Source organism: Acinetobacter higginsii (assembly GCF_000369525.1).
GTDB lineage: Bacteria > Pseudomonadota > Gammaproteobacteria > Pseudomonadales > Moraxellaceae > Acinetobacter > Acinetobacter higginsii.
This window is the reverse complement of the sequence record NZ_KB850072.1, coordinates 346,029-403,699: the sequence shown is the minus strand read 5'-3', so window position 1 is coordinate 403,699 and position 57,671 is coordinate 346,029. Positions and strand designations below refer to the sequence as shown.

General features: G+C 39.9%; 55 protein-coding genes, 2 tRNA genes and 1 pseudogene (1 of these 58 only partly in view). 29 read left to right on the top strand and 29 right to left on the bottom strand.

What is annotated here, in order from left to right:
* Window positions 1–80: 80 nt before the first annotated feature.
* Both ykgO and F902_RS07895 read left to right on the top strand, forming a co-directional pair.
* On the top strand, window positions 81–206 hold the full coding sequence (gene ykgO / locus F902_RS22080; protein WP_081400817.1) for a type B 50S ribosomal protein L36: 126 nt from the start codon (window positions 81–83) through the stop codon (window positions 204–206).
* Between the two features lie 108 nt (window positions 207–314).
* Window positions 315–791 (top strand): copper resistance protein NlpE, encoded by a 477-nt coding sequence (locus tag F902_RS07895; RefSeq protein WP_005202498.1) that lies wholly within the window; start codon window positions 315–317, stop codon window positions 789–791.
* A 98-nt stretch (window positions 792–889) separates the two neighbouring features.
* Here the strand turns inward: F902_RS07895 and tsf are convergent, their stop codons facing one another.
* Both tsf and rpsB read right to left on the bottom strand, forming a co-directional pair.
* Window positions 890–1,765, bottom strand: a complete 876-nt coding sequence (gene tsf / locus F902_RS07890) for a translation elongation factor Ts (RefSeq protein ID WP_004652724.1) — start codon at window positions 1,763–1,765, stop codon at window positions 890–892.
* 138 nt (window positions 1,766–1,903) lie between these two features.
* Window positions 1,904–2,656, bottom strand: coding sequence for a 30S ribosomal protein S2 (gene rpsB, locus F902_RS07885; protein ID WP_004652723.1), 753 nt, complete (start codon window positions 2,654–2,656; stop codon window positions 1,904–1,906).
* Window positions 2,657–2,869: 213 nt separating this feature from the next.
* On the opposite strand from rpsB, the gene map reads away from it, so the two are divergent.
* From map to F902_RS07860, 5 genes are all read left to right on the top strand, one after another.
* A complete protein-coding gene (gene map / locus F902_RS07880) occupies window positions 2,870–3,694 on the top strand; it encodes a type I methionyl aminopeptidase (protein WP_005202497.1) in 825 nt (274 codons plus the stop codon).
* A gap of 206 nt (window positions 3,695–3,900) precedes the next feature.
* Window positions 3,901–4,956 (top strand): OmpW/AlkL family protein, encoded by a 1,056-nt coding sequence (locus F902_RS07875; RefSeq protein WP_005202495.1) that lies wholly within the window; start codon window positions 3,901–3,903, stop codon window positions 4,954–4,956.
* Between the two features lie 380 nt (window positions 4,957–5,336).
* Window positions 5,337–6,683 carry an MFS transporter gene (locus F902_RS07870; RefSeq protein WP_005202492.1) on the top strand — a complete coding sequence of 449 codons (1,347 nt, stop codon included), beginning with the start codon at window positions 5,337–5,339 and terminating at the stop codon, window positions 6,681–6,683.
* An 83-nt stretch (window positions 6,684–6,766) separates the two neighbouring features.
* On the top strand, window positions 6,767–7,903 hold the full coding sequence (locus F902_RS07865) for a porin (RefSeq protein ID WP_005202491.1): 1,137 nt from the start codon (window positions 6,767–6,769) through the stop codon (window positions 7,901–7,903).
* Between the two features lie 150 nt (window positions 7,904–8,053).
* Window positions 8,054–9,259, top strand: coding sequence for an MFS transporter (locus F902_RS07860; RefSeq protein WP_005202483.1), 1,206 nt, complete (start codon window positions 8,054–8,056; stop codon window positions 9,257–9,259).
* Window positions 9,260–9,588: 329 nt separating this feature from the next.
* Here the strand turns inward: F902_RS07860 and F902_RS07855 are convergent, their stop codons facing one another.
* Complete coding sequence (locus F902_RS07855) at window positions 9,589–10,776, bottom strand: trypsin-like peptidase domain-containing protein (RefSeq protein ID WP_004808459.1); 1,188 nt, start codon at window positions 10,774–10,776, stop codon at window positions 9,589–9,591.
* A 188-nt stretch (window positions 10,777–10,964) separates the two neighbouring features.
* Between F902_RS07855 and F902_RS07850 the strand changes: the two genes are divergently transcribed.
* From F902_RS07850 to F902_RS07840, 3 genes are all read left to right on the top strand, one after another.
* A complete protein-coding gene (locus F902_RS07850; RefSeq protein WP_005202481.1) occupies window positions 10,965–11,723 on the top strand; it encodes a Nif3-like dinuclear metal center hexameric protein in 759 nt (252 codons plus the stop codon).
* A 348-nt stretch (window positions 11,724–12,071) separates the two neighbouring features.
* Window positions 12,072–12,692: a superoxide dismutase gene (locus F902_RS07845; RefSeq protein ID WP_005202480.1), complete on the top strand. Its 621-nt coding sequence runs from the start codon at window positions 12,072–12,074 to the stop codon at window positions 12,690–12,692.
* A gap of 230 nt (window positions 12,693–12,922) precedes the next feature.
* Complete coding sequence (locus F902_RS07840; RefSeq protein ID WP_005202479.1) at window positions 12,923–13,549, top strand: superoxide dismutase; 627 nt, start codon at window positions 12,923–12,925, stop codon at window positions 13,547–13,549.
* A 310-nt stretch (window positions 13,550–13,859) separates the two neighbouring features.
* Here the strand turns inward: F902_RS07840 and F902_RS07835 are convergent, their stop codons facing one another.
* Window positions 13,860–15,464 (bottom strand): isocitrate lyase, encoded by a 1,605-nt coding sequence (locus F902_RS07835; protein WP_004808463.1) that lies wholly within the window; start codon window positions 15,462–15,464, stop codon window positions 13,860–13,862.
* 530 nt (window positions 15,465–15,994) lie between these two features.
* On the opposite strand from F902_RS07835, the gene F902_RS07830 reads away from it, so the two are divergent.
* Both F902_RS07830 and paeA read left to right on the top strand, forming a co-directional pair.
* Window positions 15,995–16,996, top strand: a complete 1,002-nt coding sequence (locus F902_RS07830; RefSeq protein ID WP_004808464.1) for a LysR family transcriptional regulator — start codon at window positions 15,995–15,997, stop codon at window positions 16,994–16,996.
* Window positions 16,997–17,197: 201 nt separating this feature from the next.
* Complete coding sequence (gene paeA / locus F902_RS07825; protein WP_005202478.1) at window positions 17,198–18,526, top strand: polyamine export protein PaeA; 1,329 nt, start codon at window positions 17,198–17,200, stop codon at window positions 18,524–18,526.
* A 37-nt stretch (window positions 18,527–18,563) separates the two neighbouring features.
* Here paeA and F902_RS07820 read toward each other — a convergent pair whose 3' ends face one another.
* Together F902_RS07820 and F902_RS07815 are read right to left on the bottom strand one after the other, a co-directional pair.
* Window positions 18,564–18,827 (bottom strand): ribosomal protein L7/L12, encoded by a 264-nt coding sequence (locus tag F902_RS07820; RefSeq protein ID WP_005202477.1) that lies wholly within the window; start codon window positions 18,825–18,827, stop codon window positions 18,564–18,566.
* A 67-nt stretch (window positions 18,828–18,894) separates the two neighbouring features.
* Window positions 18,895–19,410, bottom strand: a complete 516-nt coding sequence (locus F902_RS07815) for a hypothetical protein (protein WP_005202476.1) — start codon at window positions 19,408–19,410, stop codon at window positions 18,895–18,897.
* Window positions 19,411–19,627: 217 nt separating this feature from the next.
* On the opposite strand from F902_RS07815, the gene F902_RS07810 reads away from it, so the two are divergent.
* The 3 genes from F902_RS07810 (at window position 19,628) to F902_RS07800 (ending at window position 21,952) form a co-directional block, all read left to right on the top strand.
* Entirely contained in the window at window positions 19,628–20,179 is a 552-nt protein-coding gene (locus F902_RS07810) for a DUF2239 family protein (protein ID WP_005202475.1), read from the top strand.
* Between the two features lie 47 nt (window positions 20,180–20,226).
* The gene (locus F902_RS07805) at window positions 20,227–20,904 is read left to right on the top strand and encodes an IS1595 family transposase (protein ID WP_005202474.1); all 678 of its coding nucleotides are present in this window, start codon (window positions 20,227–20,229) and stop codon (window positions 20,902–20,904) included.
* A 175-nt stretch (window positions 20,905–21,079) separates the two neighbouring features.
* Window positions 21,080–21,952: a DMT family transporter gene (locus F902_RS07800; RefSeq protein ID WP_005202473.1), complete on the top strand. Its 873-nt coding sequence runs from the start codon at window positions 21,080–21,082 to the stop codon at window positions 21,950–21,952.
* Window positions 21,953–22,075: 123 nt separating this feature from the next.
* Here the strand turns inward: F902_RS07800 and cysN are convergent, their stop codons facing one another.
* The 6 genes and pseudogenes from cysN to F902_RS07770 all read right to left on the bottom strand — a co-directional run.
* Window positions 22,076–23,689, bottom strand: a complete 1,614-nt coding sequence (cysN, locus tag F902_RS07795; RefSeq protein ID WP_005202472.1) for a sulfate adenylyltransferase subunit CysN — start codon at window positions 23,687–23,689, stop codon at window positions 22,076–22,078.
* A gap of 83 nt (window positions 23,690–23,772) precedes the next feature.
* On the bottom strand, window positions 23,773–24,681 hold the full coding sequence (cysD, locus tag F902_RS07790; protein ID WP_004808480.1) for a sulfate adenylyltransferase subunit CysD: 909 nt from the start codon (window positions 24,679–24,681) through the stop codon (window positions 23,773–23,775).
* Between the two features lie 322 nt (window positions 24,682–25,003).
* Entirely contained in the window at window positions 25,004–26,443 is a 1,440-nt protein-coding gene (locus F902_RS07785) for a capsule assembly Wzi family protein (protein WP_005202471.1), read from the bottom strand.
* Between the two features lie 144 nt (window positions 26,444–26,587).
* Window positions 26,588–28,114: a lysine--tRNA ligase gene (gene lysS / locus F902_RS07780; protein ID WP_005202470.1), complete on the bottom strand. Its 1,527-nt coding sequence runs from the start codon at window positions 28,112–28,114 to the stop codon at window positions 26,588–26,590.
* Between the two features lie 159 nt (window positions 28,115–28,273).
* Window positions 28,274–28,711: an SRPBCC family protein gene (locus tag F902_RS07775; protein ID WP_005202469.1), complete on the bottom strand. Its 438-nt coding sequence runs from the start codon at window positions 28,709–28,711 to the stop codon at window positions 28,274–28,276.
* A 112-nt stretch (window positions 28,712–28,823) separates the two neighbouring features.
* Window positions 28,824–29,567 (bottom strand): annotated as a pseudogene (locus F902_RS07770) (IS5 family transposase); the annotation flags it as partial.
* Between the two features lie 351 nt (window positions 29,568–29,918).
* Between F902_RS07770 and rubA the strand changes: the two are divergent.
* From rubA to oxyR, 4 genes are all read left to right on the top strand, one after another.
* Window positions 29,919–30,083, top strand: coding sequence for a rubredoxin RubA (gene rubA / locus F902_RS07765; protein WP_004678010.1), 165 nt, complete (start codon window positions 29,919–29,921; stop codon window positions 30,081–30,083).
* A gap of 83 nt (window positions 30,084–30,166) precedes the next feature.
* Window positions 30,167–31,348 carry a rubredoxin reductase RubB gene (gene rubB / locus F902_RS07760; protein WP_005202468.1) on the top strand — a complete coding sequence of 394 codons (1,182 nt, stop codon included), beginning with the start codon at window positions 30,167–30,169 and terminating at the stop codon, window positions 31,346–31,348.
* Between the two features lie 84 nt (window positions 31,349–31,432).
* Window positions 31,433–32,377 (top strand): esterase EstB, encoded by a 945-nt coding sequence (estB, locus tag F902_RS07755; protein WP_005202467.1) that lies wholly within the window; start codon window positions 31,433–31,435, stop codon window positions 32,375–32,377.
* Window positions 32,378–32,383: 6 nt separating this feature from the next.
* On the top strand, window positions 32,384–33,289 hold the full coding sequence (oxyR, locus tag F902_RS07750) for a LysR family transcriptional regulator OxyR (RefSeq protein WP_005202466.1): 906 nt from the start codon (window positions 32,384–32,386) through the stop codon (window positions 33,287–33,289).
* A 59-nt stretch (window positions 33,290–33,348) separates the two neighbouring features.
* Here the strand turns inward: oxyR and dusB are convergent, their stop codons facing one another.
* Window positions 33,349–34,371 carry a tRNA dihydrouridine synthase DusB gene (dusB, locus tag F902_RS07745; RefSeq protein ID WP_005202464.1) on the bottom strand — a complete coding sequence of 341 codons (1,023 nt, stop codon included), beginning with the start codon at window positions 34,369–34,371 and terminating at the stop codon, window positions 33,349–33,351.
* A gap of 82 nt (window positions 34,372–34,453) precedes the next feature.
* Between dusB and F902_RS07740 the strand changes: the two genes are divergently transcribed.
* Complete coding sequence (locus F902_RS07740; RefSeq protein WP_005202462.1) at window positions 34,454–35,662, top strand: DUF1615 family protein; 1,209 nt, start codon at window positions 34,454–34,456, stop codon at window positions 35,660–35,662.
* The gene (locus F902_RS07735; RefSeq protein WP_005202460.1) at window positions 35,629–36,303 is read left to right on the top strand and encodes an HAD-IB family hydrolase; all 675 of its coding nucleotides are present in this window, start codon (window positions 35,629–35,631) and stop codon (window positions 36,301–36,303) included. Before F902_RS07740 ends, F902_RS07735 begins: the two co-directional genes overlap by 34 nt.
* A gap of 26 nt (window positions 36,304–36,329) precedes the next feature.
* On the opposite strand, the gene proB is transcribed toward F902_RS07735, so the two are convergent.
* The 8 genes from proB to uvrB all read right to left on the bottom strand — a co-directional run bounded on the left by proB (window position 36,330) and on the right by uvrB (window position 45,905).
* The gene (gene proB, locus F902_RS07730; RefSeq protein ID WP_005202457.1) at window positions 36,330–37,463 is read right to left on the bottom strand and encodes a glutamate 5-kinase; all 1,134 of its coding nucleotides are present in this window, start codon (window positions 37,461–37,463) and stop codon (window positions 36,330–36,332) included.
* 15 nt (window positions 37,464–37,478) lie between these two features.
* Entirely contained in the window at window positions 37,479–38,696 is a 1,218-nt protein-coding gene (gene cgtA, locus F902_RS07725; RefSeq protein WP_005202455.1) for an Obg family GTPase CgtA, read from the bottom strand.
* Between the two features lie 157 nt (window positions 38,697–38,853).
* Window positions 38,854–39,534, bottom strand: coding sequence for a hypothetical protein (locus F902_RS07720; RefSeq protein ID WP_005202453.1), 681 nt, complete (start codon window positions 39,532–39,534; stop codon window positions 38,854–38,856).
* Complete coding sequence (locus tag F902_RS07715) at window positions 39,534–40,277, bottom strand: hypothetical protein (RefSeq protein WP_005202451.1); 744 nt, start codon at window positions 40,275–40,277, stop codon at window positions 39,534–39,536. Before F902_RS07715 ends, F902_RS07720 begins: the two co-directional genes overlap by 1 nt.
* Window positions 40,278–40,411: 134 nt before the next feature.
* Window positions 40,412–41,869: a glyceraldehyde-3-phosphate dehydrogenase gene (locus tag F902_RS07710; RefSeq protein ID WP_004808502.1), complete on the bottom strand. Its 1,458-nt coding sequence runs from the start codon at window positions 41,867–41,869 to the stop codon at window positions 40,412–40,414.
* A gap of 255 nt (window positions 41,870–42,124) precedes the next feature.
* On the bottom strand, window positions 42,125–43,069 hold the full coding sequence (gene rarD / locus F902_RS07705) for an EamA family transporter RarD (RefSeq protein ID WP_005202442.1): 945 nt from the start codon (window positions 43,067–43,069) through the stop codon (window positions 42,125–42,127).
* Window positions 43,070–43,175: 106 nt separating this feature from the next.
* Complete coding sequence (locus tag F902_RS07700) at window positions 43,176–43,760, bottom strand: lipocalin family protein (RefSeq protein WP_005202441.1); 585 nt, start codon at window positions 43,758–43,760, stop codon at window positions 43,176–43,178.
* Between the two features lie 120 nt (window positions 43,761–43,880).
* Window positions 43,881–45,905 (bottom strand): excinuclease ABC subunit UvrB, encoded by a 2,025-nt coding sequence (gene uvrB, locus F902_RS07695; RefSeq protein WP_004808507.1) that lies wholly within the window; start codon window positions 45,903–45,905, stop codon window positions 43,881–43,883.
* A gap of 434 nt (window positions 45,906–46,339) precedes the next feature.
* On the opposite strand from uvrB, the gene F902_RS07690 reads away from it, so the two are divergent.
* A complete protein-coding gene (locus F902_RS07690) occupies window positions 46,340–47,134 on the top strand; it encodes an A1S_2505 family phage non-structural protein (RefSeq protein WP_005202440.1) in 795 nt (264 codons plus the stop codon).
* A gap of 37 nt (window positions 47,135–47,171) precedes the next feature.
* Here F902_RS07690 and F902_RS07685 read toward each other — a convergent pair whose 3' ends face one another.
* Window positions 47,172–47,351: a hypothetical protein gene (locus tag F902_RS07685; protein ID WP_005202439.1), complete on the bottom strand. Its 180-nt coding sequence runs from the start codon at window positions 47,349–47,351 to the stop codon at window positions 47,172–47,174.
* A gap of 214 nt (window positions 47,352–47,565) precedes the next feature.
* Between F902_RS07685 and F902_RS07680 the strand changes: the two genes are divergently transcribed.
* Window positions 47,566–48,801 (top strand): pyridoxal phosphate-dependent aminotransferase, encoded by a 1,236-nt coding sequence (locus tag F902_RS07680; RefSeq protein WP_004808509.1) that lies wholly within the window; start codon window positions 47,566–47,568, stop codon window positions 48,799–48,801.
* Window positions 48,802–48,896: 95 nt separating this feature from the next.
* On the opposite strand, the gene F902_RS07675 is transcribed toward F902_RS07680, so the two are convergent.
* The gene (locus F902_RS07675) at window positions 48,897–49,316 is read right to left on the bottom strand and encodes a GFA family protein (RefSeq protein ID WP_005202438.1); all 420 of its coding nucleotides are present in this window, start codon (window positions 49,314–49,316) and stop codon (window positions 48,897–48,899) included.
* 181 nt (window positions 49,317–49,497) lie between these two features.
* On the opposite strand from F902_RS07675, the gene F902_RS07670 reads away from it, so the two are divergent.
* Window positions 49,498–49,935: a PaaI family thioesterase gene (locus F902_RS07670; RefSeq protein WP_005202437.1), complete on the top strand. Its 438-nt coding sequence runs from the start codon at window positions 49,498–49,500 to the stop codon at window positions 49,933–49,935.
* Between the two features lie 36 nt (window positions 49,936–49,971).
* Here F902_RS07670 and F902_RS07665 read toward each other — a convergent pair whose 3' ends face one another.
* Window positions 49,972–50,403: a hypothetical protein gene (locus tag F902_RS07665; protein WP_005202436.1), complete on the bottom strand. Its 432-nt coding sequence runs from the start codon at window positions 50,401–50,403 to the stop codon at window positions 49,972–49,974.
* 236 nt (window positions 50,404–50,639) lie between these two features.
* On the opposite strand from F902_RS07665, the gene F902_RS07660 reads away from it, so the two are divergent.
* From F902_RS07660 to F902_RS07645, 4 genes are all read left to right on the top strand, one after another.
* Window positions 50,640–50,715: transfer RNA gene (locus F902_RS07660), tRNA-Asn, on the top strand.
* 179 nt (window positions 50,716–50,894) lie between these two features.
* Window positions 50,895–51,203 carry a DUF8200 family protein gene (locus F902_RS07655; protein ID WP_005202435.1) on the top strand — a complete coding sequence of 103 codons (309 nt, stop codon included), beginning with the start codon at window positions 50,895–50,897 and terminating at the stop codon, window positions 51,201–51,203.
* 85 nt (window positions 51,204–51,288) lie between these two features.
* Window positions 51,289–51,364: transfer RNA gene (locus tag F902_RS07650), tRNA-Asn, on the top strand.
* Window positions 51,365–51,422: 58 nt separating this feature from the next.
* Window positions 51,423–51,863: a DUF2726 domain-containing protein gene (locus F902_RS07645; RefSeq protein WP_017402421.1), complete on the top strand. Its 441-nt coding sequence runs from the start codon at window positions 51,423–51,425 to the stop codon at window positions 51,861–51,863.
* Window positions 51,864–51,882: 19 nt separating this feature from the next.
* On the opposite strand, the gene F902_RS07640 is transcribed toward F902_RS07645, so the two are convergent.
* From F902_RS07640 to glnA, 5 genes are all read right to left on the bottom strand, one after another.
* A complete protein-coding gene (locus F902_RS07640) occupies window positions 51,883–52,089 on the bottom strand; it encodes a hypothetical protein (RefSeq protein WP_005202434.1) in 207 nt (68 codons plus the stop codon).
* A 115-nt stretch (window positions 52,090–52,204) separates the two neighbouring features.
* On the bottom strand, window positions 52,205–53,509 hold the full coding sequence (locus tag F902_RS07635; protein WP_005202433.1) for an alpha/beta hydrolase: 1,305 nt from the start codon (window positions 53,507–53,509) through the stop codon (window positions 52,205–52,207).
* Window positions 53,510–53,619: 110 nt separating this feature from the next.
* Window positions 53,620–54,501 carry a 4-hydroxybenzoate octaprenyltransferase gene (gene ubiA, locus F902_RS07630; protein ID WP_005202432.1) on the bottom strand — a complete coding sequence of 294 codons (882 nt, stop codon included), beginning with the start codon at window positions 54,499–54,501 and terminating at the stop codon, window positions 53,620–53,622.
* A gap of 15 nt (window positions 54,502–54,516) precedes the next feature.
* Window positions 54,517–55,008: a chorismate--pyruvate lyase family protein gene (locus F902_RS07625; RefSeq protein ID WP_005202430.1), complete on the bottom strand. Its 492-nt coding sequence runs from the start codon at window positions 55,006–55,008 to the stop codon at window positions 54,517–54,519.
* Between the two features lie 123 nt (window positions 55,009–55,131).
* Window positions 55,132–56,547, bottom strand: coding sequence for a type I glutamate--ammonia ligase (glnA, locus tag F902_RS07620; protein WP_171057879.1), 1,416 nt, complete (start codon window positions 56,545–56,547; stop codon window positions 55,132–55,134).
* A 622-nt stretch (window positions 56,548–57,169) separates the two neighbouring features.
* On the opposite strand from glnA, the gene F902_RS07615 reads away from it, so the two are divergent.
* Window positions 57,170–57,671: the 5' portion of an anthranilate synthase component II gene (locus F902_RS07615; protein WP_005202428.1), read on the top strand. 83 nt of this gene lie beyond the right edge of the window; 502 of the gene's 585 nt are visible here — the first part of the coding sequence; it begins with the start codon at window positions 57,170–57,172; its stop codon lies off the right edge, out of view.

Here is a 57,671-nt window from a genome sequence, read left to right as displayed (position 1 = left end):
CCCACCAAAGAATAAGACTAACTCTACATGCTCAAATAAGCGAAATATTATAACATAACACAAATTCATCAAGACCTAAAATGAAAGTCTGCTCATCCCTTAAAAGTGCAAAACGTCGTAGTGCTGACTGCCAGATTATTAAGCGTCGTGGCAAGCTATTTGTCATTTGCAAATCAAACCCTCGCTTCAAAGCAAGACAAGGTTAACTTGTCTTGCTTTACCAAAGGTTAAATAACCCTTACATTCCCTTACTACCATTTCTTTTTAAAATCTAATAACTTGGATATTAATGTTTTCACAAGGTTATATCTAAGATGAAAAAATCACTAATCGCAATTTCTTTGGCATCTATTTTTTTAGTTGCATGCAATAAAGCAGAAACCCCAAAAACTGATGAGCAAACACCCCCAGCAACCACAACAGAAGCAAGCTCTGAAGTCATCGCTGATAGTGCACATACCGCAGAAAATTCATTAGACTGGAATGGTACGTATACTGGTGTACTTCCATGCGCAGATTGCGAAGGGATTAAGACTGAGCTTAAGCTCAACCTAGATAAAACTTACGAGATCAAAGAGACTTATTTAGGCAAAGGTGATGGCAAAGCATTTGAAAGCAAAGGTAGCTTCGCTTTTGACAGCAAGAACACTTCTGTCATTGAACTCGACAAGGCAGGTGATAACCGCAAATACTTCGTTGCAGAAGGCTACTTAAAAGCCCTCGATATGGAAGGCAAAGAGATTACAGGCGAATTAGCTGACAAATACGAACTCAAGAAAGAAGCTGAATAAGTTATTTCTACCGATAAAAGCCCACTCAATATAGTGGGCTTTTTATACAGCCAATAAAAAACCCAGTCATAATGACTGGGTTTTTTAGAAGATACGAATTACTTCGCAGCAGCTTGAGCAGCAGCAACTTCTTCTGCAAAACTCATTTCAGCTTTCTTCTCAATACCTTCACCCACTTCGAAACGAACGAATTGAGCTACAACTGTACCAGTCGCTTTTAATACATCAGCAACTTTCTTATCATTGTCGATAACATACATTTGACGATCAAGCGCAACTTCGTTCAAGTATTTTTCAACTGAACCAGTTACCATTTTCTCAACGATGTTCGCTGGCTTACCAGATTCTAATGCTTTCGCTTCAGCAATTTCTTTCTCTTTAGCGATCAAGTCAGCTGGAACAGCTTCAGCATTTACAGCAACTGGGTTGAACGCAGCAACGTGCATTGCAATACCTTTACCAGTGTCAGCATCACCTGTGTAAGAAACAACAACACCGATTTTTAAACCGTGTTTGTAAACAGCCAAGTTTTCGCCTTCAACGATTTGAGCACGACGAACTTGAATGTTCTCACCGATTTTTTGAACAAGTGCAACACGAGCTTCTTCTACAGTCGCGCCGTCTTCAAGCTTAAGTTCAGCAATTTTCGCAGCATCAGTTTCGTTTGCAGCAAGTGCAGCAGCAGCAACTTTATCAGAGAAGTTTTTGAAGTTTTCGTCTTTAGCAACGAAGTCAGTTTGACAGTTAACTTCAACAAGAATTGCTTTGTTACCGTTTTGAATAATAGTGATCGCGCCATCAGCAGCAATGTTACCTGCTTTTTTAGCAGCTTTTGCTTGACCTGATTTACGAAGGTTATCAATCGCAAGTTCGATGTCACCGCCTGCTTCTGTTAATGCTTTTTTGCATTCCATCATTGCAAGACCAGTACGGTCACGTAATTCTTTTACCATGCTCGCAGTAACTGCAGTCATGTTGATCTCCTAAAATCGGTAGAAAATAAATCTGTTCAACAAAAACGGCCCAAAGAAACTCTGGGCCGTTTGCACTCTCGACGCTTTAATTTGCCACCATTACATGTCGCAAAAATGACAAGCTTGCGTCAAAACGCATTAAGCCTCAGATGCGTCTTTCGCAGCATCGTCGCCTTTTGCTTGTGCATTAGCTTGTGATTGAGCGTATTCTTTACCAGCAAGAATCGCATCAGCCATAGCTGAAGCATACAAAGTTACTGCACGAATCGCATCGTCGTTACCCGGAATAACGTAATCAACGTTGTCTGGGTTAGAGTTTGTATCAACGATACCGATTACAGGAATACCTAAGTTTTTCGCTTCTTTGATTGCAATCGCTTCGTGATCAACGTCGATTACAAATAATGCGTCAGGTAAACCACCCATGTTCTTAACGCCGCCTAAAGCACGTTCAAGTTTTTCCATCTCACGAGTACGCTCTAAAGCTTCACGTTTAGTAAGCTTAGCAAAAGTACCGTCTTGAGATTGAGTTTGAAGGTCTTTTAAACGGTTGATAGATTGGCGAAGTGTTTTCCAGTTCGTCAACATACCACCTAACCAACGGTGATCTACATATGGTTGACCAGCGCGTTGAGCTTGTTCACGGATGATGTTAGAAGCAGCACGTTTAGTACCAACGAACAATACTTTGTTCTTTTTGCTTGCAAGATTGTTAACAAAGTTCAAAGCATCATTTAACGCAGGAACAGTGTGCTCAAGGTTGATGATGTGAATTTTGTTACGCGCGCCAAAAATGTATTGACGCATTTTTGGGTTCCAGAAACGAGTTTGGTGACCAAAGTGTGCGCCTGCTTGAAGAAGGTCGCGCATGCTTACGTTGTAATCTGCCATTTTCTTTACCTTAAAGTTTGGGTTAGGCCTCCATATATCCGCATTCTCCACCTATTGCTAGGCACCCAGAGTAATGTGTCGATATATGTGCGGATTTTTTACGACTATTGTTATCAGATATTTTCGTAAAATATATTCACGAAAAGCATTTGATAAAATAGGCGGCTATTTATACCATAGACACTTGCAAATTACCAAAAGTTTTTAGAGATCATGAATACAACTTATACAGCCCCACGCCGATTAATCAAAACACCTGAAGAAATTGAAAAGATGCGTGTTGCAGGGAAATTGGCGGCTGAAGTTCTAGACATGATTAAACCGCATATTAAAGCGGGTGTGAGCACACTAGAACTCGATACAATCTGTCGCAATCATATTGAAAATGTTCAACACGCGATTCCTGCCTGTGTAGGTTACGGTGCTGCACCTGGCCGCCCTGCTTTTCAACATTCTATTTGTACTTCGGTTAACCATGTAGTTTGTCACGGCATCCCTTCTGAAAATAAAACATTAAAGAACGGTGATATTCTTAATATTGATGTAACAGTGATTAAAGATGGTTATCACGGTGATACCAACATGATGTACATCGTGGGTGGTGAAACATCTATTCTTGCTAATCGTTTATGTTCAGTGGCACAGGAAGCGATGTATCGTGGTATGGCAACTGTTAAAGATGGTTCATATCTAGGTGATGTGGGCTATGCCATTCAGCAATATGTTGAATCTGAACGTTTCAGCGTTGTCCGTGAATATTGTGGCCATGGTATCGGCAATGTTTTCCACGACGAACCACAAGTTTTACACTATGGCCAAAAAGGTACGGGTATGCGTCTAGAGGCTGGCATGACCTTTACCATCGAACCAATGGTCAACGCAGGTGTTTGGCAAACCAAACTTTTAGGTGATAAGTGGACGGTTGTCACAAAAGATCACAAGTTATCTGCTCAATATGAACATACGATTTTGGTAACACAAACAGGGATCGAAGTACTCACTGCTCGACCTGAAGAAGATCTGTCTCGCTTTATGTAATTCATTCCCTTTGAATTATTTTAAAAAAGTCACTCCGGTGACTTTTTTTACGCATCCACATTTTCTTCATCAATTTATTTAAATCAAACAAAAAAAATCATAAGCATAACAATTATAAAATTTAACTAAACAAAGCCTATTTAAAAATAGCGTTAAGGTGGGCGCAAGAAAAATCCTAACAAACTTTTTGGACATGGAGTCCCACAATGATGAAGAAATCATTCGCTTGCCTGATTACAGGTGTATGTGCCCTACCGACACTTACTTTCGCAGACTCGCCTTATTTCAGTCTAAAAGATGGAGATGGGTTTAAACGTTTTTCTGTTTCCGCGGGCTGGTTACATGCCATGCCGCAAGGATCTGCAAATCCAGTCAATATCAACACGAGTGTTGCTGAGGGTACTAAAGCCAAAGTTGGAGATGTCTCTAAACAAGCTGTACTTGCAGCAGCAGACCGAGACTCCAATAAGCTTCTTTATGATGCCATTAAAATACAACCCCTTGACCCAGTACCAGGCCTGTTAACAGGCACTGCAACTGTCAACGGCCTATCTAACTGGCAAAGCCAAGGAACAGGTTTAGAAGCTGATAAGGTTGACACTGTTGGTATTATGGCTAATTACCATTTTACCGATAACATCTCTTTAGAAGTTAAGGCTGGTATTCCACCGAAAGTTGATATCAAAGGTAAAGGCGATATCTACGCACCTTTAACAGGTCAGGCAGAGACCGCATTAGGAACAATTGGTTTAAAACAAGATATCCATATCACTGATCTAACCCAAGGTGACAAAGCTGCAACTGCACGTGCTTGGTTACCCGCTGTAGAACTACATTACCAGTTTGGTAAATCTGGGGTGAATAAGTTCCGTCCCTATGTTGGCGCAGGTGTCATGTATGCTTATTTTAATGATTTAAAAATCAACTCAGGGATCGAGTTAGATTTAATCAAAGCAGGTCATATGATTCAAAATATTCATGATGGAAAAGCAGGTGCAGCCTTAGATGGTAAAACATCCTCAGCAGACCCTGTAGTTAAACTCAAAGCAACGGACACCTTTGCCCCGATTGTGACTATAGGTGCAACCTATGATTTTAATCCAAACTGGTTTGCTGTCGGTTCTGTTTCTTATTCCAAAATGAATAATGAGGCTAAAATCTCTGTGACTGACCGCAACACAGGTAAAGAACTCATCAAAGCAAATACTAAAATTGATATTGATCCTCTGATTACCTATGTCGGTGTCGGTTACCGCTTCTAAATTTCATTTCATAAAAAGCAGCACTCGCTGCTTTTTTATTGTGCAATCTTTCAAAGCAGCATGATCAAAAATCACGCACCACGAGAACGCAATTTTCAGAAGATTGTCTAACATAGACACCTTCTATCTACGACCCCACATTTATACCAATATTCTTGATTCACTCAATCCTCTTATAAACACCTTGATGATTAACATTTTAAATTATTCATTTGGTTAATTTATTTTTCTGGCACGGCACTTGCTATATATCAAACACATTGAATCAACGACGATTCATAAACATATTTGATGACGGCCAACGGCGTCCGTTCTGTTCGATTTGCTTAATCAGCGTAATGCCTAAGCAAAATAAATGACGTGCAGTTCAGGAGAAAGTTATGTCTTCACCAATGAATATTGATGCAAAAAAAGCCACCGAAATAAAATTATTTAGCTTTTCTACACCTGCCATGCGAGCGTTCCATATGACATGGTTGGCATTCTTCGTGTGTTTCTTCGCGTGGTTTGCCTGTGCTCCCCTCATGCCAGTCATCAAAGGCGAGTTCAATTTAACCAAAGATCAAATTGCCAATATCAACATTGCAGCAGTTGCCATTACCATTTTAATTCGACTCATCGTTGGCCCACTCTGTGATAAATACGGCCCACGTAAGACCTACACTGCTCTTTTACTGCTTGGTAGTATTCCTGTTTTTGGTGTTGCTGCTGCAAATACCTATGAATCCTTCTTATTCTTCCGCTTATTGATTGGTGCAATTGGCGCGAGCTTTGTGATTACCCAATACCATACCAGCGTGATGTTTGCACCAAACGTTGTAGGTACAGCAAATGCAGCCTCGGCAGGTTGGGGAAATGCAGGAGGTGGTGCAACCCAAGCCATCATGCCTCTTATCTTAGGTGCAATCGTCATGTTTGGTGTAGAACAAGCAATGGGTTGGAGAATCGCATTACTTGTACCAGGCATCATGATGCTGATCGTGGGTGTCCTGTATTGGAAGCTTACTCAAGATTGCCCTCAAGGAAACTTTAAAGAACTTCGTGAGCAAGGTATCGAAGTTGGTGCTGGCAAAAAAGGCGGTGTTGCGATTCTGATGCAAGCAGCCCGTAATTACCGTGTTTGGATTCTATTTGTCTCTTATGCTGCCTGTTTTGGTATTGAAATTTTTATTCATAACATTGCTGCAATGTACTATGTCGATCACTTCAATATGGGCCTTAAAGAAGCAGGTTTGACTGCTGGTATTTTCGGTCTGCTTGCCCTATTTGCCCGTGCACTCGGAGGTTATCTTTCAGATAAGGTTGCAATATCAAAAGGTTTAGATGGTCGCACAAAAGTATTGTTTATCATGATTCTATGTGAAGGCTTATTCCTCATACTTTTTTCTCAGATGAATACCGTAGCACTTGCAATTATTAGCATGACCGTTTTTGCTCTCTTTACCCATATGTCTTGTGGTGCAACTTACGCGCTTGTACCTTTTATTGATCGCAATGCTTTAGGTGGTGTCGCAGGTATCATCGGTGCAGGCGGTAATGTCGGTGCAGTTGCTGCAGGCTTCTTACTCAAAGGTTTACTCGACGTACAAACCTGCCTGATGATTTTAGGTGCTTTGGTGACCGTAGCCGCATTCAGTGTCATCCTCATTCGCTTCTCGGTCGAACATAAAGCCAAAGAACAACAATTGTTCGAGCAAGCTGTATTAGAACGTAACTCTCTCGCTTAATCACAACACATTTTGTGTGGGATAAACCCTCCCACACGATTTCCAAATTAAATACTTCAACACCATTTTTCAGGGGTCTCAATATGAAATTGAATCTTCTTGGCTTTGCCATGCTTGGATGCTTAACCAGTACTACTTTTGCAGCACCTACACTTTATGGGGAAATTGATGCAAGTATCGATTACTTGCCAGAAAAAAATGCCAACAGCTCAAATAAAGATGTGTGGGAGGTTAGCTCCAATAGTTCATATCTAGGCATTAAAGGAGATGACAAACTGACTGAGCATCTAAGTGCGGTCTATGCAATTGAATGGGGATTAAGTGCTGACGGCGATGGAACAGACTGGACGCAACGAAACCGCTTTGTCGGATTAAAGGACAGTCAACTCGGCACCATCAAAGTGGGTAAACATGATACGCCGGTCAAACAGCTCTCAAGCACAGTTGATATTTTCAATAATTATGTGGCAAATAAAGCAGATATTGGTGGGATTCTGACTGGAGAAAACCGTATCGATAACGTCATTCTCTATGAATCACCAGCCATTCATCTCTCTCAAGGCGTGGTTAAACTGAATGCTCTGCTCGCCACTGGAGAATCATCTGGAATTAAAACATCCAGCGGCGGTGCAAAAGTCGCAGGTCGCGGCTTAGGCGATGCATGGTCTGCCAGTCTGGTTTATGAACATCCATTTTTTGTCGCAGGACTTGGCTATGACAAAGCCATTCCAAGCACTTTTGCAGGACGTGGCTTTCTCAATGTTGCCACAAGACAGGCTTATACAGCCGACACACAAGCTTTTGCCGCAGCAAATACCATACGTGCCATCGGACGTTTAAATCCGTTTGAAGGCTTGGCGATTAAAAGCTTGTATCAACGTTCCGATGTTGAAGAAACTAGCTATGCAGATCCAACAGAAACAACAAAATGGGCCACAAAAGCCAACAATATTGATGATGCTCAAGGTTGGTTAGTGGGTGCCGAATATATTCTTCCAAATGCAAAAAAATGGATACTCAAAGCACAATATAGCCAGAATGATACTCACTTTAAAAACACCACAGCTGATTTTAAAGCCAAACAAATCATGGCCGGGGCTGATTATGCCTTTAGTAAGCAGGTGAAAAGCTATGGCTATGTAGGTTATTTAACACTTGAACAAGCAGATAAAAAAGACAAGCAACCTGTTGTCGGATTAGGCTTGGAATTTAAGTTCTAAATTATATCCTGCCATTTGAAACAAAACGGTCAATTTACAGTTGACTGTTTTGATGACTTTGCATCTTGTCACAATTATTTTTGCAGGGAATCGAAATATGATGAGAAGTATTTTAGAATACTTTTCACTTATTCCAAGATTACAACAACAATGTCAAACCCTCAATTTTCCAAACAATTGGTCTATATGCTGATCGGAAGTGCGCTGATTCTCGCACTTTCATTGGGTGTACGCCATGGCTTTGGTTTATATCTGGTACCCATGAGCGATAGTTTTGGTTGGGGCCATCATATTTTTAGTTTTGCGATTGCCATGCAAAACCTGATCTGGGGGGCTGCACAACCCTTTACCGGTGCGATTGCTGACAAGTACGGTACTAAAAAAGTCGTGATGGCGGGAGGGGTACTCTATGCTATTGGCTTAGTCCTTATGGCATTTAGCTCTACAGGACTCTTACTTAACCTCAGCTTAGGGCTCGTGATTGGACTCGCCTTATCTGCGACCTCTTTTACCGTATTGCTTTCTGCGGTTGGTCGCGCTGCACCACCAGAGAAACGCAGTATGGTCATGGGGATTGCCAGTGCTGCGGGTTCCTTTGGGCAGTTTATTATGCTGCCCTCAACTCTGTTATTCCTTAAAACCATCGGTTGGTCTTCTGCTTTGCTGGTGAGTGCCTTTGCTATTGCATTCATTGTCCCCTTGGCTTGGTTATTGAAATCCCCTGCTTCTACAGCACCTAAAGCGCTAAATCAGCCAAGTTTAAGCTTTAAACAGGTTTTACACATCGCAAGAAAACACAAACCATTTTGGTGGTTATCGCTCGGCTTTCTGGTCTGTGGTTTCCAAGTGGTATTTTTAGGCGTACACCTACCTGGTTATTTAATTGATCATGGCTTTGATGCCACAACAGGTACGATATTCTTGGCACTGGTCGGTCTATTTAATATTGTAGGGACCTATGGTGCAGGTTGGTTAGGTGATCGCTATTCAAAACCAAGATTGCTGATGCTGCTTTATGGTTTACGCGGTATTGCTATTATTGCTTTTCTACTACTCCCACTCAGCACATTGACCGTTTATAGTTTTGGGATCATTATGGGACTACTCTGGCTTTCCACTGTTCCGCTCACCAATGGGATTGTGGCCAATATGTTTGGCGTCAAATATTTATCCATGCTCAGTGGTATTGTGTTCTTTACCCATCAAATCGGCTCATTCTTTGGCGGCTGGCTCGGTGGGGTCAATCATGATATTGCAGGCAACTACAATATGATTTGGCTCGCCTGTTTAGTGCTAAGTGCTTTTGGTGTTGTCATCCATCTTTTCGTGAATGAAGAGGCTGTGATTCATGACTAATATAGAACGTCATTTTAAGTTGCTATTGTTTGTCACGCTTCTGTGTTTGATGAGTCTTTCGATCTTGATCTGGTTTCAAACCCCTGATTTGTTTGAGTACTTCAATCAAGCATTTTGTGCACATTGAAGCAGAGCGCTTGTGCTTGGTCTTTGTCATATAAACATCAAAACTCTGTCATCAAACCATCAAATTTCGATGCTTTAATGAAAAATAAAAAAGTCGATAAAATGCAAAAAGCGTGTTGATCAGTCGATCAACACGCTTTTTTTATGACTTCAAATAAATAAAGGCTGCTCATTGGCAGCCCTTATTTATCATCTAAGCGGCCTTACTGTTGTTGACGCTTAGGCAATGGAATATATTGCGATTGTGCATTTTGTTGCACTTTACGCTCTCCAACTTTAACCTGCAAAGTTTGTTGTTTGCCTTCACGCTCAATCACCACATCAATTAAACTTTCTGGTGCTTGTAACGCAACATAATTAATCAAATGCGATGCTGAAGAGATCTGCTCATTATTCACTTGAATAATCTTATCGCCACGCTTAATCCCTGCAGAATCAGATGGTCCGCCACGTAATACATCTGCAACAGTGACACCAACTGGTTTAGCGGTCAAAACATCTTCATCAATGTTATTTGGAATTAAGCTAATTCCTAACCAACCACGTACTACACGCCCATCTTTCAAGATGGAATTAAGAACTTGCTGACACACTTTGGCAGGTATCGCAAAACCAATTCCAAGTGAACCACCCGATTGCGAGAAGATCGCCGTATTGACCCCAATCAAATTACCCGCAACATCAATCAATGCACCGCCAGAGTTACCTGGGTTAATCGCAGCATCGGTTTGAATAAAGTCTTCATAGGTATTGATGCCCAAATCCGAACGTCCCGTAGCAGAGATAATCCCCTGAGTCACAGTTTGACCGACACCAAATGGGTTACCAATCGCGAGCACAACATCACCCACTTCATTACCACTTAATTTAAATGGCAACACCGGTAATTTATCCAATTCAATTTTGATTACCGCCAAATCGGTGTCTGGATCAGTGCCAACCACGGTCGCTTCAGCACGGCGTCCATCTTGTAAAGCCACGACAATATGCTCAGCCTGCGCAATCACATGATTATTCGTTAAAATATAACCATCCGCACGTACAATGACGCCTGAACCCAAACTGTTTTCGTTTTGAGGTTGTTGCGGCATTTGATTGCCAAAAAACTCACGAAATACAGGATCATTCAATAATGGATGATTCATCTGTTTCACTTTCTGTGTGGTAAAGATATTCACCACAGCAGGTGCCGCCACTTTGACCGCAGCACTATACGAAACCACCCCACCCGTACGCGTGGTATCAATCAGTGGTTCAACCTTTTCTGCTGGCATTTTTACCCCATCAGCAGCCACCGTTGGTTTCGGTTGATGTGATTTCTGCCAAGCCAGAAAACTAAATATAACAAGAATGAGTAATACCCAAGGTAACCATGTAAATGCACGGCGCACGTCTATTATCCTCTAGGCGAAATTATGTAATGAACGTAATTTATTGAAGAACTGGAAGTTTCCACCATTGTAAAGTAAATTGCTTAAAATCAATGCAAAAGTTAAAAAAGTTTTGTCTAGCTTTAGTTACATTTGAAAATATGTTCTTATTGTTGCTGAGAAAAGATGTAAATCATTTGAGGAATCGCATGGCAAATTTGCATGACATTGTGCAATGGTGTAACCAGACTTTAAAAGCCAATGAATTTAAAGACTACGCGCCAAACGGCTTACAGATCGAAGGTAAGCCTGAAGTCAATAAAATTGTATGTGCCGTGACTGCATCTGAAGATGCAATTGATGCTGCAATTGCCCAACAAGCCGATGCATTACTGGTCCATCATGGTTATTTCTGGAAAGGTGAACCCTACCCAATTACAGGCATGCGCGGCAATCGTATCAAGAAACTGATTCAAAATAATATTTCCCTGATCGCGTATCACCTGCCTTTGGATGCACATCCAACTTTGGGCAATAACATCGCTATTGCCGATTTGATCGGTCTAAAAGATTTAGAAGCTTTGGATCCAAACGAAAAGCATCCAATTGGCAACATTGCCTATTTAGACAATCCGCTAAGTCCAGAACAATTTAAGGCGAAGTTACAGAGCATTTTTGACTTTAATGTGATTCATCTACCAAGTGATAAAACTGTAATTAAAAAAGTAGGCTTCTGCACAGGCGGTGCTCAAGATTTTATTGCAAAAGCAGCTCAAGCAGACTGTGATGCTTATATTTCTGGCGAAGTTAGCGAACGTACTTTTTATGAAGCAAAAGAACTAGGGGTACATTATTTTGCATGTGGTCACCATGCAACTGAACGTTATGGTGTACAGCGTTTAGCACAGGCCATTACCAAACAGTTTTCAATCAAAACCGAATACTTCGAACTCAACAATCCGATCTAGTTCGAGTCAACCATTTGAAGGAGTGGAATTATTTTCACTCCTTCTCTTCATAATTTTTAAATGAATCCATTTTCAAATTAAGATTTGCGTTAACACCACCAGCATTGCAACGTCTTTACCTTATCTTGGGGCTTATAAAGCCTAACCCAGAACACATCCCCTTTCTTTCATTGGCAAGTCAATTCAAGACCCAACAGACAAATGATAAATAAAATTTATTTTTTACTCCATTTCGCATAGATAAAAGCAAATTAAAAGACATTGATTCTCATTTGCTTTTAAATAAATAATGAAGGCGCTTCAATTCATCGTAATAAAACCACATTGATTACAAAAGGAATCAAACACATGGCTTATTCTTTACCGGCGCTTCCTTATACATATGATGCACTCGAACCGAACATTGACACCAAAACCATGGAAATTCATCATAGCAAACACCATCAGACCTATATCAATAATATTAATGGCGCAATTGAAGGCACAGAATGGGAACAACTCCCTGTAGAGGAACTAGTCGCCAAAGTGAATGAAGTTCCAGCAGATCTTAAAAATATGGTGATCAATAATGGTGGCGGACACGCAAATCATTCACTTTTTTGGACAGTCATGAGCCCGCAAGGTGGTGGAGAACCTACAGGTGATATTGCTGAAGCCATTGATCAACAACTTGGTGGTTTCGATGCTTTTAAAGATGCATTCACCAAGGCAGCGATTAGTCGTTTTGGCAGTGGTTGGGCATGGCTGAGCGTCACGCCTGAACACAAATTAGTGGTCGAAAGTAGCGGCAATCAAGACTCACCCTTGATGCATGGCAATACACCTATTTTAGGTCTGGATGTATGGGAACATGCGTATTATTTAAAATACCAAAATCGCCGTCCTGAATATATTGCTGCATTTTATAATGTGGTGGATTGGAATGAGGTCAATCGCCGTTATCACCAAGCGTTACAAGCAAAAGTATAATAATTTTCGAATCAGCTCGGCCTGATTCAGTATCTCCATAAAAAACGGGTTAGAGTGTCTTAGAACGTTCACTAAACGAGCTAAAAACTCTAATCATTGTTGTATCGTATATGTCTCATAACGAAATTTTTTGCATATTTTGTGTATTAAAAGACTGCCCTATTATCTATAGAATCATTTACAATAAAGGCACTTAATGTAAAACCCAGCAAATTTGCAAGGAATGAAACATGACAACCATTACTTTACCTGCACTTCCATATGGCTATGATGATTTAGCGCCACACATCACTCGCGAAACTTTAGAATACCATCACGACAAACACCACAATACTTATGTTGTTAACTTAAACAACTTAATCAAAGGTACAGACCTTGAAGGTAAATCTTTAGAAGAAATCATCAAAGCGTCTGCTGGTGATGCATCTAAAGCAGGTATCTTTAACAACGCTGCGCAAGTATGGAACCACACGTTCTACTGGAACAGCATGAAGCCAAATGGTGGTGGTAAACCTACAGGTGCGATTGCAGCGAAAATTGAAGAAGCTTTTGGTAGCTACGAAAAGTTTGCAGAGGAATTTACTGCTGCTGCAACAACTCAATTCGGTTCAGGTTGGGCTTGGTTAGTTGCTGATGAAGTAAACGGTAAATTATCGATTACTAAAACTGCCAATGCAGATACTCCACTTGCTCATGGCCAAGTTGCAGTATTAACCATCGACGTATGGGAACACGCTTACTACATCGACTTCCGTAACTTACGTCCTAAGTACATCGCAACTTTCCTAGAAAGCTTAGTAAACTGGGACTATGCAAATGCTAAACTTGCAGGTCAACCAGCAGGTGTTGAGAAATAATTTATTATTTCCCAAACTTAAAAGACTGCTCTTTATGAGCAGTTTTTTTATGCTTATATTTTGATGGAATCATTCAACTCAGCCATTCAATTCACTTGCTCTTTTTAAATAAAGTCTCTTTTACATCGTCCTTAGATTAATAAAGATAGATCTCATTGAATAAATTCTTTCAATAGAAAGCGTCTCATCACGAATAATCAGAAAGACCCTAATTAGTTTTCTTGAAACAAAGATTCAGTCTTAAGTATTTATTTTAAAGCAATAAAAAAACCCTGCTTTCGCAGGGTTTTCTTTTGAATCAGTTCAGTGCTTAGTGAGCAGCGAATTGGTTCATTGTGTTTTTAGCATCATCGTGTGCTTTAAGAGCGTTGTCACCAGAGAAGATTTCTTTGTGATCATCACCGATGTCAGAACCCGCCATTGCTTGGTGTTTAACACAAGCGATACCACCACGGATTTCTTTACGTTGTACGCCAGCAACATAAGCCAACATACCTTCAGAACCGAAGTAACCTTGTGCAAGCTCATGAGTAGAAAGCGCAGCAGTGTGGTAAGTCGGAAGTGTGATCAAGTGATGGAATACACCCGCTTCACGAGCAGCATCTGCTTGGAATGTACGGATCTTAGCGTCTGCATCAGCAGCTAATTCAGTAGCATCGTACTCAGCGCTCATTAATTTAGCACGGTCGTAAGCAGAAACGTCTTTACCTTCAGCAACCCAACGGTCGTAAGCTTGTTGTCGGAAGTTTAAAGTCCAGTTGAACGATGGGCTGTTGTTATAAACAAGCTTCGCATTTGGAACAGTTTCACGTACACGGTTAACCATGTGAGCGATTTCTTCTACGTTTGGAGTCGCAGTTTCGATCCAAAGAAGGTCTGCACCATTTTGAAGGCTAGATACACAGTCAAGTACAACACGGTCAATTTGAGTGTCAGCACGGAACTGATATAAACCAGAAGCTAAACGCTTAGGACGGTGTAATTTACCATTACGTTTGATCAAGATTTCATCTTCTTGAGCATCAGCAATGTCAATTTCAGTTGTATCTAAGTAGCTGATGTATTGAGAAGCGATGTCGCCTGGCTCTTTAACCACTGGGATTTTTTGAGTCAAGTCAGCGCCTTCAGAGTCAGTACGCGCAACGATGATACCGTCATCAAGACCCATTTCTAAGAATGCATAACGTAATGCATGGATTTTAGCGATGAAGTCTTCGTGTGGAACTGTTACTTTACCAGCTTGGTGACCACATTGTTTCGCGTCAGATACTTGGTTTTCGATTTGAAGTGCACAAGCACCCGCTTCGATCATCTTACGTGCAAGTAAGTAAGTCGCTTCTTCGTTACCGAAACCAGCGTCGATGTCCGCAATAATTGGCACAACGTGAGTTTGGAAACCGTCGATTTGAGCAGTGATTTCAGCAGCTTTAGCAGTATCACCAGCTTCGTTTGCTTTTTTAAGCGCACGGAATAAATCATTAAGTTCTTTCGCATCAGCTTGACGTAAGAAAGTGTAGATTTCTTCGATCAAAGCAGGTACAGAAGTTTTTTCATGCATAGATTGGTCAGGAAGTGGACCAAATTCTGAACGAAGTGCAGCAACCATCCAACCAGAAAGGTAGATATAGCGACGTTCAGTTGTACCGAAGTATTTTTTGTTCGCAATCATTTTTTGTTGCGCGATAAAACCGTGCCAGCAACCTAATGATTGAGTATATTTGCTAGAATCAGCATCATAAGCAGCCATATCACGACGCATAATCGCAGCTGTATATTTAGCAATATCTAAACCAGTTTTGAATTGGTTTTGCATTTGCATACGCGCAGCATCTTCTGGGCTAATATCGCGCCAAGTGTCGCCGAATTTTGCTTTTAGTTCGCGGATTGCATCAATCGCTGTTTGATATGTAGACATGATATATTCCTTTTGCGGATTGGCATCGAATGATTGCTAATAAATCCTGATTTTAATTAGTCTAGATTTAAAGCACCTCATCAACATGTATCACAGCTTAGTCTTTGGCAAGTGTTTTATCCAATATTCTGGCTTAATCTTCAGTATTTTCTAAAAAAATATATGTATAACCATTTTTCAAGAATACAAAAAACACCAAACAAGTATTTGTTTTTATTAATTTTACAAAATACACAACTTGGGCCAAGCATCAAATTTTAGCCCCATTTTCTAGACTCATCAGTTCATAAAAAGCTGAAACTTGCTTATTTGAGTTGCAGAAAATGACAATTTTTCTGTGTATTTTCCTTCAATTTGAATACAAAACCACAGCATAAAAAGCCGTCAAAATTAAATAATTCGACAGAATGTGCCAAGTTGAAGCATAAGCATTGAGGCTGTTGCTTTTATGTAGGATTAAGTTACACAAATCCCTTTGGATATGTCATAATTCAAGGCAATTCAAGGATTTTATTTTCGGTATTTTTTTTATGAATCTGGAGCGCGTCGATCTCAATTTATTAATTTATCTTGACGTACTTCTTCGTGAAAAAAATGTCACCCGCGCAGCAGAGCAATTGGGCGTTACCCAGCCTGCGATGAGTAATATTCTGCGTCGTTTACGTAATTTATTTAACGACCCCCTACTCATTCGTTCTTCTGAGGGCATGACGCCAACAGAACGCGCATTAGAATTACAGCCACGTATTCGAGATGCGCTAGCTGATCTGTCAATGATCCTTGAACCGCGTACTGAATTCCGTCCTTATACCAGTAATCGTGTATTCCGGATTATGACATCCGATTATGCCGAAGCGACTTTAGTTCCACGTTTAGTAAAAGCTTTACGCTCAGAAGCACCAAACGTGGTCTTGGATTTCTTAACCCCAAGTGACGTATCCTACCGTGATATGGAACAAGGTAAAGTTGACTTAGCCATTAACCGCTTCAACGAAATCCCGCAAAGCTTCCACCAGGTCTTAGTATGGCGTGATAGTTTTAGCTGTATTTTAAATGATAAACACCCTGCAGTGACTCATCTCAATTTAAAAAGCTATTTAGATGCACAGCATATTTGGGTATCTAAAACAGGTATGGGTGTCGGCTTTGGTGTTAATCCAGAAAAACAAGCTGGATTAGGTTGGATTGATCAAGCGTTAGAGCGTATCGGTCAACGCCGTAAGATCTCTGTATTTACCCGTCATTATCAAATGCCAGCACTGTTAGCGCAAAATGTAGATTTAATCGCGACGCTACCAACACGTATGGCACGCTTACAAACACAGAATCCTAGACTGGTTATAAAGGATCCTCCGTTCTATATTCCCGAATTTGAACTTAAAATGGCTTGGTGTCCGTTGTTACATCATCATCCTGCACATCGTTGGCTCAGACAATTGATCCTATTTGTTGCACGTCAAATGATTGAAGAAGAAAATCGTGAGTATTTGTTGAATAATGGCAATTCACAATTACCACATAGTTTTTTCTAAACTGACACATTAACAAGATGAATTTTCAGCCATATTTTCTGTGTGGCTGATTGTTTTAATAATAATATCAATAAAAATTTATTTCTTTTACTTATTGATAGATTATATTCTCTTAAAGAATAAGCGAGTGAAATAATGCGTTACAAACAATTATTTGCATAAGCGACTTTATAGGCTGTGTCCTATCAACATAGGTGATGTATGGATATTTTACAAAGCATGATGATTCTAGTTCTTCTAGTCGCATGTTCATTCTTTTTATCCTTATCTGAAATCGCGATTGCTGGATCACGAAAACTCAAACTCAAACTCATTGCTGAAAGCGGTGAGGAAAGAGCAAATAAAGTCATTGAGTTACAAGAAAACTCTGCAGACTTTTTTGCATCTACGCAAGTCGGTGTGAATGCTGTTGCGATCTTGGGGGGTATTGTCGGTGAATCCTCATTGCGTCCTTACTTCCACAATTTGGCGACTGAGCTTTACCCGGGGCCTTGGGCAGATACCATCGGATTCAGCTTATCTTTTTTAACAGTCACTTCCCTATTTATCTTATTTGCTGATTTGATGCCAAAACGTTTGGCCATGATTTTCCCAGAAAAACTAGCCATTAAAGTCATCAATCCAATTACGATCTTTATCAAAATCTGCAGACCATTGGCTTGGTTTATTAATATCATTGCAAATTCAATTTTTAGAATCTTTAAAATTGATACTAAACGCGATGATAGTATGACTTTTGATGATATTTCTGCCATTGTAAATGCCGGTGCACAAGCTGGTGTCTTACAAAAACAAGAACATCATTTCATTGAAAATGTATTTGAGCTTGAAGAACGAACTGTCCCATCCAGCATGACGGCACGAGAAAATATTGTTTATTTCACCTTGAATGAACCTGAACAGAGTATTCGTCAAAAACTGGCTGAACATCCTTATTCAAAATTCTTAGTGTGCAGTGAACATATTGATCAAGTGATTGGTTATGTCGATGCCAAAGATATTCTGGTACGCATCTTAAACAATCAATCCTTTACCCAACTCAATGAATCAACCATCCGTAATGTCCTGATTATTCCAGACTCTTTAACCTTGTCTGAATTGCTGGATCGTTTCCGTTCAACCAAAGAAAAGTTTGCTGTTGTGATCAACGAGTATGCTTTGGTTGTTGGTGTTATCACGCTCAGCGATATTATGATCACGGTTATGGGCGACTGGGTCACACCGATGGATGAAGAAAAGCAGATTATCAAACGCGATAATCATTCTTGGCTGATTGATGGCAGTACACCAATTGAAGATGTAAAACACGCATTAACCATCGAAGAATTCCCTGAAAATGAGAATTACGAAACGATTGCAGGCTTTATCATGTATCGTTTACGCAAGATCCCACGTCCTGCCGATGCTGTTGAATATGCTGGTTTCAAATTTGAAGTTGTCGATATTGACCACTATAAAATTGACCAATTGCTGGTAACCCAAGTTTTACCAAATCTCGAAGGTGAATCTCCAGTATCCCAAGATGATTAATCTTGAAAGCTAAAAAAAGCCCATATATGGGCTTTTTTTATTTCATAACAAACCAGATCACGGCAGCCAATATCAGTAAAATTAAAATAAAGACTTTGATTCCACCACGACTCCGCTGCGCCAACTGCTCTTGAATCTGCGCCTGTTCTTGTGGATGATCTTGAAGATACTGATCAATTAAATCTTTAGATTCCTTAAGACCTAAACCTGTTTTTTCTCGCGTGATCTTAATTGCATCAATCAGCTGCCCTGCACGAAGCATGGCTAAAGCTTCTGCAGGAATCGTCGGTGGTAAATTCATAAAAGTAACAATCCTTGTTATTTTCTATTGGCAACCGCATTGATCAGAACAGGAGGTTTATAATTCCTTAATTCCCACCATACATTGAGATGAGTTCATCCAAGGTCGCTTGATAGTGAATAGCAATGTCTTCTGCCAAGATCTTATAAGCATTATCAAACTGAACCATTGGCCAACCTTCTTTCCAAAATGGGAAAATATTGTGTAGACCTTCTGTCACGATTGCATCTTCACGGATAATCGCTTGAGCAACCTGAGCCAAGACCTGAGCGGTTTCTGCACCATCAATCGCTAAATAATCAATACCACGCACTTTTAAAATACGGATACGATCTTTTTTATAGCGAATTTTTTTCGCCTGACCGGCATTCAAACCTAATGCCAGCGTAACTGCTTCTACAAACTTTTCTTCAAAGCTTGTATTCAGTGCAACCAAAGCTTGTTTGTGTGCTTCTTGACGCCCAGCCTTCCCCCCATTACGGATAATCTCATTTGCTTCCGTATCCAGCTTATCTTTTTTCATAGACTGTAAAATGTCTAAAATTTCGATATCGCTTAAAGATTCAGGAGATTGCTCAATCATGGGAGTCCTAATACACAAAAATAAAAAAACATTGTCTCATAAAAGCGATATCAAAGCAGAATAAAATTGAAAATTGGCATTCTATCTGCATCATTTTTTATGTCAGATTTGAGAGCTAGCTCTCCAACTGAATCAGATCTTTTGAAGCTATATTTATTTGCATAATTATTTTTACCCTGATAATATTATTTTACCCGTATAAAACAATCCGAAGAAAATGAATACTCAAATAACAACCTATACTGCCTTTTCAGGGAGTACCTTCATCGCAACTGGGCAACCTACTGAGCTTGCAATTAAGATTAAACTTAGGCCTAAAACAATTGAGAATATTTTAATTTTCAATGATCAAACTGGCCGACAGGTTGATCTTGATCTTTCTGGTTCTGAACAAGAAATTCATCAACGTTATAGCGAGCCTGAGCCGACAAAGAAAGTTGGGCGACCGAAACTTGGGGTCATCTCTCGTGAAATTACCTTACAAAAAAAACATTGGGATTGGTTAGATCAACAGAGTTCCAGTGCATCTGCTGTGATTCGGAAGTTGATTGATAAAGAGCTGAATGATCCAACTTCTGAAAGCAATATCATGCTCGCCAAACAATCCACCGACCGCTTTATGTCTGCCATGTTGGGTAATATGCCCAATTATGAAGAGGCAACCCGTGCTTTATATCAGGGTGATCAAGCGAATTTCTTAAAGATGATTCAAGATTATCCTAAAGATATAAAAAACTATTTAGTTTTTAAAACACATCATATTTTCTAAGGGGCTTAGGAAGTTAAGCATATTAAAAAGTATGGTAACTTCCTTATATGAAAGCAAAAAATAGATACTATTCCCGTTCAAGAATCACAGAAGCAAAATTCAGGCAGATCATTCGCTTTTTTGCCATGGATTTTACTGCTTCAGATACCGCTAAACTCACCAATATTTCTGTACGTTCTATCAATACAATTTATATCAAATTGCGTAAAAAGATTGCTATCCAATGTGAAGAAATATCTCCCTTCAATGGTATCGTTGAATTGGATGAATCTTACTTTGGTGCTCGTCGTGTTCGTGGTAAACGAGGTCGTGGGGCGTCAGGAAAGACCATTGTATTTGGTTTGCTTAAACGAGATGGAAATGTATACACAGAAATTGTACCAGATTGCTCCAAAGCTACGCTACAAGGCATTATCCGTGGGCATATAGAACTTGATTCAGTCATTAATACAGATGGATGGCGGGGATATGATGGTTTAGTAGATATTGGCTTTGATAAGCACTTAAGAGTAAATCATGGTGACAATGAATTTGCCTGTGGAGAGCGTCATATCAACGGTATAGAATCATTCTGGGGCTATGCTAAGAAAAGGCTTATTAAGTTTAATGGGATTGACAAAAAGATGTTTTATCTACATCTTAAAGAAACGGAGTATCGCTTCAATCATCGGCATAGTAATTTATACCTCGATTTGCTGAAACTACTCCGCAATGATCCTCTTTAACTTCCTAAGCCCCTTTCTAAATATATTCTTTTTATTATTTGTTAAAATAACTTGCTCTATCCGTCTTAGATGGTAAAGCATTTTTATAACCATCGAGTGAAAATCATAGTTTAGTGATCATATAAAACTGATATTCAAAGACCTAAAAATATAGATATTAAAAAGGATAAGTAAAATGGTCAAACTTAAGAATGAGAATTTCCTTTATATTGGCCTATTTGTTTTGCTTTGGGGTAGCGCTGCTATTTTTACCAAATGGGGACTTCATCATGGTGCTGCAATTCCTTTTCTGTTTTTTCGCTTTTTGATTGCTACCGCATTAATTTTATCCTTCTGTGTGATTTCAAAACAGCCTTTTTACCCACAAAACACCTCTTTTAAATATGTCATATTGACGGGTTGCTTTTTAATTACGGGTTATACCCTATTTTATTTTTTATCCCTTGAATTTGGAATTTCACCAGGGCTCCTTTCCACCATCCTTGCATTACAGCCCATTTTGACTTTTTTTATTACCGAAAAGAGTTTTTCCAAAGTGAAGCTTACTGGACTACTGCTTAGTTTTTTTGGAATTATTTGTTTGGTTTATAACAATATGTTTGTCAATAAATTATCTTTATGGGCAACGCTTGCTTCAATTATGTGCCTGACATGTATTACGGCAGGTGTGATTCTACAAAGAAAAATTTCTGAAAAACCATGGCACGTTTTACCACTACAATATGCAATTTCTTTGATTTTCATGATCTTAATCATCCCTTTTCAATCATTTAATTTTGAGATGAATTGGGGCTTTTGGATTCCAGTTTTATATCAAGGCATCATTGTTTCTGTGATTGCTCAACTAATTTTTTATAAATTACTACAATCAGGCAATCTGGTGAATACAACAAGCTTATTCTATCTTGTGCCCCTTGTGACTTTAATACTCGACTTTATGATTTTTAATACCCAACTTTCTACTTTCGACTATATTGGAATTACAGCAATCTTGAGTGGTGTTTATTTAGTGTATAGAAAAGCAGTTAAACCAAGTTGCACAACATAATATCAAAACTACAACTGCAAAGAATACAATGAGTAAATATCCAACAGAACCAATTCCAGCTTTTTGTAGCCCACTCAAATAAAAAAACCCGCTTGCGCGGGTTTCCAAAATCAACTCAGCCGATTAAAGACGAACTAACTCCACCACTTTTTCAGCGGCTTCTTCAACCGTTTCAGCAGCAATCTCGGTATCTGTACCTTCAACAGTCGTAGTGATAATTACAACACCTGTTTCACGCAACAATGCAATTTGCTCAGCAGTTAAATTGGCTTTCGCAATCGCAACCACACCCTGCTGGATCAACAAGCTTTCTAAAGCTTGAGCTTTCTCGATCAACGATGCAGAAACACCAATCACCGCAGGCTTCTGACCTAAACGAGCTGCACGATCTTCTGCAGTCACAGGATTGCTATGCGCTGCCCATTCAACCGCAGCTTCAACCATACCCGCACCAACAGTTACGTTGCTTAGACGGTCAATAAAGATAAATGAACCGGTGTAACGGCTGTCTTGGTATTGATCAAAGACCACTGGCGCATCAAACTCAACTACAACATCCGCAATTGCATTCAACTCAAGCTCTTCAACTTGTGTGTGTTCCAACGTATTCACATTGACACGGAAGTTAATTGCCGTCACTTTCGCTGGAACAGTTTGAGTCCCAATTTTGACATTGTACAGTTTGCCTTTTACCAGCGGATGCTCATTCATCCAGACCACTGATGCACGCACACTACGTGAAATCAATGGTTGCTCGCCTGCACGGACCAAAACGTTACCACGAGAAATATCAATTTCATCGTTTAAGGTTAAAGTCACGGCCTGACCAGCAACGGCCTGTTCTAGATTGCCATCAAAAGTTACGATTTCTTTAACTGTTGATTTTTTACCAGATGGCAAGGCAATAATTTCATCACCAACATTCACTTGACCAAGCGCAATCGTACCTGCGAAACCACGGAAATCGAGGTTTGGTCGATTCACATATTGAACAGGGAAACGGAATTCACGTTTATTTGATTCACGTTTAATTTCCACTGACTCAAGAAGGCTCATCAAGGTTTGACCCTTGTACCATGGCGTACTTGCTGATGGATTAACAACGTTGTCGCCATTCAATGCCGAGATCGGTACGAACACAATATTTTCAGGGCGACGATCACCAAGTTGACTCACGAAAGCATCATATTCAACTTGAATTTCATTGAAACGTGCTTCAGAGAACTCAACCAAGTCCATCTTGTTAATCGCAACAACGATATTTTTAATACCGAGTAAGCTTGCGATAAATGAATGGCGACGAGTTTGAGTTTGCACACCATAACGTGCATCGATCAAGATAATCGCAAGATCGGCAGTGGATGCACCAGTCGCCATGTTACGCGTGTATTGTTCATGTCCTGGGGTATCAGCAATGATGAACTTACGCTTTTCTGTAGAGAAATAACGATAAGCCACATCAATGGTAATGCCCTGCTCACGTTCAGCCTGTAGACCATCAACCAGCAAAGCAAGATCAGGTGCATCACCTGTAGTACCCACTTTTTTACTATCACGTGTTACCGCTTGCAATTGATCTTCATAAATCAATTTTGAATCGTAAAGTAAACGACCAATTAAGGTACTTTTACCATCATCGACATTACCGCACGTCAAAAAGCGTAATAAATCTTTTTGCTCATGCTGTTTTAAATATCCCAAGATGTCTTGGCTAATAAGATCTGATTGATGAGACATTGCTCAAAACTCCACATATTCTTTAGAAATCGGTTTTAATCTCCCTAAATCCCTCTTTAAAAAGAGGGACTTGCTTAAGGAAATTAGAAATAACCTTCTTGCTTTTTCTTTTCCATCGAGCCAGCCTCATCATGGTCAATCATACGACCTTGACGCTCTGAGCTGGTTGCTAAAAGCATTTCTTGGATAATTTCAGGCAAGGTATCTGCTTCAGACTCAACTGCACCTGTTAACGGGTAACAACCAAGTGTACGGAAACGTACCGATTTCATTTGTGGAACTTCACCTTCTTTTAAGCGCATACGCTCATCATCGACCATGATTAACGTACCACTACGTTCAACCACAGGTCGAACTGCAGAGAAATAAAGAGGAACGAGTTGAATATTTTCGAGATAGATATATTGCCAGATATCTAACTCAGTCCAGTTAGACAATGGGAATACACGAATACTTTCGCCTTTGTTCACTTTACCGTTGTAAAGGTTCCAAAGTTCCGGACGCTGGTTTTTTGGATCCCAACGATGTTTATTATCACGGAATGAATACACACGCTCTTTGGCACGAGATTTTTCTTCATCACGGCGTGCACCACCAAAAGCAGCATCAAACTGATACTTATCCAAGGCTTGTTTTAAACCTTGGGTTTTCATGATGTCCGTATATTTTGAACTGCCGTGATCAAACGGGTTAATCCCCGCCTCACGACCTTCTACATTTTGATGCACGATCAGATCAAAGCCATGCGTTTTTGCCATGTTGTCACGGAAAGCAATCATGTCTTTAAACTTCCAACCCGTATCTACATGCAGTAGTGGGAATGGGAGTTTCGCTGGATAGAATGCTTTTAATGCCAAATGCAACATTACTGCCGAGTCTTTACCAATCGAGTAAAGCATCACAGGGTTTTCAAATTCAGCTGCAACTTCACGAATAATATGAATACTTTCTGCCTCAAGTTGCTTGAGGTGAGTTAATCTATTTTCAGTCATGTACAATTTCCTCCTTATCCATGCTATCCATAAAATCTATAAGTGGGATTAAACCACCACTTTGAAGACTGTGTGGAGGAACGAGTGCCATAACAACTCCAATTTTTCATGATATAGATATTCTTACTGGTGGCAAAAAACCACTCAATAGCGGTTATTCATTATAATAATTTAGATCCAGTTCTTTAGCTTGTTTTTTCATATCAATATGCAAAATTATGATATAAAAATAAGATTATGGAATATCAATACAATCTATTCCTCACCAAAAAATATAAAAAAAGAAGCCAAAAGGCTCCTTTTTTCAAAGGTTTAAAACCTATCAAAAACCGAACATTTTCCGTTCTAATGGAATTTCAACACCAACAGAAACACCACCATCACTGCCATTCAAATCAGAATCACTGACCCAACCATTCACTTTTAATGGAATTGTTGGTTTCAAGTAGTGTGTCCAAGTCAAATCAAGAGCTTTTATTGTATCTTGCTTTGGAAATGCCTCATTAATTCTTAAATCTAATGGATTCACCTTGGTATAAAGCAAACGACCATTTAAACGGTTCATTGTATCAAAACGAATATCACCACCAACCGAATACATTTGACCATCACCACCCATTGCATGGCCTAAAGAAAAACCATGTTGATAATAGCCATCTTTGTAAACATAATGATTATATGAAACACCATCTACTTTTCCATTACTACGCGTATCTGCCCATTCTGCATAGAGTTGATACGGCATATTTTTATAAGAAGAAGAGAAATCTATACCCGCTAAATACATCTTTTTAGCAGGGAGTCCACCGGCTTCATCTTCCCCCACATATTGTCCATAAACACCGACAGGGACTTGTAGTAATGGTTGTGTATTCAACCGAAAATCAAATCCTGCAATCTGATTTGACTTATCAGTATCATAATCAAGATTATCATTACCTTTAATGGCATTCCAAAGTGAGTCCAAACTTTCTGAACGGCCTTCACCGCCCCATTGCAATACACGTGATGCACCAAGTTCAAGATAAGACAAAGGTTGTGCCGTTACACGTAAACCAAGCAGTTTTGCATCAGGAACAGCCTTATAATCATCCAATTGCCCAGCAAATGCTTGATACTGCCAAGGACCAATCCAAGATAACCATTTGCTCTCAAATGCATTTTGTACAGCTCGTTGTGCTGTAACACCATACACAGGACGACTCGCATCACCGCGAATCAAACTTCCATCATGCCCAGGACCCCAATAGGTCGGAATCTGACCTGCAATCACCCATTGATTCCAAAGCTTACCAGCAAGATAAGAACCTTCTACATTGACATCATGCCCATTATCAACCAGTGGATCTTTCTCTCCATTCACACGAAGTTTTGCATCCCAATTTTCACCACCTGCATTAAACTCAGCAGCGACCTGATATTGTGATTTTTGGTTATCACCAAATGTTTGAGGAACAGTTTTAAGATCAGAGCCGGCATGTAAACCAAGTTTAACCGTTTCATTATCTGCTTTCAGTGCATTAGCAACTGAATTCACCACCTTTTGCTGAGCATTATTGCTCACTTTCGCTTGGGATAAAGCACGTTGAATTTCATCGCCACTCATTGGCCAAGTCGACGTACTAATTTGAATAACACCTTGTTGGTTCAGCCAATTTAAATCTGTACGTAAATTTGCATCGTTTAAGATGAGACCTTGTGCAAATGTTGCAGAGGAAAGCGAAGCAAATAATGCGACATAAAGGGATTTTTTTAGAAACATATCTAAACTGTTCTCAAATTTATTTATGTGCACATGATCGTTTTTTTACGATCTCTTTTCAATCATCAAATGCAATAATTATATTTTTTTAATCATGAATATAAAAAGCCACTTCATGGAAGTGGCTTTTTAATGAATGGTAAATTAATCTTTACGGCGCATATGCGGGAATAACAACACGTCACGAATACTCGCAGCATTGGCAAACAACATCACCAAACGGTCAATACCGATGCCTTGACCAGCTGTCGGTGGCAAGCCATATTCCAATGCTTCGATAAAGTCTGCATCGTAATGCATTGCTTCATCATCACCTGCATCTTTTTCTGCAACCTGCGCTTGGAAGCGCTCAGCCTGATCAATCGGGTCATTTAACTCAGAGAAACCATTTGCCAACTCACGACCACCGATAAAGAACTCAAAACGATCGGTAATATGTGGATTATCATCATTACGACGAGCAAGTGGTGAAGTTTCAGCTGGATATTCAGTAATGAACGTCGGCTGACGCAGTTTAGTTTCTACAGTTTCTTCAAACACAATCGTTTGTAATTTGCCTAAACCAAAACCAGGTTTTACCTGCTCTTTTAAAACTTCTTTGGTAAATTTGGCCAAGAATTCACGGTCATTCACATTTTCAGGTGTGAAGTCTGGATTGTTCTCAAGAATTGCATCAAACATTGAGATTTTCTTGAATGGCCCTTTGAAGCTATAAACTTCGTCACCATAAGGCACATCGGTAGACCCCAAGATATCAACTGCCAATTTTTCAAGCATGTTTTCAGTCAATACCATCAAGTCTTTATAATCAGCATAGGCTTGATAGAACTCGATCATCGTGAATTCAGGGTTGTGGCGTGTTGAAACCCCTTCGTTACGGAAGTTACGGTTAATTTCAAACACACGCTCAAAACCACCCACTACAAGGCGTTTTAAATAGAGTTCCGGTGCAACACGTAAATACAGTTCCATGTCCAAAGCATTATGATGTGTTACGAATGGCTTAGCAGATGCGCCACCCGGAATCACATGCATCATTGGCGTTTCCACCTCCATGAAGCGTTCATTGGTCAAGAATGCACGAATACCTGCAACTACTTGGGCACGAATTTCGAAAGTTTTACGTGTTTCTTCATTTACGATCAAATCTAAATAACGTTTACGATATTTAGCTTCTGTATCGGTTAAACCATGGAATTTATCTGGAAGTGGACGAAGTGATTTGGTCAGTAATTCAAAACCTTCAAGGTGCACATATAAGTCACCTTTACCCGAACGACCAATATAACCTTCAGCAGCGATGATATCGCCAAGGTCTAAACTTTTAATGGTTTCTAAAATATCAGCTGGCAGACCTTTACGATCCACATAAAGTTGAATACGACCCGTCATATCTTGGATCACCATAAATGATCCACGGTTCAACATCACACGACCAGCAACTTTTACATAAACTTTTTCAGCGCCTTCAATTTGCGCCTTGTCTTGATCTTTAAACTGTTCTTGCAAATCAGCTGCATAGTGCTCACGTTTAAACGTGTTTGGCCACGGGCTCTTACCCGTTTGTTTTGCAGTCTCTTGGATTTGCTTTAATTTGGCATGACGCTGTGCGATTAAATCGTTTTCGGAAAGTGTTTGTTCAGAAGTCGATTGAGCGTTTTGTTGCGTCATCTCTGCCTCGATTAAGTAAAAAATGAAGTGACATAGGATAGCAGATCACAACTCATTTTCGTATTGTTTCAACCAGACAATTCAAAAAAATCAAGATTGATCAGTTTTTGAATCAAGATAACGCAGCAATTTTCCGCTCAACAATCGATTCGCTGTCGCTTATTTCTCCGCTAAATGCTTGACCATAGCAAGTCCCTGATCAAAGCCTTTATTCATAAATTCTGCATGTTCTGGTTGAATATCGACCTCTACATGCAATTGCGTTTCACCATTAAAATCAAACAGCATATATTTTTCCAAAGCACCTGCCCAAGACTTCACAGCCTCACTTTCCAGATCCTCCTTACCGTTCTCAATCATCCCAAGATGCTTAAAAACAATCTCTTTAGGCTCATCGATACTTTCAATGGTAGAGATCATGCCATTGCCTTTGCCATCTCCAAAATAGGTTTTACCACCCACTTTCCAATCCGTAGTCATGGTTGAATCGCATGCAAAGAATTTTGTCCATGCTTGATAACTTTCTGGAGTCCAAAGAACCTCCCAAACTTTTTCAGGGGTCGCATAAATTTTTATATTATAAGATAAGGTTTCCATGTTTTATTCTCCTTGATCATTGTTTTCATCATCATATCTTGATTCTGAATGTTTGTTTTTTATACACACTATATTTGGGTGTGTTGACATTTCTTGCTCATAATTCACTCTATAACGGTAACCATATAAATATACAAGCTAAAGCAACTGCACTTTGATAATTACGCTTTAGCTTGTCATATCGTGTCGCAATCCCCCTAAATTGTTTCAATCTACAAAATAAATTCTCAACTAAGTGTCTGATTTTATACATATACCAATCCATGTGATCATTACTAGACTTTGTGTTTGATTTTCTAGGAATATTTGGTTTTGTTTTGCTGTCTTGAATTTGCTTTCTAAGACTTTCAGAATCGTAACCTTTATCAGCGCACAGCATTTCTGATTCACTTAAATCTAGTTTTGATACAAGATCTGGGGCAATTTTCATATCATGAGAAGTTCCGTCAGAAATAATAAACTCAATTGGATTACCATTTGAATCAATTGCTAAATGTATTTTAGAACTATTGCCACCGATACTTTTAGAAATATCTTGATTCTTAATTCCTGCTGAATGTTGATGTGCTCTAACATGACTACCATCAATAAAAATCCATTCTTTATCAGCATGCTGACTAAATAACTTAAATATATTCATAAGTTTGTTGTTTTTAGACCAGCGATTATATTTCTTGAAAATAGAGTTTGGCTTACCGAATTCCTGAGGTAAATCTCTCCAAGGACAACCTGTACGTATCCTAAATAGAATAGCTTCGATAAAATTCCTCAAATTTAATTTGAGATAAATATTAAAATGACGGAAAATGGTAGTTAACTTAGACCAGTGTTGATCATTCAGCATTGTACGAGGCATAGCGAGTGTAAAATTGGGTTTGGCGATTTGATTTTACTATCTCGCTATTTTTTTAGGCAACAATTGTCAACAGACCCTTATACATTTCGGCTTTTTTTAATTGTATAAGCGTTATATCCCTAAAAAAAATTAGAGTAATTGCTCAAATAACAAGACTTTCAGATAGAATTGCCATATCACTTTTTGAATAAATGATTAAACTCTTGCATTTACTTTACTTAAATGTCGTTCTGCGTAAAAATCTAACTCCCGATTAGCATAAGTTAGTTCCTATTGCAGCGATCATAGCGACATTACGGAATAGTTTTACTGAAAGGCAACTTGAACATACCTATCAGTTTGGAGAGTCACATGAAAAAATATCAATGTATCGTTTGTGGTTGGATTTACGACGAAGCAGAAGGTTGGCCACAAGACGGCATTGCAGCAGGGACCAAATGGGAAGATATCCCAGATGATTGGACTTGCCCAGATTGCGGCGTTTCAAAAGCTGATTTTGAAATGGTTGAAATCTAAATAGATCAAGAAGGCCGTGACAATGATCATGGTCTTTTTTTTGCTATCGTTTGTTTTTAAATAAGAAAATATTGGAGAATAGAATGCATCCTATCGTTATCATCGGATCGGGCATGGCAGGTTACACCGTAGCGCGAGAGTTTCGTAAACTAAGTCCTGAACAAGAACTGGTTATGATCTGTGCAGATGATGCGGTAAATTATGCAAAACCAACATTATCTAATGCCTTTGCAGGGAATAAAGCACCAGAACAAATTGCTTTAGGCGATGCGACAAAGATGGCAACCCAATTGAATATGCGCATTGATGCAGACACATGGGTGAAAGCAATCAATGCCGAAAACCATGAACTTACATTAGAAAAAAATGGGCAAACCATTACCCAACCTTATTCAAAATTAGTACTGGCTGTCGGTGCAAACCCTATCCGCTTAGCGATTGCCGGTGATGGCAGTGATGACATCCATGTTGTGAACTCATTGGTCGACTATCGTATCTTCCGTGAAAACCTTGCAAACCGTAAAGACAAACGCGTGGTTATTCTTGGTGCAGGTTTAATTGGCTGTGAATTTGCCAATGACTTATTGCATAGCCAATATGATGTTACTGTAATTGACTTAGCCCCTCAGCCACTCGGTCGTTTATTACCAAACCATGTCGCTGAAGCCTTTAAGGCCAACTTAGAACAAGCAGGCATTAAATTTGCACTCTCCACCACCGTGGAAAAAGTAACCAAGATTAATAATGGTGAAGACTACGAAGTCACCTTAGCCAATGGTAAAACACTGGTCGCTGATATTGTTCTTTCTGCAATTGGCTTACAACCGAATATCTCTTTAGCGAAAGCAGCAGACATTCAAACCAGTCGTGGCATTATTACCAACACGCTTTTGGAAACCAATCAAGCGGATATCTATGCCGTCGGTGACTGTGCAGAAGTGAATGGCACGTTATTGCCATATGTGATGCCAATTATGCAGCAAGCACGTGCTTTAGCAAAAACGCTCAGTGGTCAAAGCACAGCGGTACACTACCCTGCTATGCCTGTTGCAGTAAAAACACCCGCTGCGCCATTGACGGTTTTACCTGCACCGCTTAATGTGGATGTGAACTGGGAAACCGAAGAGTTTGATGATGGTATGCTTGCCAAAGCAGCTGATGGTGAAGGAACCTTAAGGGGTTTTGTACTGTTAGGTGCAACTGCGGGCAAACAACGTTTAACCCTCACCAAGCTGGTTCCAGACTTGATTCCAGCGCAAGTTTAAGGTTTAAATACGAGAGTTTGTTGAGAAAAGAATTTCCTTCAAACTCTCTAAGCAATAAGAAGAATTCAATTTGGAACGAAGATCATGAACAGTGCCCTCCAATTTAACGTGTCACCATATGCTTCTTTTATGCAGGAAACCAAAGTTACTTTGGGCAATGGCATTGAACTACATGTTGAAATGGGCGGAAATCCTGAGCATCCAACCATCTTATTGATCATGGGCCTAGGTGCACAAATGCTGTTTTGGCCTGATTTCTTCTGTAAAGCCTTAATCGATCAAGGTTTCCGTGTAGTTCGCTTTGATAATCGCGATATCGGTTTATCTTCTAAAATTCGTAATAAGGGCAAACGACTCAATACCATGAAACTGATGAGTCGTTTCATGTTTGGACTTCGCAATGAAGGTGCACCTTATACCTTATATGATATGGCCGATGATGTAGCAATGTTGATTGATCAACTTGGCATCGAGAAATCCTATATTATTGGTGCCTCAATGGGCGGAATGATTTCACAGATTGTTGCTGCGAAATATCCAGAAAAAGTAGAAAAAATAGGTTTGTTATTTACCAGTAATAATCAGCCGTTTTTACCTCCGCCTTTTCCAAAGCAGCTTTTTAGCTTATTGGGTAAACCTGAAGGGCATGATGAAGAAACAATTATTAATCATAGTTTAAATGTTTTCCGTATTATCGGTTCACCTGGTTATGTCAATCCAGTCGAATCAATTCAAACCATTCGCAAATTATATCGACGTAGTTTCTATCCAGCGGGTGTACTTCAACAATTTTTAGCAATATTATGTACAGGTTCTTTGTTACCATTGAACAAAACGATTACTCAGCCGACATTGGTTGTACACGGATCAAAAGATCGCCTGTTACCACCAAGTCACGGGAAAGCTGTTGCAAAAGCAATTTCGGGTGCTAAGTTTGAATTAATTCAAGGAATGGGGCATGATATTCCTGCACATTTCATTCCGCAACTTAGTGGTTTGTTTACTCACCACTTTAGATCATCACACTAGGACACTATGGCTGCATTACCCTCATTAAGACAGCTATCATATTTAGTTACGTTGTCAGAAACTTTACATTTTACTGAAGCAGCGCGTCGTTCCTTTGTTACCCAGTCAACATTGTCTGGTGGCATCATGGAATTGGAGCGTTTATTAGGTGGGGTCTTAGTTGAGCGTGATCGTCAAAACGTCCGTTTAACCCCATTAGGTGAGCAAGTGGTGGCGCGAGCGCGAGTGTTGCTTGCCGATGCCCAAGACCTGATGCGTTTAAGCCGAGAGATGAGTGAACCATTAACAGGTGATTTACATCTCGGTATTATTCCAACCATTGCACCTTTTATTCTGACTCAACTCTTAGATGAAGTTCATCAGCAATTGCCAAAAATCCAGCTACACTTACATGAAGCACAAAGTGAGAAGATTGTAGAGAAGTTGGAACATGGTAATTTAGACATGATTGTACTTGCACTTCCGTTTGATACGCGCAGTTTAAAAGTTGCTGAAATTGCCAAAGAACACTTATTCCTTGTGTATAACAAGAAAGATACCAATGCAGCCAATGCAAATTCTCTCGATGATTTGGATCTATCTCGTTTAATGCTGCTTGAGGAAGGTCATTGCTTACGCGACCATGCTTTAAGTGCCTGCCCTGTTGGTGAGCGCAAAAATGATCATCGCTTAAAAGCAAGTTCATTACCAACGCTGGTTGAAATGGTATCGTCTGATTTAGGCTTTACTCTTTTACCTGAGATCGCGCTTAAAAACAGTATGATTCATTTCAATCAAGATATTGATGTGAAAGCGATTGAAGCTGCACCAAGCCGTACATTGGCTTTAGTGACCCGTAAAAGCACACCATTACAAAGTGAGTTTGATGTGATCTTGCAGATTCTGCAAAAAATCACGGCTCATTTATCGTAATAAAAAAAGCCTGTAATTCAGATCGAATTACAGGCTTTTCAATACAATTAAAATAATTATTAAATATCCAATAAATTCACTTGTTCAACTTGTACATCACTCATACGTAGACCTTGATCAAGTAATTCATCGAAATATGATTCCACCACTTTGGCTTGATCAGCCGTATTTTCAACTTTATACATATTCTGACGGAACTCGTTACTTGAGCGTAAGCCTTTGGTATACCAAGCAATATGCTTACGGGCAATACGACAGCCTGAGTATTCACCATAGAAATCATACAGCTCAGCCAGATGCCCCAATAATACTGCTTTGACTTCTGCAATATCAGGCGCAGCAAGATGCTCACCTGTTTTTAAGTAATGAGCAATTTCTCTGAATATCCAAGGTCGGCCTTGGGCTGCACGCCCAATCATAATGGCATCTGCACCCGTATAATCCAGTACATATTTGGCTTTTTCGGGACTATCAATATCACCGTTGGCAATCAATGGGATATCAATCAATTCTTTAACCTGCTTAATCAGCTCATAACGTGCAGTATTCAAATACATATCTTCACGGGTACGACCATGCAAGGCTAAGGCTGCAATTCCAGATTCTTCAGCACGTTTGGCCACACGTAAAATATTTTCATGGCCATTTAAAAAACCTAATCGGGTTTTTAAAGTGACTGGTACATCCACTGCAGAAACTACGGCATCGAGAATACGCGCAACGAGATCTTCGTCTTGTAATAAAGCCGAACCTGCAAGTTTGTTACATACTTTCTTAGCTGGGCAACCCATATTGATATCAACAATCTGCGCACCATTCGCCACTTGATAACGTGCTGCTTCAGCCAGTTGCTCTGGATCCGAACCTGCGATTTGTGCAGAGATTGGTGCAAGCTCACCATCAAAATTAGCCCGATAAAGACTCTTTTTACTCATACGTAGTGTCTTGTCTGCAGTCATCATTTCACTGACCGCATGCCCTGCACCAAAGTATTTGCACAGCGTTCTAAAAGGACGGTCCGTAACGCCAGCCATCGGAGCAACGATCAAATTATTTGACAGTTGATATGAACCAATATACATATATTTTCTTACAATTTCTGATCAACATAGTATACTTCATTCGCCCGTTCGGCTCATCTTTTTGTGCGGTGTTGTCTTCATTATGAACCAATCGTTTTCGACTCGTCCTCTATTCAAAACATTTAGCCTCTTGGCAATCAGCATAAGCTTAGTGGCTTGTGGTGATAATGCTTGGTGGTCAAATAATAAAGAACCCGAAATGAAGGCAGAACAAATTACCAAAGTACTGCCACCGCGTGTGAATGATCGCCAGTCTTGGTCGCAAGATATCTTCGATATCATGCAACAACTTAGTATTCCTAAAACCAAGCAAAATGTATGCAGCATTGTGGCCGTAGTCGATCAGGAATCTAACTTTGTCGCTGACCCTGCTGTACCAGGCTTAGGCGAGAAAGCAGTTCAGGAAATCAATACGCGCCTCAAAGAGAAGTTTGAAGCGAAACTAGGTGAAACCATTGGCGGCACTGTGGCAGGTTATTTTGAGGATGTGCTCAAAAACCAACCTTCACCAGAAAATAACTATATGAGCCAAATGCGCAAAGTCAGAACTGAGCGTGAACTCGATTTGCTTTATCGTGAAATTTTTGACTATATGTCGAAGCATTATCATGTCAGTGCCCTAACAGGCGCAGCGAAATTGGTTGGACAAGATATTGGCGAAAAAATGAACCCGATCACGACACTGGGTTCTATGCAAGTGCATATTAATTATGCCAAAGAACATAAACGTCAAAGCGGAAATATTGCTGAACTACGTAATGATCTCTATACCCAATACGGTGGCCTATATTATGGTATCCATCGTTTGATGGAATATTCTGCCGATTATGACAAAGCCATCTATCGTTTTGCCGATTACAACTCAGGCATGTATTCAAGCCGCAATGCAGCTTTTCAAAAGATGCTTGAAGTCATACAAGGTAAAGACCTTGATTTAGATGGTGACCTGTTACTTTATAATAAAGATGGGAATGTACAATCTGTACTGAGCCAATCTGAAAAAGAAGTGATCTCAGCGTTTACCAACAATAAAATTCTGGTTACTCCGCGTCAAATTCGTGCGGATTTAAAGAAAGAAAAAGAGAAGAAGTTCGAAGATACACAAACTTATTTAGCCGTTCAAAAGTTGTATCAAAGTAAAACCAATAAAGAACCTATTTATGCAATTATGCCTGAAGTCGTTATTTCGGGCCCTAAACTGAGCCGTGACTACAATACCAATTGGTTTGCCAGTCGAGTTAATGGACGATATGAAACATGCATGCAAAGAGCGAAACGCATAAAACTCTAAATCTTGCTTTATTTGATTTCGATGGAACACTCTATCCAAGAGACAGTTTCACAGGGTTTATTTTCTTTGCACTATCAAAACGCCATATTGTCAAAAGAGGCTTGAAAATCCTGCCATGGATTCAAGCCTATTATTTACGCCTCTACCCTGCGCATGCCATGCGACCACGTTTATTCCAGAGTATGTTTAAAGACATTTCTGTAGATGTGGTTGAGCAACTTGCTCACGAATATGCACAGAAACTCACTAAAAAATTAGATCCCGATTTATTCCAGCAGCTTCAACTACATCAGCAACGTGGTGATCACATTGTTCTAGTATCAGCATCGATTGATCTTTATTTGGCTCCAATTTGTGAAGTTCTCAATATTGAATTACTGTGCACCCAAACTGAAACTAAAGATGGACGTTTAACGGGTCGCTACAGTTCAGAAGATTGCAGTTGTGAGCAAAAGAAATTGCGCATTTTACAAAGCTACAATTTAGCAAATTATCAAACGATTTATGCCTATGGCAATAGTGAAGAAGATCTAGAAATGCTCTCTTTAGCAGACCATCCTTATATGATGGGAGTAGAGCAAGCTCTTCCCTCCTTAGAGCTGAAACAATTGAACCAAGCAGACATAAAAAAGCCCGCTTAATGCGAGCTTTTTTATTTTTAAACAATTTAGTAGATTGCCATATGATCACGATGGATCATTTCTAGCGATCGTGCTTCACCTAAAACCTGATAGACTTTTTCTGATGATAAACCTTTAATCATTTCGGCAGAACGTGAACTAAAATTCACACGACCTACTGCGACACGACCACCGTTTTTATCAACACATTCAACTACATCACCACGATCAAAATGTCCTTCAATCGCTCTGACTCCGACAGGCAATAAACTACGATGTTTGAGCTTAATCGCTTCAACAGCACCATCGTCAATCACTAAACGACCCGCAGTTTGTAAATGCGCTGCCAACCATTGCTGATGTGCTGTCACACGATCATTGTCAGTGGTAAATAAGGTACCCAACATCTCACCCGCCATTAGGCGAGCCAGCACATTTTCGCTTTCCCCACTGGCAATCAAGGTAGGACAACCCGACTTTGCCGCTAGACGCGCAGCGCGAACCTTGGTGACCATACCACCACGACCAAGTACACCACCGCCACCCGCCATTTCAAACAAACGATCATCGAGTGCTCGAACAGCAGAGAACAATTTTGCATTTGGATTGCTACGTGGATCTGAATCAAACATACCTTGTTGATCCGTTAAGATAATCAACAATTCTGCCTGTACCTGACCCGCAACCATCGCTGCCAAAGTATCGTTATCACCAAACCGAATTTCATCAGTAGAGACGGTGTCATTTTCGTTAATGACTGGAATGACATGCCAATCAATCAAGTTCTGCAAAGCATCACAAGAGTTGAGATAACGACGACGATCAGCGAGATCATCATGCGTGAGTAACACTTGTGCAGTTTGGATACCATGTTGATCCAGTACGCTTGACCATGTATGGATTAAACCCATTTGGCCAATAGCAGCACAAGCTTGTAGACTGGGTAGATCAGTGGGTCGACTCGCAAGTTTCATGCGTACCATCCCTTCTGCAACTGCACCTGAGGACACAAGAATAATCTCATGTCCAGCATTGTGTAGATCTGCAATTTGTTTCGCCCAGTGCGAAATTGCATTTAAATCTAGACCTTGCCCATTTGCAGTGAGTAAAGATGATCCGATTTTAACAACGATTCGTTTACACGCATTGAGCTGACGTTGCCCATCGACCACTTCTATCATTTTTCCCTCGGTTTACTAGTCACGAATGTAGACGCTTTCTACATCGCCTTCGTCTTCATCGTCATCAAAGTCTTCATCATCGTCCAAACCAGCTTCACGCTGTGCTTTACGCATGGCACGATATGCTTCTTTCGCTGCGATGGTTTGTTCACGTGTCTCAGCTTCAAGCTGCTCACGGAATGCTTTCACTTCTGCTGCATACTCAGGATCTTCAACTTCGCGCTCACGTTGTTGTTCGATTTGATCCATTAAGTAATACACAACTTCTTTGGTTCCTTCCGACATAAGACCAGAAGTTTTAAATACAGGACCTTTCCACTGCAATTCATCGAGAATGTGCTGACACCATTCTTCTCTTGATTCTTCTGCAATTTGATCCAGTTTATTTAACACCAAGACCACTGGCAGTTTTGCCAATGTCGGAGAGAATTTTTCTAACTCACCTAAAATCGCTCTTGCATTATGAGCTGGATCAGAACCATCAATTGGCTGAACATCAACAATATGCAAAAGAATACGCGTACGCGCCAAATGCTTAAGGAAACGAATTCCTAGACCAGCACCTTCAGCAGCCCCTTCGATTAATCCTGGAATATCTGCCATCACAAATGAACGATGACGATCCGCATCAACCACACCGAGGTTTGGTACCATCGTGGTAAACGGATAATCTGCAACTTTTGGTTTTGCTGCGCTGACTGCACGAATGAACGTTGACTTACCTGCATTTGGCATACCGAGTAAGCCAACATCTGCAAGTACTTTCAACTCTAAACGCACTTCACGATATTCACCTTTGATCCCGTGCGTACACTTACGTGGTGAACGGTTAGTCGATGATTTAAAGTGAGTATTACCTAAACCACCATCACCACCATGGGCAACTTTTACACGCTGACCATCAGCGACCAAGTCACCAATAATGTCACCAGATTCAGTATCTACAATGGTTGTACCGACTGGCACTTTCAAAATAACGTCTTCGCCGCCACGACCAGAACAGTTCGCACCCGAACCATTTTTACCACGCTCTGCACGATAGCGACGCGTATAACGGTAATCTACCAATGTGCTGGTATCATCATCAGCTTGAATATATACACTTCCGCCACGTCCCCCATCACCGCCATCTGGGCCACCAAAAGGGACAAATTTTTCACGGCGAAAACTGGCTACGCCATTGCCACCGTCGCCAGCCTCTACGGTAATGACTGCTTCATCAACAAAGCGCATGTGCCAATCCTCAAATTCTTAAAAGCGGACTATTTTGCCACATTTTAAGAAAATTCTCGAATAGAAAAATCAGCAAATTGATTTTTTTAAATTTATTATTCGTTCAATATTCAATTTCATTATCCAAGTCAACGAACTATAGAGATTTTTTAGCTAATTATGGTCTCACATTCTTCAAAGGCAGTTCCATTTGCATATCTAAATTGGCTTTGGTCTGTTGCACCGAGTTATACATGATTGCATCAAAGGAAGAAATCTTACTCATATTAATTGCATCATTCATATAAAAGCTCGGTTTAAATTGATGCTTCACCGGCAAATCTACAGTTTCATCAAAAGCAAAATATACAGGTCCATCAAAAACAATTTTCACAGGAACGGTATAAGTACGTTTCAATTGAAATGGGATATCCAAATTTACTGGAATATTCAAACTCAAAGGAAACTTGGGCAATAATTTATTCTGATAGATCAAATCGGTACTGGTTTCAATCGGTACGACTTCATCTACTTTCAGCGTGGTTTCATAGTTGATATCAACCGTAATCGGTGTTTCGACTTCAAAACTTAAATCAGCCAAATATTTGCCTTTTAAAGGCAATTGTAGAGTCCGATCAATGTCCAATACCGTATTGAGTTGACCTTCCGACTTCACTCTTAGGTGATCACCTACTTGGATCTTGGTGCCCAAGGATTCAGGCAAACGAATATCTGCCTGTTGCGCAGAAACAATCAAAGATGCCTGAATATTTAAATAAAACCAAAATAGGATCGCCACCAAAGTCGTGACAATCACAAAGCTAATCAGCAGGCTTTTCAGTGTTTTGGGCATCTCCATTACTCACCTGCTTTTATATCGTGTTGAGCTGCTTGTACTTCGACAGGCTGAGCTTTGACACGATCCAAATACATCGTGGATAACGGAATCTTTAATTCACCCTGTGCAATTTTGACAGGTAAGGTATTTTTAACATCGACAGTAGCATTAAGCTCAGAAGTGATCGGTACATTCAAATTGCCTTGAATTGGAATGTTCGCATTCAGCTGTGCTTTCAAAGGAATATGCAAATTTTCCTTAAGTTCAGTACGAACGGGCGCATCAAACTTCAAATGTACTTTTTGCTGTAGCGGTACTTGAATATCAATCGGCACATCCAGTTGTAAAGGAATTGAACCTTTCAATGGTAAGGTGACGTCCTTACCTAAAATTTTAACCTGTACCTTGGTATCAATCGGTAGGCTTTGATTAACCTTAATCGTTTCCTTTACAGGAATCGTGGTACTGATTGGAACTAAATTATCAAAATAAACCCGTGGCGTCAGGGTTTGAGTCAGAGGAACATTCAGCTGTTCATTAATTGGAATCTTGGCATCGACACGACCATTCACATCCACATTGAGCGCATCTTTAACCTTCACACGAACCTGCAAAGGCTCTTGTAAGTCGATGGCGACATCTTGATTCTTTAATGGAATATAAATATTAAAATGCTTAAATACCCACATCGCGATATACACACCACACAAGTTGGCAACCACAATTAAAGCAAATACCACTAATAAACGTCTGAACTGCAACAATGAACGATTCCTTATTAATTATTTCCCTTTTCCATTATTCTCATCGATTTTTATGTTTTATTCAGCATATATTCTGTACAGTCAATAAAAAAGCCCAGTTTATTAACTGGGCTTTTTATCATTCTGCAAACAAATTATGCATTTGTTTCAGCAGGGATTTTTGTATAGCTTACGCCACACATTTGTTCAGCGATACGTAATACTTGGCAGCTATAACCCACTTCGTTATCGTACCAAACATAAGCAGTTAAACGTGTGCCTGAAGCAATTGTTGCTTGCGCATCAAATACACCAGCTGTACGTGAACCAATAAAGTCACTTGATACAACTTCAGTTGAGTTGGTATAACCAATTTGACCTTGTAAACTAGAGTTGATTGAGATTTGACGAATGTATTCGTTCACTTCTTCACGATCAACTTCTTTCTCTAAGTTAAGGTTCAAGATTGCAAGAGATACGTTTGGTGTTGGTACGCGTACAGAGTTACCTGTCAACTTACCTTTAAGACCTGGTAACGCTTTTGCAACTGCTTTTGCAGCACCAGTTTCAGTAATGACCATGTTCAATGTTGCGGCACGGCCACGACGGTCAGCTTTATGATAGTTATCAATTAAGTTTTGGTCGTTTGTGAACGAGTGAACTGTTTCAACATGACCATTCAATACTTTGTATTTGTCATCTAAAACTTTTAATACAGGTGTAATTGCGTTAGTTGTACAGCTTGCAGCAGAGATGATTTTGTCTTCATCTAAGATGTCAGAGTTGTTCACACCAAATACAACGTTCTTCATCTCACCTTTACTTGGTGCAGTTAATACCACACGTGCAACACCTGCACATTTCAAGTGTTGGCTCAGGCCTTCAGCATCACGCCACTTACCTGTGTTGTCGATAAGAAGTGCATTTTCAATACCGTAAGCAGTGTAATCCACTTCGCTTGGGCTTGATGCATAGATCACTTTAATGAATTGACCATTTGCAATGATTGCTTCGTTTTCTTCATCTACAGAAATCGTACCGTCAAAAGTACCGTGAATAGAGTCACGACGTAATAGAGAAGCACGTTTCGCCAAGTCACCATCAGATGATTTACGAACAACAATTGCTTTAAGGCTTAAACCACGACCCAAACCAGATTGGCTGATGATTAAACGTGCTAGGATACGGCCGATACGACCAAAACCATAAAGAACAACATCTTTAGGCGCAGCAGCAGTCACGTTACCTTGGATTGGAGCAACCGCTTGAGCAACGAAAGCATCAACATCGCCACCTTGGTTTTTATATTCAACAGCGAGTTTACCGATATCAACTTCAGCTGAACCGATGTTCTCAACTTTCATTAACGCTTCCAAAATTGGGAAGGTATTTACAACAGAAAGTTCAACATCAAGCATACGTGTACGGCGATGCGTTTTTAAAATTTGAATAACTGAACGGTTAATTAAAGAACGGCCGTAAACAGAAACAACAATATTTTTCTCACGGTACAATTGACCAATTAAAGTAATCATACGTTCCGCGATTTCTTCACGGTTTTTCCAACGACCTTGGTGTTCTGCGTGTAGGGCAATGATAGTGTCTTTGCTCACTGATACGTCCTCTAATTTATATATACTGGGCGTGAATTTTTAAAACGCCATAATTGTAATAGAATTATCATCAAGATTGAATCAAAAGCTGCTAAACGAGCTAAGATTTTGTCCTAATTGACTATAAATTCATAAAATACCTATAATTATTTTTGTGAATTTTGGTAGAAATCCATTTTCATCATCAAAATAGCTGCAACTTAGTGCACTTACATAACAGTTTTATTGATAGTTCAGCGTAATAGATAAGCACTTTTAGCTTTTATCATCCAAATTCACCCGTTGCGAATACTGTTTTAAGTTCAATTCTAGATGTTGCTTGCGCTTCCTCTGTTGATACAAATGTATTGCCCCTTCAATCACCAGTACCAACACAGCCAACCAAATTGGGATATAGGTTAACCATTCATCTGCCCCGATTTTTTCTCCAATCAGCAAAGAGACCAAGGCCAACAAAACAGGTTCCAAATAGCCCAGTAAACCGAAAATAATTAAAGGTAAATAGCGACTCGCAAGAATATAACTACCTAGCCCAATGGCACTGAGCAAACCTAGCCCAATCACCACCAAGATCAAACTCGGATATTCTAAAAACTTGAGATAAGGTGTATCCCCTGTTTGGGTAAAGAAAATCGCAACAGGAAGAATCAGTAAAAGATCCCACCAGAACCCACCTAAATTATCAGTTTGAATCTTTTTGCGAAGAATAAAATAAGCTGCGTAGCCCAAAGCAACAAAGGCAGTTTCCCAAGCAATACTGCCTAAACGCCATACCTCATGTCCGACACCAAATGCTGCGAGTAATACCGCAACGTACTGCAACTTTGAAAGCTTTTCACCATATAGGATACTTCCAGCCAACACCAAAACCAGAGGTAATAGGAAATAACCCAATGAGACCTGTAGCCCACGACCATGCATAGGTGCCCACAAAAACAGCCATAACTGCGCTGATGTCAGTACCGATGTAATGATTAAAAGTAGTAATAACGAGGGCTGCGCGACAATTCTTTTAAAGACGTGTTTGATATGACTTAAATCACCACTGAACCACATAAATAGCGTTAAAACGGGCAAGGTCGCAATGATGCGCCAACCAAAGGTTTGTTCACTATCAAATGCACCAAGCAATTGGGTATAAAAATACAAAACCCCAAAAGTAACTGAAGCCAAAACTGAATAAGCAATTCCTTTAAACATTTTAGGCCTCTAATTTTAGGGAATCTTCCAAAATACGTGATTTATCCACTATTTAAAATTAAAAAAACCATGCAAGCATGGTTCTTATTCAGTATATCGTATTTATTTAATGATGTTCAGGATAAATCACATCACCAACATCATAACCTAATGATTTAGCATAATTTAAATATTCATGAATAATTTCTTTTTTGGGATTAGGTATCCGTGAAAGTACCCATAAATATTTACGGCGCGGTTCTCCAACCAGTACCGTTTGATAATCAGCATCGAGTTTTAAAATCCAGTAATCACCCCGGATCACAGGGACCCAACGCACGACCTCTGGCAAGAAACTTACTCGCAATTTAGTATTAAATGGTGCATTGGCAACAAAAGCTTCACCCACACTTTGCTGTACGTTGCCTTCACTGTCATAACACTTGTTATCAACAACAATATTGCCATTTTCATTTAAGGTATAAGTCGCGGTGACGTTATAAGCGCATTTACGCTCAAAAAACATTGGTTTTCGCGCGACTTCGTACCAAACTCCCAAATACTTATCGAGTTCAACTTTATCGACTGTCGATAACGGTTTTGCTTGTGCATAAGCAATCGTTCCAACAGCCAACCCAGTTAAGACAGCCCCACCAATCGCAATCTTTGCAAGGCGCCAACTCGCTTTCGGGAAATTTTTAATAAAAGGCATGAGAAATCCTCAAAACAGTAATTTGTTATCAATAGTCATATAGTTAGCAATTTAAAATAGCTTACTTTGTGAACAAAAACTGTTGCGATATGTATCCCTTTTGAGGATTTCTCTGTTTGATTATGACTGCAACATATGTGCTTTGAGACGAACAATCTCATCACGTAATCTTGCAGCTTGTTCAAACTGGAGCTCTTTCGAGGCTTTTAACATTTCCTTTTCCAGTTTGCCAATATGCTTTGCAAACAGTTTTGGGTCTGATAACAAATGCTGTTCATCTGCACTGATTGCCTGTGCTTGCTCAAGCACTTTTTCATCAATTTCATCATCACTGAGTACTTCACCCGTATCGATTTCCTTGATGGTTTGGCGCACCGCACTACGTGGTGTAATACCATGTAATTCATTAAATTCAATTTGTTTATTACGACGGCGATCTGTTTCATCCATCGCTTTACGCATTGAATCAGTAATACGATCAGCATATAAAATCGCTTTACCTTTGACATTACGTGCTGCACGACCAATGGTTTGAATCAATGAACGTTCTGAACGCAAGAAACCTTCTTTATCGGCATCTAAGATTGCAACCAAAGATACTTCTGGCATATCCAGACCTTCACGCAGCAAGTTAATCCCAACCAATACATCATGCACGCCCGTACGTAGTTCGTGAATAATTTTGACACGCTCAACCGTATCGATATCTGAGTGCAGATAAGCCACTTTAACGCCATATTCTTTAAGATATGAGGTTAAATCCTCAGCCATACGTTTGGTCAAGGTTGTAACCAATACTCGCTCGTTGAGTTGTTTACGAATATTAATTTCAGAGAGCACATCATCCACTTGGGTTAATACCGGACGCACTTCAATTTCAGGATCAATCAAACCTGTTGGACGTACCACTTGCTCAACAATTTGCTCTGACTTTTCCAACTCATAATGTGCAGGCGTTGCGCTGACAAAGACCGTGGTTGGAACAATCCGCTCCCATTCTTCAAATTTCATTGGACGGTTATCCAAAGCACTTGGTAAACGGAAACCATAATTCACCAAGTTTTCTTTACGTGAACGGTCACCTTTATACATCGCCCCAATTTGTGGAACGGTCACATGTGATTCATCAATGATCAGCAAGGCATCTTCAGGGATATAATCAAACAAGGTTGGCGGCGCTTCGCCTGCCCCACGACCAGAAAGGTGACGTGAATAGTTTTCAATACCGTTGGTATAACCCAACTGCTGCATCATCTCTAAGTCATAACGCGTACGCTGTTCAATCCGCTGCGCTTCTAATAATTTGTCATGCTCTTTGAAAAATTTGAGCTGATCTTTCAACTCATCTCTAATGGTGTCAATAGCACGAGTTAAATGATCTTTCGGGGTCACATAATGACTCTTTGGATAAATGGTCACACGCGGCACTTTACGCACCAATTTTCCAGTCAAAGGATCAAACCAACGAATCGAATCGACTTCATCGTCAAATAATTCGACCCGTATCGCGTCTTTATCCGATTCCGCAGGGAAAATATCAATAATTTCACCACGGATACGATAGGTACCACGTAAGAACTCCAGTTCATTGCGGGTATATTGCATCTCTACTAGGCGACGAATGATCTCATCGCGACTAACACGATCGCCTTGTACGATATGCAACAGCATTTGCATATAGGCATTTGGATCACCCAAACCATAAATTGCAGAAACTGAAGCGACAATAATGGCATCACGACGTTCTAACAACGCACGTGTCGCAGAAAGACGCATTTGGTCGATGTGATCGTTGATTGCAGAATCTTTTTCAATAAAGGTATCTGACGAAGGCACATACGCTTCGGGCTGATAGTAATCGTAATAACTGACGAAATACTCAACTGCATTATTCGGGAAAAAAGCTTTAAATTCACCATACAACTGAGCCGCAAGGGTCTTGTTATGTGCCATGACAATTGTTGGACGTTGCGTCTGAGCAATCACATTGGCCATGGTATAGGTTTTACCCGACCCTGTTACCCCAAGCAGTAATTGATTACGAAAACCTTGGTCAATACCACTAACCAATTTCTCGATTGCCTGAGGTTGATCTCCCGCAGGTTGATAATTGGTGACTAACTCAAAAGGTTGGTTTTCGCTCATATAGAGATACTCAACTGATTGGATGGCTATTTTCACTTTCTAATGGGGGCAACAAACTGCTTTTTAAAGTCTAACGATACTTTTGAATTGTTATGCAATTTCCAACACAGTCAAATCAAGAGATTGCCCTAGTCTTTAAAAAAGCGCGCAATTTATACTTATAAACCTAAAAAACTTAACAGAATGGGGTTAAATTTCAATCTCGTTTTGATATTAGTTGTTAACTACAACTCCTAGACAATACATCACAGTATCAAAGACTCTGCCAAGAAAGCCATGATATATATTTTAGTGCTTAGCAATACTTGAATCTAATCGTCATTGGAATAGCGTCACTCAGAAACATGTCTTGAATAAATTAATCTCAAGCAAGACTTGACCCGCTACGCAATCAACTGCAACATGGACTTATACTCGATTTCAATGATAAGAATATGACTTACCAATATCACGATGAAACAATCGTAACGGAACTCCCAGAAGATACGGTCTTTGTTTTTGGTAGTAATTTAGCAGGGATACATGACAGCGGTGCGGCCCGTGTCGCGGCACAACATTTTGCGGCAGTCAAAGGTGTTGGTCGTGGCTGGGCTGGACAAACATTCGCAATTCCAACACTGAATGAACACTTACAACAAATGCCATTGGCTCAGATAGAGCATTATGTCGAGGACTTTAAAGTCTACGCAAAACACCACCCTAAAATGAAATACTTTTTAACGGCATTAGGCTGCGGTATTGCAGGTTATAAAGTATCTGAAATCGCCCCATTATTTAAAGGCATTCACTCCAATGTGATTTTTCCAGAATCTTTTCGCCCCTATATCGAAGAAGATGCTGTTTCACAATTTCCAGACCTAACTGCTGATGCGGTACATGCTTTTATTTCAGATAAGGTCATTTTCTATTTCGATCATGGCTACGAGTCTTTCGAAGAAGCACTCGATCAAACTCAGTTAACTGCAGCTGAAAAAGCCATTGCTTTAGTTGTTTTAAATGAAGAGCTGTACCCACGTGATCGTTATGGTCGCGGTCGTGAACATGAAATCAACGACATTTTAGGCAAGCTCAATGGCAAAATTTTCAACTTCCATAACAATGCTGAAGGTGCAATGACCTTTGTGAGTGTAATTATTGCCTTGATGGAACTATATGATATTGATGAGTATGATTTTCTCAAACTATGGCGTGGTGAACTAAAAATACAACACCCATTAAACCGCCATTAATAAGAAAAAAAGCCAATCAGATTGATTGGCTTTTTTATTAACGCTTACCCATCGAACGACGTGTACCGCGTGGTGGCATCCAAGTGCGATCAGCATATTGTTCAGGTTTTGGACGAACCTGATTATGCGTTGCATCCTCAGCATCATCCTGAGCAGATGGCATTGGAAAAGGCAATTTCACCAAAGCTTTTTTGGCTTTAGGTTGTTGGGTTCTCATTGGAATTCTCTCGAAATCTAGATTTCTAGCCGCATATTGTAATAGATTTTTGCGCTTTTGATAAAAATAAAATATGTAAAAAAACACAATGATTCTAATGCTTAAAATTTAGTAACTTTTTATGCGATTCTGGCAAGTTTCAGCCACAAAGAAGTCGATTTAGGCTAAGATAACCTGCTTTTTATTTTTTAATCCCATAAGAAGGAATAATGCCGTGGACGTACGTCTCTCTGATCGTGTCAATGCCATCAAACCGTCCCCTACACTTGCAGTGACCAATAAAGCCGCTGAGCTTAAAGCTGCTGGTAAAAACGTGATTGGTTTAGGTGCAGGCGAACCAGACTTTGATACCCCTCAACACATCAAAGATGCTGCAATTGAAGCGATTAATAAAGGCTTTACAAAATATACAGCTGTAGACGGTACTCCAAGCTTAAAAAAAGCAATTATTGCGAAATTCAAACGCGATAATAATTTAGATTATCAAGCCAACCAGATTCTGGTGTCTTGTGGCGGTAAGCAAAGTTTCTTTAACTTGGCACTTGCTTTGTTAAACAAAGGTGATGAAGTGATCATCCCTGCACCTTTCTGGGTAAGCTATCCAGATATGGTGATTATTGCTGAAGGCACACCCGTAATCGTGAAATGTGGTGAAGAACAACGCTTCAAAATCACACCAGAACAGTTAGAAGCGGCAATCACACCAAATACTCGTCTAGTGGTATTAAACAGCCCTTCAAATCCAACAGGTATGATCTACACCAAAGCTGAGTTAGAGGCTTTGGCAGAAGTATTACGTCGTCATCCACAAGTATTTGTTGCATCTGATGACATGTATGAACCAATTCGTTGGGAAGATGAGTTCTACAATATCGCGACTGTTGCACCAGACTTATATGACCGTACCATTGTTTTAAATGGCGTATCTAAAGCCTATGCAATGACAGGCTGGCGTATCGGTTATGCAGCAGGCCCTGCAAAAATCATTGGTGCGATGAAAAAGATCCAATCACAATCGACTTCAAACCCAACTTCAATTTCGCAAGTTGCAGCTGAAGCTGCATTGAATGGCCCACAAGATGTACTTGAGCCAATGATTGAAGCGTTTAAACGTCGTCATGACCTCGTTGTGAGTGGCTTGAATGACATCAAAGGGATTTCTTGTCTTCCTGCTGATGGTGCTTTCTATGCCTATGCCAACATCCGTCCATTGATTCGTGCCAAAGGCTTAAAATCTTGCACAGAATTCTCTGAATGGTTACTGGAAGAAACAGGTGTTGCTGTTGTTCCTGGTGATGCATTTGGTTTAGGCGGTTTTATGCGTATCTCTTATGCGACTGCTGACGAGGTTTTAGTTGATGCTTTAGCACGTATTAAAAAAGCAGCTGATTCAATTGAAGGCGTTGATGCCGCAATTGCGTCGATTGCAGCAGAAAAAGCTGCGAAATAATTTTTCTGCAATAAAAAAGAAGCTTCTCAATGAAGCTTCTTTTTTATCTCTTAAATCAAAATCTTCAATACAATTAGAATTTCCTACAAGCTACACTATTCCGCAGATTCACCACTAAAAAGTGCAACGACCTCCGCTTCAGTCATCTTCTTGGTCGAATTTTGAAAAGCATAAAACTCAGGCTTACAATCAATATAGATTTCTAGATCGAGATTTAGATCTTTTGGTGACTCATTCAATGCAAATGCATTGATATTGCAATAATTCTGATCTTTAGTCCGCCAAAATAAATTGGTACCGCAGGCATTACAGAATCCTCGCTCGCCCCAAGCCGATGAGTTATAAACAGAGAGATGATCTTGTTTTAAAAATTTTAAGCTGCCCTGTTTAACATCAATCGTCATAATCACACCACTGGTCTGTCGACGACAAATCGAACAGTGACAGGCATGTACATCATGATTACTTAATTCGACTTCAAATGTGGTTTCACCACAAACACACTGTCCTTTCATTATAAATTTACCTTTTATTCAAAATTGTTATTTATGAATTATCCTTAGCATAAAACAAAGCAAGCATGCTGCAATCAATAATTTGTAAAACATGATATGGATCGATGAACTGTATTGACAGTCTCTGATGGAAAGACTACGTTATACACAAGTTCCTTTTTAGAACTATATAGGAAAAAATATGAAACACCCGAAAGAAATGAATGGACTTGAGTTTTTAACCGCGATGTGTGAAGGGAAAATTCCACCTGCCAGTATTAGTGAAACCATTCCGATGCAACCCGTAGAAGTTGCAGAAGGATTTATCAAATTTGAAGTTCAAGCAGATCAACGCCACCTTAACCCGCTGGGTGGAGTACATGGTGGTTTTGCTGCAACCGTACTTGATTCAGTGACAGGCTGTGCTGTTCATACGCTTTTAGAAGCAGGCGTCGGTTATGGCACCATTGATCTAAATATTAAAATGTGTCGCCCTATTCCTAAGAATCAAAAACTCACAGCGATAGGCAGCATGATCAATATCAGTAAAAATTTAGGTATTTCTGAAGGTAAGATTGTCGATGCAGATGGCAAACTTTATGCCCATGCAACCGCAACCTGCATGATCATTCGCCCATAAGCATAGATTAAGCAAATGGGCTATTTCATCATAGCCCTATGCAATGGCCTTATTCGCTTGAAAGTTTTTTGGTCGAATACATAAATGACTAAATACTGCGTATTGCCAAATGCTTTTCACTTGTACTGAAACAACCTTTTGCTCTGCCACAGACCAAGCCAAAGCAGTGTTTGCACCTAAAAATAATTCACCACCAAGTTGAAATAAATATAAAGGTGCGTGCTCGTCGACAGTTGATGTATTTTTTTGTGTGAGTAGATCTTTTGCCGTTTGAATTTTCCACTTATTACCAAACCATAATTGCAGTAAATCACCCAGATACAAGGCTTGTTGCTTAAACGGAAAAGTATTTATAAATGAATGTTCAACTGGCGTGTAATACTGCGCAGCATCTTGAATAATTTCGAGATAATGTTCTTGATAAAAAGACAAATTTGAAAAAATAGATTGAATATTTAGAATAGTCATTTCGACCTCCAGTTTAGCCATTTTAGTGCTGGCAAGTAGGGTTAAATCCACACTGTTTAGATAAATATCTAAACGCTCTTTCTAATTCGAATCTAGCAATAGCCTGTTCAAAGTTCAAGTTATTTTTCCTACTTTATCGTAATTGTGCAAATAAAAAGCATACGATGCAAAAATGAAAGAAACATGACAGTTTTATCTTGACCAATTTTAAAAGCTGCCTATAATGGCACTCAGATTCTCCCATAGCTCAGTCGGTAGAGCGACGGACTGTTAATCCGCAGGTCCCTGGTTCGAGCCCAGGTGGGAGAGCCAAGATTCTAAAAAGCCCAGATCATTGATCTGGGCTTTTTATTTTAAATAAACAAAATACCCTTATAACGACAATTACGATTATTTTGTTCATTTCATGTTGAGTATCGTATAAATTTCGACCTACCATATTATTTTAACTATAAGATAAAAATTAATGATGTTGTTAAGGAAAACACATAATGAAAAAACTTCTATTCTGTTTAATCGTCTTTTGTAGTCCAGCAATGGCCGCCCAAACCACTTGGTATGCTGGTTCCTCTTATAAAGGCACGGTGACTGTACCAATTGAAAGTGGTCCCAATGTCGTCTGGAAATGTAATGGTCGTGTCTGTAGCATGTCTGGCCCTTGGGGCAATGCACTCTCCTTAGATTCTTGTCAGAGTCTGGTCTTACGTATCGGTAAGATTAATTATTATAAAAACTCAGCAGGCGCAATCTGGAATGCCCGCTCCACTGAATTGGCACAATGTAATCAAGTTGCACGTTAATACTCAACATTTTTGTTAAGCGATTATTATTCATACTGATTTTACTTGACGGACTGCCATTTAGGCCCTAAAATTCGCTCCAGATTCTCCCATAGCTCAGTCGGTAGAGCGACGGACTGTTAATCCGCAGGTCCCTGGTTCGAGCCCAGGTGGGAGAGCCAAGATTCTAAAAACCCACTCTTAATTGAGTGGGTTTTTTATTTGCTCTTTGATAAATACATGTTTGAATCGAATCACTTCTTATTTCTAACGATTGGTTTTATTAGTACAGCTATCTTGCTTTTTAGCTGTATACGCCCTTTCTTTCCCAAACAAAAATTCTTTGCTCGACCTGTCATCACATCATTTGAATCAAGAATGTTTGTACGATTACAACAGGCCTTTCCACAGCATCATGTACTTGCGCAGGTAGCCTTTAGTGCATTGATTACTAGTGATCACTATAAGATCCGCAGTAAGTTTAATCGCAAGGTGACAGACTTTGTGGTTTTAGATCAGCAGATGAATGTTTTGGCGATTATTGAGTTAGATGACCCGAGTCATTTAGGCAAAGAATTAGAAGATCAAAAGCGCGATCAGATGTTACAAGAAGCAGGCTATCAAGTACAACGTTATACGGAGATTCCATCTATAAAACAGCTACAGATGGATCTCCGATAGTCAGCTAATTTAAGAAAAATTATTCCGCCTTTGTCGCTTGTTCAGCATTTTTCTGCTGTTCAAATTTCTTTGCCATTTCAGCGCGTTGCTGGTCATATTTTTTCTTGGTTTGCGCATCACTTTTCGCAGCAACAAAGGCCATACCTACAATAAAAATTGGAATTAACAATCCCAAACTCATTAATAACCAAGGGATTGATTTTTTCTCAACAGGTGGCTGGCTCATAAGTGATTTAAACTCAAATTGCATGGCTTTAAACTGTGCAACAATATAACAAAAAAGAGCCCCTATAAAGAGACTCTTTTTAAAAGTAAATTTCTTCTAAATAAGCAAAGAAATCTTAGAATTTACCAGTACAGTGAGGGCTTTGGCTGGCATCCTTCTGCGCATCCGTCAATACGATACCTGTACCTGCTGACATATTGGCTTGGATAAAGCCATAAGCATCCGCATTTTTACATACAATCGCTTGAGTATGACTCGCTCCAACAACTGGCACGAATGTGACTTTAGTACCCAATGCAATCAATCCTTTTTGCAAGGAATCTGTCACTGGATAAGGCACTGCCATATCTAATGTCCCCTGAATAATCATTACTGGACTGTTTATTTTCTTGGTCGCAGGTTGATTATCTGATAGGAATTTTTTCACTGTTGGATTTTCTTGGAAGTTACCCGCTAAGCCCGGATAGTCCAAAACAGTTTTAGTGGTATCTTTGCTGATAAAGTCACGAATATCTGCTGCAAACTTATTATGCAAATCATCTAAACAGATGCCATTTTCACCTGTCGTACCTTCGGCGAATTCAGCAATTGAGCGAGAACGTTCCTGAAAAATTTCCCGATAATTAAATTTAGAATCATAAGCAGTAATACCAACAGTGGTATATGCAGCATAAGCAAGCAGCTCTGCATAGACTTCAACCGCTGTACCTACTGGTGCAAGACCAGCCTGTTCTTGCTTAAGAATATTTGCAATTGCCTGTGGTGCAACAACAGAGATGATATAACCAAGGCTCGATGCAGGAGCGCCCGCAACCGCACCTTTGTAATTTGCATCATTATTTGCAAATTCAGCAGTACCCAATGAAGCATGACCACCTTGAGACTGACCAATAGACATCCATTGTCCATTGAGTTTCGCCCCATAATGATCTTTTGCTGCTTTTACCGCTGCAATCGCAGATTTAGCTTCACTACCCAAGTTTAGATATGGATGAATTCCTGGAGTCCCCAAACCTTCATAATCTGGCGCAATCACCACATAACCCGCCGCCAATAAAGTATCAGCGAGGATTTTAAAGCGAGGATTCACAGTATTATTACTTGGTGCACAGCTATCACCTACCCCAACCGTACCATGCTCCCAGACCACCACTCTATAACCATCAGCTGGCTGAGCAACTTTAGGGAACATCACCAATGCGGTTGCTTTGGCAGTGCGACCTTGAACATTCTCTATGTTATAAGTCATTACCTTGAGTGATGAGGCATTATCCACTTTATCCTTAGAATAAGTCGTTTCAGACAGATAGGTTTTATTCGAATCTACCCCGGTATAATCATCATCATTGTCATTACACGCTGTTAAAAATAATGCAGAAATCGAGAAAGTAACTGCTAAAGCAATGTTTGACCGTTTCATAAAATATCCTTTTAGTCCTTATCTTATTTTTGTGCATGAATCTACATGCCGTATTATTAAGGCATAAAAAAAGTGCCCTGCATAGGACACTTTTCAACTATTTAGTCAGATTAAAATATTAATTCTAAAAAAATTCCAAGAAAAATAATCAGTCCTACCCAACGATTGTGACGAAATGCCCAAAAACAAATTTGTGGATCACGATCTTTGGTTTTGAAAGCTTGATAGGCAAAATCTACCGCAACGATCAACAACGCAATCAATCCAAACGGTAACAACAGATTTTCTAAATATAAAGCCCCACCGATCAGCAACAAACTGAGAATCTGGAGTAACCCGATAATTTGTATATCGTAACGACCGAATAAAATCGCTGTCGATTTCACTCCAATTTTTAAATCATATTCTCGATCGGTAATCGCATACTGAGTGTCGTAAGCCACCGTCCATGCCAAATTACCAAAATATAAAAGCCAACAGGTTAAATCTAAGGGCTTCCCCATCGCGGTAAAAGACATGGGAATTCCCCATGAAAAAGCCATCCCTAAAACCACTTGTGGTAAGTGTGTATAGCGCTTCATAAAAGGGTAAACAAATGCCAGTACTAGACCTGCTAGGGCGCAATAAAACGTTGCAATCGGTAGAAAAAATAAAGTACACGCACTTGCTGCAACTAATCCCAAAAAAACATAAACCGCTTCGCGTGGACGAATGATGCCAGTGGCTAATGGGCGTGTTTTAGTACGCTCTACATGAGCATCGACTTTACGATCAGCGAAGTCATTAATCGCACAGCCCGCTGCACGCATAAAAATCGTGCCCAAAACCATCGCAATGAGAATCTGCAATGGCGGTAAACCACCAGCAGCAATCCATAGTGCCCACATGGTTGGCCAAAAGACCAGTTCTGTACCTACAGGCTTATCAAAACGGCATAGATAGTAATAGGCTTCTAAACGTTGCCGCCATGTTGTGTGTTGCACTGTTTCCATGATGAATCCTTAGAGTCAATGCTGTCGAATAAACTGTTCAAATGCGGGAAGAAATGTTTCTTGCACAATAAATTTGCAGCCATGCCAAGTATAGCAACTTTGTCTGGTCCAACCTTCTTCAAGATAAATAACCCGCCTTTCGCAGGCAGGATTGGTTCGTTGAAATAAAAACCAACCAATAGGCTTATTACGAATATGCCGAAATAATCGTGCTTTCTTATGTAAGCTTAAAATAGGAAAGATACTTTTTGCTTTTACCCAAGCTTCTGTTTCACTACCATAAAGATTGGTTTCACGTACCCATGCAATATGGTGTGCTGGCATTTGCATCCACTGGCTATCGTTAAAGGTGAGTCGTTGAAAATGCTCTTTTGTCCGTTCAACATGAAACTCCCCCTCACCCAGATCAGTCAATTGCTGAGTAAGAGAACCAGATGCATACAACCATTTTTTCATTTCAGTTGGGATCTCTCGTCCCTTAATTCTGTTTGGTCGTAAATTTCGCATGCTTGGCTCACTAAAAACATCGCGATTAGTGTACATGAATTTCTTTGGAAAAACGCATGACTTTCAATTGAATCAAAAACATAAAAAAAGCTCGCCGAAGCGAGCTTTTTCAATCTGTATGTATTACAGGCTGTAGTACATATCAAATTCAACTGGGTGAGTCGTCGTGTTAAGACGGCGCACATCTTCAGTTTTAAGTTCGATATATGCATCAAGCATTTCTTTAGTGAATACACCACCTTTCAACAGGAACTCATGATCCGCTTCAAGTGCAGCAATCGCCATTTCCAAGTTGTGAGCAACTGTTGGGATTTTTGCTTCTTCTTCAGGAGGAAGATCATACAAGTTTTTGTCAGCAGCTTCACCTGGGTGAATCTTGTTTTGAATACCATCAAGACCAGCCATTAACAATGCAGCAAAACCTAAGTATGGGTTCATTAATGGATCAGGGAAACGTGCTTCGATACGCTTGCCTTTAGGGCTAGAAACGTAAGGAATACGGATAGAAGCAGAACGGTTACGTGCTGAGTAAGCAAGCATAATTGGTGCTTCGTAGTGTGGAACCAAACGCTTATAAGAGTTTGTACCTGGGTTGGTAATCGCATTCAACGCACGCGCGTGCTTGATTACACCACCGATGAAGAACAATGCCATTTCTGATAAACCAGCATATTCGTCACCAGCAAACAAGTTCTTGCCATCTTTAGAGATTGACATGTGAACGTGCATACCAGAACCGTTATCACCAACCATTGGCTTAGGCATGAATGTCGCTGTTTTACCATATTGATGCGCAACGTTCCAAACTGCATATTTGAACTGTTGAACTTCGTCCGCTTTACGAACTAAGGTATTGAAGCTCACACCAATTTCTAATTGGCAAGATGCAACTTCATGGTGATGTACTTCTACACGACCAGGACCCATGATGTCTTCGATACGTGCACACATTTCAGCACGCATGTCTTGATGAGAGTCAACTGGAGGAACTGGGAAGTAACCGCCTTTAACACGTGGACGGTGACCTGAGTTACCTGCTTCGTAGTCTTTACCTGTAGACCAAGCAGCTTCTTCAGCAATCAATGTGTGGCGCGCGCCAGACATGTCGATGTCCCACTTCACTTCGTCAAAAACGAAGAATTCTGGTTCTGGACCGAAGAATGCTGTATCACCGATACCTGTAGATTTTAAATATTCTTCAGCACGACGAGCAATCGAACGTGGGTCACGCTCGTAACCTTGACCAGTTGAAGGCTCGATAACGTCACAAGTCACAACAACTGTAGGCTCAGCAAAGAACGGGTCAAGAAAACCTGTTTCAGCATCTGGACGTAAGATCATGTCAGAAGCTTCAATGCCTTTCCAACCTGCAATTGAAGAACCATCAAACATTTTACCGTCTTCAAATGTATCTTCATCAATGGTATCAGCTGGGTAAGTTACGTGCTGCTCTTTACCCTTAGTATCAGTAAAGCGAAAATCGACCCATTTTGCGCCACTTTCTTTGATGAGTTGAAGGACCTTGTTCGCCATGCTCATTTGCTCCAATGAAGTTTTTATGCACTTGTTAAGTGCGTGTTAGTTGTTGATGTATAATTAGCAATTATCATACCAACAATTTCAAAGCATACCTAAAACATTGAAATTCTTTGCAGAAAAAATGCTTTAGGCTCCCTGTCCTATGCCTACTATAATGTCTGCATTTAAAAATGCACCATATTTAAACATTCCTATTTTAGCTCGTCCCCAAAAAAGACATAATGAACCAAAATAGTGCAATACATATAACAAAGAACCAATGTAGTGCCAATTACGCTTTTATTATTCGCGTAAATTGGCTTTTTATATCATTCTTTTCAAGATCATTCCAATCAATTCATTTAGACTTTCGATTCACTTTCAGTTTTTTTTCTCAAGTGTTTCAATTACAAAAATTTATTATCAATTACTAACTCATTTCAACAAACAAAATTAGCCTTTTATTCAGCCTTCAATGCTTTCAAAATTTCCCACATTAATGATCCGTTTTGTTATGATGATTTCCCGTTATCGCTAGAATAATCTTTTCTCTATTCAAGATAGATGAAAAAACACAGCGCTAAGATTGGTTTATCTAATTCAATAGCACAATTAAGTGCATATCTTTCAAAAGGTTATAATCATGCTTCTAATGATTGACAATTATGACTCATTTACTTACAACATCGTTCAATACTTTGGCGAGTTGAATCAAGAAGTAAAAGTTGTTCGTAATGATCAAGTGACATTAGAGGATATTGAGCGATGGCAGCCAAAATATCTGGTGATTGGCCCGGGTCCTTGCTCACCGAGTGAAGCGGGTATCTCTATTCCAGCCATCAATCACTTTGCTGGCAAAATTCCTTTGCTTGGCGTTTGCTTAGGTCATCAAGCGATTGGACAGGCTTTTGGTGGCAATATCATTCGCGCTAAAACAGTGATGCATGGCCGCCTATCCGATATGCACCATAGTGACAAAGGGATTTTTAGCAACTTGCCGTCGCCTTTTGCCGCTACACGTTACCATTCACTGGTGATTGAACAGGAAACTTTGCCTGAATGCTTAGAAGTTATCTGCTGGACCAATCAAACAGATGGTACGATTGAAGAAATTATGGGTGTCAAACATAAAACACTTCCTGTGG

What these genes read in the sequence shown, in the direction of transcription:
- F902_RS07805 (WP_005202474.1), top strand. Translation starts at nt 20,227, where the DNA reads ATGAAAGCAAAAAATAGATACTATTCCCGTTCAAGAATCACAGAAGCA.
- F902_RS07800 (WP_005202473.1), top strand. Translation starts at nt 21,080, where the DNA reads ATGGTCAAACTTAAGAATGAGAATTTCCTTTATATTGGCCTATTTGTT.
- rubA (WP_004678010.1), top strand. Translation starts at nt 29,919, where the DNA reads ATGAAAAAATATCAATGTATCGTTTGTGGTTGGATTTACGACGAAGCA.
- estB (WP_005202467.1), top strand. Translation starts at nt 31,433, where the DNA reads ATGAACAGTGCCCTCCAATTTAACGTGTCACCATATGCTTCTTTTATG.
- glnA (WP_171057879.1), bottom strand. Translation starts at nt 56,547, where the DNA reads ATGAGCATGGCGAACAAGGTCCTTCAACTCATCAAAGAAAGTGGCGCA.
- F902_RS07830 (WP_004808464.1), top strand. Translation starts at nt 15,995, where the DNA reads ATGAATCTGGAGCGCGTCGATCTCAATTTATTAATTTATCTTGACGTA.
- F902_RS07870 (WP_005202492.1), top strand. Translation starts at nt 5,337, where the DNA reads ATGTCTTCACCAATGAATATTGATGCAAAAAAAGCCACCGAAATAAAA.
- F902_RS07685 (WP_005202439.1), bottom strand. Translation starts at nt 47,351, where the DNA reads ATGAGAACCCAACAACCTAAAGCCAAAAAAGCTTTGGTGAAATTGCCT.
- lysS (WP_005202470.1), bottom strand. Translation starts at nt 28,114, where the DNA reads ATGACGCAACAAAACGCTCAATCGACTTCTGAACAAACACTTTCCGAA.
- F902_RS07735 (WP_005202460.1), top strand. Translation starts at nt 35,629, where the DNA reads ATGCATGCAAAGAGCGAAACGCATAAAACTCTAAATCTTGCTTTATTT.
- F902_RS07655 (WP_005202435.1), top strand. Translation starts at nt 50,895, where the DNA reads ATGAAAAAACTTCTATTCTGTTTAATCGTCTTTTGTAGTCCAGCAATG.
- cgtA (WP_005202455.1), bottom strand. Translation starts at nt 38,696, where the DNA reads ATGCGCTTTGTTGATGAAGCAGTCATTACCGTAGAGGCTGGCGACGGT.
- paeA (WP_005202478.1), top strand. Translation starts at nt 17,198, where the DNA reads ATGGATATTTTACAAAGCATGATGATTCTAGTTCTTCTAGTCGCATGT.
- F902_RS07840 (WP_005202479.1), top strand. Translation starts at nt 12,923, where the DNA reads ATGACAACCATTACTTTACCTGCACTTCCATATGGCTATGATGATTTA.
- ubiA (WP_005202432.1), bottom strand. Translation starts at nt 54,501, where the DNA reads ATGGAAACAGTGCAACACACAACATGGCGGCAACGTTTAGAAGCCTAT.
- F902_RS07845 (WP_005202480.1), top strand. Translation starts at nt 12,072, where the DNA reads ATGGCTTATTCTTTACCGGCGCTTCCTTATACATATGATGCACTCGAA.
- F902_RS07785 (WP_005202471.1), bottom strand. Translation starts at nt 26,443, where the DNA reads ATGTTTCTAAAAAAATCCCTTTATGTCGCATTATTTGCTTCGCTTTCC.
- F902_RS07875 (WP_005202495.1), top strand. Translation starts at nt 3,901, where the DNA reads ATGATGAAGAAATCATTCGCTTGCCTGATTACAGGTGTATGTGCCCTA.
- proB (WP_005202457.1), bottom strand. Translation starts at nt 37,463, where the DNA reads ATGATAGAAGTGGTCGATGGGCAACGTCAGCTCAATGCGTGTAAACGA.
- F902_RS07820 (WP_005202477.1), bottom strand. Translation starts at nt 18,827, where the DNA reads ATGAATTTACCACCGACGATTCCTGCAGAAGCTTTAGCCATGCTTCGT.
- F902_RS07635 (WP_005202433.1), bottom strand. Translation starts at nt 53,509, where the DNA reads ATGAAACGGTCAAACATTGCTTTAGCAGTTACTTTCTCGATTTCTGCA.
- F902_RS07815 (WP_005202476.1), bottom strand. Translation starts at nt 19,410, where the DNA reads ATGATTGAGCAATCTCCTGAATCTTTAAGCGATATCGAAATTTTAGAC.
- F902_RS07850 (WP_005202481.1), top strand. Translation starts at nt 10,965, where the DNA reads ATGGCAAATTTGCATGACATTGTGCAATGGTGTAACCAGACTTTAAAA.
- uvrB (WP_004808507.1), bottom strand. Translation starts at nt 45,905, where the DNA reads ATGAGCGAAAACCAACCTTTTGAGTTAGTCACCAATTATCAACCTGCG.
- F902_RS07810 (WP_005202475.1), top strand. Translation starts at nt 19,628, where the DNA reads ATGAATACTCAAATAACAACCTATACTGCCTTTTCAGGGAGTACCTTC.
- F902_RS07690 (WP_005202440.1), top strand. Translation starts at nt 46,340, where the DNA reads ATGACTTACCAATATCACGATGAAACAATCGTAACGGAACTCCCAGAA.
- F902_RS07700 (WP_005202441.1), bottom strand. Translation starts at nt 43,760, where the DNA reads ATGCCTTTTATTAAAAATTTCCCGAAAGCGAGTTGGCGCCTTGCAAAG.
- oxyR (WP_005202466.1), top strand. Translation starts at nt 32,384, where the DNA reads ATGGCTGCATTACCCTCATTAAGACAGCTATCATATTTAGTTACGTTG.
- F902_RS07665 (WP_005202436.1), bottom strand. Translation starts at nt 50,403, where the DNA reads ATGACTATTCTAAATATTCAATCTATTTTTTCAAATTTGTCTTTTTAT.
- F902_RS07835 (WP_004808463.1), bottom strand. Translation starts at nt 15,464, where the DNA reads ATGTCTACATATCAAACAGCGATTGATGCAATCCGCGAACTAAAAGCA.
- map (WP_005202497.1), top strand. Translation starts at nt 2,870, where the DNA reads ATGAATACAACTTATACAGCCCCACGCCGATTAATCAAAACACCTGAA.
- F902_RS07675 (WP_005202438.1), bottom strand. Translation starts at nt 49,316, where the DNA reads ATGAAAGGACAGTGTGTTTGTGGTGAAACCACATTTGAAGTCGAATTA.
- cysN (WP_005202472.1), bottom strand. Translation starts at nt 23,689, where the DNA reads ATGTCTCATCAATCAGATCTTATTAGCCAAGACATCTTGGGATATTTA.
- rpsB (WP_004652723.1), bottom strand. Translation starts at nt 2,656, where the DNA reads ATGGCAGATTACAACGTAAGCATGCGCGACCTTCTTCAAGCAGGCGCA.
- F902_RS07740 (WP_005202462.1), top strand. Translation starts at nt 34,454, where the DNA reads ATGAACCAATCGTTTTCGACTCGTCCTCTATTCAAAACATTTAGCCTC.
- rubB (WP_005202468.1), top strand. Translation starts at nt 30,167, where the DNA reads ATGCATCCTATCGTTATCATCGGATCGGGCATGGCAGGTTACACCGTA.
- tsf (WP_004652724.1), bottom strand. Translation starts at nt 1,765, where the DNA reads ATGACTGCAGTTACTGCGAGCATGGTAAAAGAATTACGTGACCGTACT.
- F902_RS07625 (WP_005202430.1), bottom strand. Translation starts at nt 55,008, where the DNA reads ATGCGAAATTTACGACCAAACAGAATTAAGGGACGAGAGATCCCAACT.
- F902_RS07865 (WP_005202491.1), top strand. Translation starts at nt 6,767, where the DNA reads ATGAAATTGAATCTTCTTGGCTTTGCCATGCTTGGATGCTTAACCAGT.
- F902_RS07670 (WP_005202437.1), top strand. Translation starts at nt 49,498, where the DNA reads ATGAAACACCCGAAAGAAATGAATGGACTTGAGTTTTTAACCGCGATG.
- F902_RS07895 (WP_005202498.1), top strand. Translation starts at nt 315, where the DNA reads ATGAAAAAATCACTAATCGCAATTTCTTTGGCATCTATTTTTTTAGTT.
- F902_RS07645 (WP_017402421.1), top strand. Translation starts at nt 51,423, where the DNA reads ATGTTTGAATCGAATCACTTCTTATTTCTAACGATTGGTTTTATTAGT.
- F902_RS07775 (WP_005202469.1), bottom strand. Translation starts at nt 28,711, where the DNA reads ATGGAAACCTTATCTTATAATATAAAAATTTATGCGACCCCTGAAAAA.
- F902_RS07720 (WP_005202453.1), bottom strand. Translation starts at nt 39,534, where the DNA reads ATGGAGATGCCCAAAACACTGAAAAGCCTGCTGATTAGCTTTGTGATT.
- F902_RS07640 (WP_005202434.1), bottom strand. Translation starts at nt 52,089, where the DNA reads ATGAGCCAGCCACCTGTTGAGAAAAAATCAATCCCTTGGTTATTAATG.
- rarD (WP_005202442.1), bottom strand. Translation starts at nt 43,069, where the DNA reads ATGTTTAAAGGAATTGCTTATTCAGTTTTGGCTTCAGTTACTTTTGGG.
- cysD (WP_004808480.1), bottom strand. Translation starts at nt 24,681, where the DNA reads ATGACTGAAAATAGATTAACTCACCTCAAGCAACTTGAGGCAGAAAGT.
- dusB (WP_005202464.1), bottom strand. Translation starts at nt 34,371, where the DNA reads ATGTATATTGGTTCATATCAACTGTCAAATAATTTGATCGTTGCTCCG.
- F902_RS07860 (WP_005202483.1), top strand. Translation starts at nt 8,054, where the DNA reads ATGTCAAACCCTCAATTTTCCAAACAATTGGTCTATATGCTGATCGGA.
- ykgO (WP_081400817.1), top strand. Translation starts at nt 81, where the DNA reads ATGAAAGTCTGCTCATCCCTTAAAAGTGCAAAACGTCGTAGTGCTGAC.